Annotated in this window: 46 protein-coding genes (1 of these 46 cut by a window edge); 19 read left to right on the forward strand and 27 right to left on the reverse strand. The window is 72.8% G+C overall.

Annotation, left to right across the window (positions count from 1 at the left end; genetic code table 11):
- Nucleotides 1–938, reverse strand: partial view of an MFS transporter gene (locus AC27IY_RS09500; RefSeq protein ID WP_487177685.1) — the 5' portion only. It extends 517 nt beyond the left edge of the window; only the first 938 of its 1,455 coding nucleotides appear in the window; it begins with the start codon at nt 936–938; its stop codon lies off the left edge, out of view.
- 56 nt (nt 939–994) lie between these two features.
- Here AC27IY_RS09500 and AC27IY_RS09505 point away from each other — a divergent pair, with 56 nt between their 5' ends.
- Together AC27IY_RS09505 and AC27IY_RS09510 are read left to right on the forward strand one after the other, a co-directional pair.
- Nucleotides 995–1,600, forward strand: coding sequence for a winged helix-turn-helix transcriptional regulator (locus AC27IY_RS09505; RefSeq protein WP_344212765.1), 606 nt, complete (start codon nt 995–997; stop codon nt 1,598–1,600).
- The gene (locus AC27IY_RS09510) at nt 1,548–2,168 is read left to right on the forward strand and encodes a pyridoxamine 5'-phosphate oxidase family protein (RefSeq protein ID WP_423450983.1); all 621 of its coding nucleotides are present in this window, start codon (nt 1,548–1,550) and stop codon (nt 2,166–2,168) included. Before AC27IY_RS09505 ends, AC27IY_RS09510 begins: the two co-directional genes overlap by 53 nt.
- Nucleotides 2,169–2,170: 2 nt before the next feature.
- On the opposite strand, the gene AC27IY_RS09515 is transcribed toward AC27IY_RS09510, so the two are convergent.
- From AC27IY_RS09515 to AC27IY_RS09525, 3 genes are all read right to left on the reverse strand, one after another.
- Entirely contained in the window at nt 2,171–2,350 is a 180-nt protein-coding gene (locus tag AC27IY_RS09515; protein WP_364443812.1) for a hypothetical protein, read from the reverse strand.
- A gap of 186 nt (nt 2,351–2,536) precedes the next feature.
- Nucleotides 2,537–2,980: a carboxymuconolactone decarboxylase family protein gene (locus AC27IY_RS09520; RefSeq protein ID WP_423478495.1), complete on the reverse strand. Its 444-nt coding sequence runs from the start codon at nt 2,978–2,980 to the stop codon at nt 2,537–2,539.
- Nucleotides 2,981–3,063: 83 nt separating this feature from the next.
- Complete coding sequence (locus tag AC27IY_RS09525) at nt 3,064–3,513, reverse strand: hypothetical protein (RefSeq protein ID WP_364443816.1); 450 nt, start codon at nt 3,511–3,513, stop codon at nt 3,064–3,066.
- A gap of 154 nt (nt 3,514–3,667) precedes the next feature.
- On the opposite strand from AC27IY_RS09525, the gene AC27IY_RS09530 reads away from it, so the two are divergent.
- Nucleotides 3,668–3,922 (forward strand): hypothetical protein, encoded by a 255-nt coding sequence (locus AC27IY_RS09530; protein ID WP_344212755.1) that lies wholly within the window; start codon nt 3,668–3,670, stop codon nt 3,920–3,922.
- A 7-nt stretch (nt 3,923–3,929) separates the two neighbouring features.
- On the opposite strand, the gene AC27IY_RS09535 is transcribed toward AC27IY_RS09530, so the two are convergent.
- The 8 genes from AC27IY_RS09535 to AC27IY_RS09570 form a co-directional block, all read right to left on the reverse strand.
- A complete protein-coding gene (locus AC27IY_RS09535; RefSeq protein ID WP_487177686.1) occupies nt 3,930–5,024 on the reverse strand; it encodes a DNA glycosylase AlkZ-like family protein in 1,095 nt (364 codons plus the stop codon).
- Nucleotides 5,025–5,075: 51 nt separating this feature from the next.
- Complete coding sequence (locus tag AC27IY_RS09540) at nt 5,076–6,770, reverse strand: ABC transporter family substrate-binding protein (protein WP_423450980.1); 1,695 nt, start codon at nt 6,768–6,770, stop codon at nt 5,076–5,078.
- Nucleotides 6,771–6,788: 18 nt separating this feature from the next.
- The gene (locus AC27IY_RS09545) at nt 6,789–8,966 is read right to left on the reverse strand and encodes a dipeptide ABC transporter ATP-binding protein (protein WP_487177687.1); all 2,178 of its coding nucleotides are present in this window, start codon (nt 8,964–8,966) and stop codon (nt 6,789–6,791) included.
- Complete coding sequence (locus tag AC27IY_RS09550) at nt 8,963–9,871, reverse strand: ABC transporter permease (RefSeq protein ID WP_487177688.1); 909 nt, start codon at nt 9,869–9,871, stop codon at nt 8,963–8,965. Before AC27IY_RS09550 ends, AC27IY_RS09545 begins: the two co-directional genes overlap by 4 nt.
- On the reverse strand, nt 9,868–10,854 hold the full coding sequence (locus AC27IY_RS09555) for an ABC transporter permease (RefSeq protein WP_487177689.1): 987 nt from the start codon (nt 10,852–10,854) through the stop codon (nt 9,868–9,870). Before AC27IY_RS09555 ends, AC27IY_RS09550 begins: the two co-directional genes overlap by 4 nt.
- Nucleotides 10,855–10,932: 78 nt before the next feature.
- Nucleotides 10,933–13,278, reverse strand: coding sequence for an AAA family ATPase (locus tag AC27IY_RS09560; protein WP_423450976.1), 2,346 nt, complete (start codon nt 13,276–13,278; stop codon nt 10,933–10,935).
- A gap of 46 nt (nt 13,279–13,324) precedes the next feature.
- Complete coding sequence (locus AC27IY_RS09565) at nt 13,325–14,239, reverse strand: haloalkane dehalogenase (RefSeq protein ID WP_371251923.1); 915 nt, start codon at nt 14,237–14,239, stop codon at nt 13,325–13,327.
- 15 nt (nt 14,240–14,254) lie between these two features.
- Nucleotides 14,255–15,985 carry a tetratricopeptide repeat protein gene (locus tag AC27IY_RS09570; protein ID WP_487177690.1) on the reverse strand — a complete coding sequence of 577 codons (1,731 nt, stop codon included), beginning with the start codon at nt 15,983–15,985 and terminating at the stop codon, nt 14,255–14,257.
- Between the two features lie 258 nt (nt 15,986–16,243).
- On the opposite strand from AC27IY_RS09570, the gene AC27IY_RS09575 reads away from it, so the two are divergent.
- Nucleotides 16,244–17,773: an MFS transporter gene (locus tag AC27IY_RS09575; RefSeq protein ID WP_423450973.1), complete on the forward strand. Its 1,530-nt coding sequence runs from the start codon at nt 16,244–16,246 to the stop codon at nt 17,771–17,773.
- Between the two features lie 35 nt (nt 17,774–17,808).
- The gene (locus tag AC27IY_RS09580) at nt 17,809–18,540 is read left to right on the forward strand and encodes a DoxX family protein (protein ID WP_487177691.1); all 732 of its coding nucleotides are present in this window, start codon (nt 17,809–17,811) and stop codon (nt 18,538–18,540) included.
- A gap of 9 nt (nt 18,541–18,549) precedes the next feature.
- On the opposite strand, the gene sthA is transcribed toward AC27IY_RS09580, so the two are convergent.
- Nucleotides 18,550–19,962 (reverse strand): Si-specific NAD(P)(+) transhydrogenase, encoded by a 1,413-nt coding sequence (gene sthA, locus AC27IY_RS09585; protein WP_344212733.1) that lies wholly within the window; start codon nt 19,960–19,962, stop codon nt 18,550–18,552.
- A 61-nt stretch (nt 19,963–20,023) separates the two neighbouring features.
- Here sthA and AC27IY_RS09590 point away from each other — a divergent pair, with 61 nt between their 5' ends.
- Nucleotides 20,024–20,854: a PhzF family phenazine biosynthesis protein gene (locus tag AC27IY_RS09590; protein WP_487177692.1), complete on the forward strand. Its 831-nt coding sequence runs from the start codon at nt 20,024–20,026 to the stop codon at nt 20,852–20,854.
- A gap of 6 nt (nt 20,855–20,860) precedes the next feature.
- On the opposite strand, the gene AC27IY_RS09595 is transcribed toward AC27IY_RS09590, so the two are convergent.
- The 5 genes from AC27IY_RS09595 to AC27IY_RS09615 all read right to left on the reverse strand — a co-directional run bounded on the left by AC27IY_RS09595 (nt 20,861) and on the right by AC27IY_RS09615 (nt 25,047).
- Nucleotides 20,861–21,709, reverse strand: coding sequence for a 5-oxoprolinase subunit C family protein (locus AC27IY_RS09595; RefSeq protein ID WP_487177693.1), 849 nt, complete (start codon nt 21,707–21,709; stop codon nt 20,861–20,863).
- On the reverse strand, nt 21,706–22,326 hold the full coding sequence (locus AC27IY_RS09600) for a 5-oxoprolinase subunit B family protein (RefSeq protein ID WP_423450969.1): 621 nt from the start codon (nt 22,324–22,326) through the stop codon (nt 21,706–21,708). The genes AC27IY_RS09595 and AC27IY_RS09600 overlap by 4 nt, the downstream gene beginning before the upstream one ends.
- Nucleotides 22,323–23,078, reverse strand: a complete 756-nt coding sequence (locus AC27IY_RS09605; RefSeq protein WP_364443851.1) for a LamB/YcsF family protein — start codon at nt 23,076–23,078, stop codon at nt 22,323–22,325. Before AC27IY_RS09605 ends, AC27IY_RS09600 begins: the two co-directional genes overlap by 4 nt.
- 66 nt (nt 23,079–23,144) lie before the next feature.
- Complete coding sequence (locus AC27IY_RS09610) at nt 23,145–24,635, reverse strand: hypothetical protein (RefSeq protein ID WP_344212821.1); 1,491 nt, start codon at nt 24,633–24,635, stop codon at nt 23,145–23,147.
- Nucleotides 24,636–24,822: 187 nt separating this feature from the next.
- The gene (locus tag AC27IY_RS09615) at nt 24,823–25,047 is read right to left on the reverse strand and encodes a hypothetical protein (protein WP_329592331.1); all 225 of its coding nucleotides are present in this window, start codon (nt 25,045–25,047) and stop codon (nt 24,823–24,825) included.
- Between the two features lie 154 nt (nt 25,048–25,201).
- Between AC27IY_RS09615 and AC27IY_RS09620 the strand changes: the two genes are divergently transcribed.
- The 3 genes from AC27IY_RS09620 (at nt 25,202) to AC27IY_RS09630 (ending at nt 29,986) form a co-directional block, all read left to right on the forward strand.
- Complete coding sequence (locus AC27IY_RS09620) at nt 25,202–25,771, forward strand: HhH-GPD-type base excision DNA repair protein (protein ID WP_364443855.1); 570 nt, start codon at nt 25,202–25,204, stop codon at nt 25,769–25,771.
- A gap of 217 nt (nt 25,772–25,988) precedes the next feature.
- Nucleotides 25,989–28,085, forward strand: a complete 2,097-nt coding sequence (locus tag AC27IY_RS09625; RefSeq protein ID WP_487177694.1) for a SpoIIE family protein phosphatase — start codon at nt 25,989–25,991, stop codon at nt 28,083–28,085.
- A 242-nt stretch (nt 28,086–28,327) separates the two neighbouring features.
- Nucleotides 28,328–29,986, forward strand: coding sequence for an RNA polymerase sigma factor (locus AC27IY_RS09630; protein WP_344212719.1), 1,659 nt, complete (start codon nt 28,328–28,330; stop codon nt 29,984–29,986).
- 105 nt (nt 29,987–30,091) lie between these two features.
- Here the strand turns inward: AC27IY_RS09630 and AC27IY_RS09635 are convergent, their stop codons facing one another.
- Nucleotides 30,092–30,538: a hypothetical protein gene (locus AC27IY_RS09635; RefSeq protein WP_487177695.1), complete on the reverse strand. Its 447-nt coding sequence runs from the start codon at nt 30,536–30,538 to the stop codon at nt 30,092–30,094.
- Between the two features lie 67 nt (nt 30,539–30,605).
- Nucleotides 30,606–31,343, reverse strand: a complete 738-nt coding sequence (locus AC27IY_RS09640; RefSeq protein ID WP_487177696.1) for a YaaA family protein — start codon at nt 31,341–31,343, stop codon at nt 30,606–30,608.
- A gap of 64 nt (nt 31,344–31,407) precedes the next feature.
- Here AC27IY_RS09640 and AC27IY_RS09645 point away from each other — a divergent pair, with 64 nt between their 5' ends.
- Complete coding sequence (locus AC27IY_RS09645) at nt 31,408–32,106, forward strand: GNAT family N-acetyltransferase (RefSeq protein WP_487177698.1); 699 nt, start codon at nt 31,408–31,410, stop codon at nt 32,104–32,106.
- A 109-nt stretch (nt 32,107–32,215) separates the two neighbouring features.
- Here AC27IY_RS09645 and AC27IY_RS09650 read toward each other — a convergent pair whose 3' ends face one another.
- Nucleotides 32,216–32,446, reverse strand: a complete 231-nt coding sequence (locus tag AC27IY_RS09650) for a DUF7455 domain-containing protein (protein WP_329592346.1) — start codon at nt 32,444–32,446, stop codon at nt 32,216–32,218.
- Between the two features lie 225 nt (nt 32,447–32,671).
- Here AC27IY_RS09650 and AC27IY_RS09655 point away from each other — a divergent pair, with 225 nt between their 5' ends.
- Nucleotides 32,672–34,762 (forward strand): DNA gyrase/topoisomerase IV subunit B, encoded by a 2,091-nt coding sequence (locus AC27IY_RS09655; protein WP_364443868.1) that lies wholly within the window; start codon nt 32,672–32,674, stop codon nt 34,760–34,762.
- A gap of 183 nt (nt 34,763–34,945) precedes the next feature.
- Here the strand turns inward: AC27IY_RS09655 and AC27IY_RS09660 are convergent, their stop codons facing one another.
- Entirely contained in the window at nt 34,946–35,440 is a 495-nt protein-coding gene (locus AC27IY_RS09660; protein ID WP_487177699.1) for a beta-class carbonic anhydrase, read from the reverse strand.
- A gap of 171 nt (nt 35,441–35,611) precedes the next feature.
- Between AC27IY_RS09660 and AC27IY_RS09665 the strand changes: the two genes are divergently transcribed.
- Nucleotides 35,612–35,920, forward strand: a complete 309-nt coding sequence (locus tag AC27IY_RS09665) for a hypothetical protein (protein WP_329592352.1) — start codon at nt 35,612–35,614, stop codon at nt 35,918–35,920.
- Between the two features lie 93 nt (nt 35,921–36,013).
- The gene (locus AC27IY_RS09670; protein ID WP_344212705.1) at nt 36,014–36,388 is read left to right on the forward strand and encodes a VOC family protein; all 375 of its coding nucleotides are present in this window, start codon (nt 36,014–36,016) and stop codon (nt 36,386–36,388) included.
- A gap of 6 nt (nt 36,389–36,394) precedes the next feature.
- On the opposite strand, the gene AC27IY_RS09675 is transcribed toward AC27IY_RS09670, so the two are convergent.
- The 3 genes from AC27IY_RS09675 to AC27IY_RS09685 all read right to left on the reverse strand — a co-directional run bounded on the left by AC27IY_RS09675 (nt 36,395) and on the right by AC27IY_RS09685 (nt 43,363).
- The gene (locus AC27IY_RS09675) at nt 36,395–39,412 is read right to left on the reverse strand and encodes a glycoside hydrolase family 3 N-terminal domain-containing protein (RefSeq protein WP_487177700.1); all 3,018 of its coding nucleotides are present in this window, start codon (nt 39,410–39,412) and stop codon (nt 36,395–36,397) included.
- Nucleotides 39,413–39,529: 117 nt separating this feature from the next.
- Entirely contained in the window at nt 39,530–40,798 is a 1,269-nt protein-coding gene (locus tag AC27IY_RS09680; protein ID WP_487177701.1) for an alpha-amylase family protein, read from the reverse strand.
- Between the two features lie 66 nt (nt 40,799–40,864).
- Complete coding sequence (locus AC27IY_RS09685; protein WP_423478513.1) at nt 40,865–43,363, reverse strand: DNA gyrase/topoisomerase IV subunit A; 2,499 nt, start codon at nt 43,361–43,363, stop codon at nt 40,865–40,867.
- Between the two features lie 113 nt (nt 43,364–43,476).
- Here AC27IY_RS09685 and AC27IY_RS09690 point away from each other — a divergent pair, with 113 nt between their 5' ends.
- Together AC27IY_RS09690 and AC27IY_RS09695 are read left to right on the forward strand one after the other, a co-directional pair.
- Nucleotides 43,477–44,298 (forward strand): TauD/TfdA dioxygenase family protein, encoded by an 822-nt coding sequence (locus tag AC27IY_RS09690; protein WP_344212697.1) that lies wholly within the window; start codon nt 43,477–43,479, stop codon nt 44,296–44,298.
- A gap of 62 nt (nt 44,299–44,360) precedes the next feature.
- Nucleotides 44,361–46,448: a RecQ family ATP-dependent DNA helicase gene (locus AC27IY_RS09695; RefSeq protein WP_371251940.1), complete on the forward strand. Its 2,088-nt coding sequence runs from the start codon at nt 44,361–44,363 to the stop codon at nt 46,446–46,448.
- 56 nt (nt 46,449–46,504) lie between these two features.
- Here AC27IY_RS09695 and AC27IY_RS09700 read toward each other — a convergent pair whose 3' ends face one another.
- Nucleotides 46,505–47,398 (reverse strand): carbohydrate kinase family protein, encoded by an 894-nt coding sequence (locus AC27IY_RS09700; protein ID WP_020541969.1) that lies wholly within the window; start codon nt 47,396–47,398, stop codon nt 46,505–46,507.
- A 168-nt stretch (nt 47,399–47,566) separates the two neighbouring features.
- Between AC27IY_RS09700 and AC27IY_RS09705 the strand changes: the two genes are divergently transcribed.
- From AC27IY_RS09705 to AC27IY_RS09720, 4 genes are all read left to right on the forward strand, one after another.
- A complete protein-coding gene (locus AC27IY_RS09705; RefSeq protein ID WP_487177702.1) occupies nt 47,567–50,332 on the forward strand; it encodes a bifunctional acetate--CoA ligase family protein/GNAT family N-acetyltransferase in 2,766 nt (921 codons plus the stop codon).
- Nucleotides 50,333–50,483: 151 nt separating this feature from the next.
- Entirely contained in the window at nt 50,484–51,077 is a 594-nt protein-coding gene (locus AC27IY_RS09710) for a DUF5998 family protein (RefSeq protein WP_344212690.1), read from the forward strand.
- A gap of 285 nt (nt 51,078–51,362) precedes the next feature.
- Entirely contained in the window at nt 51,363–52,487 is a 1,125-nt protein-coding gene (locus tag AC27IY_RS09715) for an alkaline phosphatase family protein (protein WP_344212688.1), read from the forward strand.
- On the forward strand, nt 52,484–53,305 hold the full coding sequence (locus AC27IY_RS09720) for a sulfurtransferase (RefSeq protein WP_487177703.1): 822 nt from the start codon (nt 52,484–52,486) through the stop codon (nt 53,303–53,305). The genes AC27IY_RS09715 and AC27IY_RS09720 overlap by 4 nt, the downstream gene beginning before the upstream one ends.
- 322 nt (nt 53,306–53,627) lie before the next feature.
- Here the strand turns inward: AC27IY_RS09720 and AC27IY_RS09725 are convergent.
- Nucleotides 53,628–54,527 (reverse strand): CHAT domain-containing protein (locus AC27IY_RS09725; protein WP_487177704.1); only part of this gene is annotated, 900 nt, incomplete at its 5' end.

The following is a 54,527-nucleotide window of genomic DNA, read 5'->3' on the forward strand; positions in this document are numbered from 1 at the left end:
AACGACAGCCCCGACCAGACCGCGAACAGCAGCGCCGTGTCCAGCGCCGTCAGCCCGTGCGCGACCTGCAGCACGGTGGGCAGGTAGTTGAGCAGCCCCACGATCGCGGCCCCCACGACCATCGCCGACCCCGTGCTCAGCAGGAACGCGGGCCGCCGGAACAGCGCCAGGTCCAGCAGCGGCTCCTCCCGCCGCCGCTCCACCGCCACGAACGCCGCCAGCAGCACCGCCGCCAGCACGAAGGCGCCCGGCACCACGGGCCGCGTCCAGCCGGCCCGGCCCTCGGTCACCCCCGCGACCAGCGCCGCCACGCCCAGGGTGAGCAGCACCACGCCGGGCACGTCGAAGCGGCGCCGCGCCGGCGAGCGCGACTCCTCCAGCCGGCGGGCCGCGGCGATCGCCAGCGCCGTGGCCGAGGCCGCCATCAGCGCGTAGACCGTACGCCAGCCGGTCAGCGCGGCGAGCGCGCCGGACAGCAGCGGGCCGAGCAGGGTGCCGAGGCCCATCATGGCGCCGTACCTGCCGGTGGCGCGCACCCGCCCGGGCCCCGGCGGGTAGGCGTGCCCGACGATGCCGAGGCTCGCGGCCAGCATCGCGGCGCTCGCCCCGCCCTGGACGAGCCGGGCGGCCACGAACACGGCCACCGACGGGGCCGCCGCGGCCACGGCGCTAGCGGCGGCCAGCACGAGCGAGCCCGCGACGAGCACCCGCCTGCGGCCGTGGTCGTCGGCCAGCCCGCCGGAGACCAGCAGCAGCGACGACAGCCCGAGCGCGATCGAGCCGAGCATCCACACCGGCCCGGTGGGCCCGGCGTGGAGGTCCCGCGCCATCTCCGGCAGCGTCACCATCGGCAGCGTGAAGTTGGACAGCACCAGCAGCGGCGCGGCGGAGGCCACGGCCAGGGTTCCGCGCCGCACGACCTGAGTCGGTTCGGTCAATGAACTCATAGTGCCGGACGGTATCACGGTTCGGTGAATGAACTAACATGGGGTGCATGGCGCTCGGCAAGAACTACGACGGTCAGGACTGCTCCTTCGCCAAGACCCTGGAGGTGCTCGGCGAACGCTGGACGCTGCTCGTGGTCCGTGACGCGATGTGCGGCGTGCGCCGCTTCGCCGACTTCCAGGCTCACCTCGACATCCCCAAGGCGGTGCTGTCCCAGCGGCTGAGCGCGCTCGTCGAGGCCGGCGTGCTCGAACGGCGCCGCTACCAGGACGCGCCGCCCCGCGACGAGTACGTCCTGACCCCCATGGGCCGCGAGCTGTGGGTGCCGGTGCTGGCCCTCGCCCAGTGGGGCGACCGTCACCTGACCGCGAACGGTCCCCGGCGGCTGTACGCCCACGTCACCTGCGGCTCACTCCTGGATCCCTACTCGGTCTGCGGGACGTGCGGCCGGAGCGTGCCGCTGGAGGAGGTCGAGGTGCGGCCAGGGCCGGGGCTGCGGGACGACAAGCGTACTGACCTGGTCAGTCTCGCCCTTCGGTCACCGCACAGGATGCTCGCCCCGATCCCTGACAAGATGGGGGAAACCCCTGAAGGGAGATCACATGAGCTGGGCGGAAATCGGGTCCGAGGCCGAGCTGCGCGAGCTGCTCGGTGAGGTCATGCCGAGGGCGGCGACCAAGGAGCGGGTGCGGCTGCACGAGCGCGACCGCCAGTGGCTGGCCGCCTCGCCGTTCTGCCTGATCGCCACCTCCGACGAGCACGGCGCGTGCGACGTCTCGCCCAAGGGCGACCCGGCCGGGTTCGTCCACGTGCTCGACGACGCCACGATCGCCATCCCCGACCGGCCCGGCAACCGCCGCGCCGACGGCTTCATCAACATCCTGCGCAACCCGCACGTCGGACTGATCTTCCTGATCCCCGGCCGCAACGAGACCCTGCGGATCAACGGCCGTGCCCGGCTCGTCCGCGAGGCTCCGTTCTTCGACGAGCTGGTCGTGAAGGGCCACCGCCCGCACCTGGCGATCGTCGTCGAGATCGAGCAGATCTTCTTCCACTGCGCGAAGGCGTTCCTGCGCTCGTCGCTCTGGAAGCCCGAGACCTGGGGCGACGACCTGCCCTCGCACGCGCGGATCACCAAGGACGTGCAGAAGGTGGAGGAGTCGCTGGAGGAGCTGGAGACATACTACGGCGCGACCTACGCCAAGAAGCTGTACGCCTCCTAGCGTCAGGCGGCGGGCGCCGGGCCGCCGGGGAAGCGGAGGACGTTGCGGCCGGTGTAGGCGCGCAGGTCGACGACCTTGGGATCTGCCTTGGGATCTGCGGGGGGCTTGCGGCGGTCTGCCGAACGGATGTCGCGGACCTTGTGCCTGGCGATGTGTGGCGGCACCACCACAAGCCTCTTCATCGTAAGCCCCCCGTGATGTTTTCGTTACTGATGTTATCTATCGATACCCCCGTAAGTTCGGTGTAAGAAGCAGGCAAAAGGACCCGGTCAGCGCGGCGGCAGCCGGCCTTGGCTCGCGGAGCCGGAGCCGGAACCGGGCCGCCGGTTCGGCGGCCCGGCTCCAGAGTGGCTCCAGCCCGGTTCCGGTCAGGCGCCGGGCGTGAGCCGGGAGGTCACGCCGACCCGGTTCCAGGCGTTGATCATCGCGATGGCCGCGATCAGCAGCGCGAGCTGCTTGTCGTCGTAGTGCTCGCGAGCCTGCTCCCACACCGCGTCCGGCACGGCCTCCCGGTCGGGCAGCCGGGTGGCCTCCTCCGCGAGCGCCAGCGCGGCCCGCTCGGCCGGGGTGAACACCGTGGCCTCGCGCCAGGCGGCCACCATCCACATGCGCTCGTCGCTCTCGCCGGCCTTCTTCATGTCACGGCTGTGCATGTCCACGCAGTAGGCGCAGCCGTTGATCTGGCTGACCCGCAGCTTCACCAGCTCCAGGGTGGCGGTGGGCAGCTCGCTCCCGTGCAGGATCTTCTCCACCTCGATGAGGTGGTGGTAGATGGCGGGCACGTGCTTGACGATGTTGATCCGCTGGCTCATGGCAGCCTCCCGTAGGTGTTTCGCGCTTACGGGTACTGGACGGGGCAGGCCGCCGCGATGTGACAACCTCGGGCCGGGAAATCTCAGCCCTTGCAGTTGCCCCAGCTCTGGCGGCCGCCCCACGCCTCGACGCGGTTGTCCGGGTCGCGGGTCCAGCCGGCGTAGCGTACGCACTTCCAGCTCCCGGCCAGGTGCCCGGTCTCGGCGTAGTAGCGGTATTTCTGCGCGTCCTCCGATTTGCCGCCGCCGCGCACCTCCAGATAGGCCCCGGTGACGGAGCGGACGCCCCGGAACGCGGTCTTGATCGCGGCGACGCAGTTCTGGCCGCTGCGCTTGTTGTACATCAGGTAGACGTGCCCGAAAACGGCTCCGCCGCGCGTCTTCATCGCGCGGTGGCCGTCGTCGACACGGTGGAAGCCGGAGCCGCAGATGCGCTCCGGCGTGTGCGCCGCCGTGGCGGCGTAGGCGGAGGAAGGAAGCGCGGCGAGCCCGGCGGTGGCCAGAGCGGCCGCGAGAACGGTACGTGCGAGCACGATCATCCCTTCGAGGGGGAAACAGGGTCGGCGACGATCTTTACTGGCTCTTGACCGTGATGGCAAACGGAGCCGGAATATGGCGGTTTCTTGGGAAAGGTGCGCACAGGATCCGGGTATCCCCCCCGGCGGATCGACTACCGAGGGGATCACCATGGCCATCTGCGAGACCTGCGGCAACGACTACGACATGGCGTTCGAGGTGCACGCGCAGGGCGCGGTGCACACCTTCGACTGCTTCCAGTGCGCGATCGAGGCCATGGCGCCGATCTGCGAGCACTGCGGCACCAAGGTCATCGGGCACGGCGTCCAGTCGGGCGAGCATTGGTACTGCTGCGCGCACTGCGCCCGCCAGGAGGGCAGCGACGGCATCGTCGACCGGGTGATGGCGGGCAGCGCCACCACCTGAGCCACGGCTAGGCCAGCAGGGGACGGAGCCGCGCGACGGCCTCCGCCAGCGGCTCCGCCGGCACCGGTACGGCCAGGTCGAGCGCCACGTCGCCGTCCCGGTGCTCCCACACGCCCGCGACCCGCCCCTCGTGCACGACGACGGGGGAGATCCAGCCCGCCTGGCGGCTCACCCTGGCCTTGAGCTCCGGCGGGATGAGCGGGGCGAGCGTGCGCGGCGCGCCCAGGATGTACTGGTCGAAGCCCGGCAGCAGGTGCACGGCCGTGGACGGGCGGCCGGCGGCCAGCTCGTCCACGTGCTCCGACAGCGTGAGCAGCCTGAGCCCGTCGTCGGTCTCGACCTCGGTCAGCTCGGGCGCGAGCGCGCGGAACCAGCCCTTCAGCACCGCCTTGCGCGCCGTCCCGCCGAACAGCCACCCGTCGAACATCTCCGGCGTCGCCGGACCGTGCGCGCCCAGGTAGGCGCGCGCCACCCGCACGCCCGCCTCCTCGTACGGCGGCAGCTCGCCCGGCCAGCCCGGCACCCAGCCCGCGGGGGTGGTGAAGGTCACCCGGCCCTCGCGCGGCGGGCCGTAGCACAGCTCGCCCAGGCGGCTGAGCGGCTTGAGCAGCGCGCCCCAGCCGGACGCCAGCGCCTCGCGCAGCCGGGTCCGGCCGGTCACCGTCACCACGGCGTCGACCAGCTCCTCCCGGGTCAGCGGGTCGCCCTTCAGCGCCTCGGGAACCGCCTCAATGATCAGGGCGATCTCGTCGGCCGTCACCCCGTGGCCGCGCTGCCACGAGCCCTTCTCCCAGAACCGCAGCGTCGCGAGCGCCGCGCAGTAGGAGGCCAGCTCGTCGGCGGGCACCAGGTGCAGCGTGCCGCCCCGCATGAGCCAGGTCTTGACCAGGGTGCGCTCGGACCACAGGGCGCGGGCCACCTCCCCGCGCTCCGGCTCGGCCTGGCGGACCGCCACCGCCAGCTCCGCGGACGAGGCCACCTGCGCCTGCACGCCGCAGAGCCGCCTGGCGACGCTCACGGCGTCGCCGCCGTCGGCGCCGCTCACGAACTGCCTGCGCAGCCGCCAGGCGAGGATCTGCCCCCAGCTCACCCGAATCGTCATCCGCCCTTTCTACCGGATCCGGCCGACATTCCCGCCGGCCGGATCACGGGCTCAGGCGGTGAAGCCGATGTTCTCGTAGTGCAGGTCGTAGAAGCCGCGCGCGCCCACGTTGGCCAGCGTCTCCTTCACGGCCACGTTCTGAGGCCGCTGGTAGAGGGGCAGGACGTTGACCTCCTGCCACAGCAGCCGGTCGGCGGCGTTGGCGAGCGAGCGCCCCTCGGCCGGGTCCAGGCTCTGCGCGGCCCGGCTCATGGCCTCGTCGATGGCCGCCGACCCGGTGCGGCCGAAGTTGGCGTTCCACGTCTTGCCGTCGGGCGCGTTCGCGTAGATGCCGAAGCTGCTGGAGACGGGGTACGGCGTGCCGATGTAGGAGAACGGCGTGATGTCGAAGTTGCCGGGGATGACGTAGCTGGTGAAGAAGTCGCCGCTGGGCACCGACCGGATGGTGAGCTTCACCCCGATCTGGGCGAGCATGCTCTGCGCCAGCTCCCCCTCCTGCTTGCTGATCTGCACCCCGGACGGCACGACGAAGCGCAGCTCCAGCGGCTTGCCGTTCTTCTTCCGCACCGCGCCGTCGAGCCGCCAGCCGGCCGCGTCCAGGAGCTGCCGCGCCCGCGCGGGGTTGTAGGCCCCGTGCTCGCCGGCGTTGTCCTGGTAGCCCTCCTGGGTGTTCATGAAGAAGTGGTTGTCGAGCAGCGCGATCGGCCAGTCGAGGCCCTGGAGGTCGGACTGCGCGATGGCCTGCCGGTTGATGCCGAGCTGAACGGCCAGGCGCACGTTGCGGTCGCGCAGCAGCTCGCTGGAGCCGTTGAAGGTGAAGTGCCGGAAGTCGGGGCCGGCCGCCTGCCGTACCTGGGCGCCCGAGGTGGCCCTGGCCCGCGCGTAGTCGGGCGCGGACGGGCCCACGTCGATGATGTCGAGCTCGCCGTTGCTGAACGCGCCGATCAGCGAGTCCTGCTCGGCCGCCCGGTAGATGATCCTGTCGAGCTTGGCCCGGTCGCCCCACCACGCGTCGTCCCGCACCAGCGTGACCGTCTTGGCCGTCTGGTCGAACCCGCCGAACTTGAACGGCCCCGCCGTCACCGGGATCCTGTTGAGCCACCCGGTGTTGAACGCCTCCGCCGAGGAGTTGGTGGCGGCCGGCAGCAGCGGCCCGAACAACGACTGCCAGTCGCCGAACGGCCGCGCGAACGTCACCACCACCTCGTGGTCGTCCTTGCCCCGCGCCACCTTCTCGATGTCCTGGTAGCCGGTCGCGGAGGCGATGCGGTAGGCGGGGTCCTTGCCGTTGAGCGCCCGCCACTGGGCCTGGTAGTCGGCCCAGGTGATCGGCTTGCCGTCGGACCAATGGGCCTTCGGGTTGAGCGTGTAGGTGACGACCTGCCGCGGCCGCCGCGCCGTGACCTCGGCTTCCAGCACGTAGTCGCGGTCGGGCGTGATCTCCGCCTTCTCGTCGGAGTAGAACGGCGCGGGCAGCAGCGCGTTGCTGACCGACGCCGCCACCGCCAGGTTGCCGTCGACGTGGTTGCGGTTCCACTGCGCGGGCAGCTCGTTGATGCCCCACCGGAGCGTGCCGCCGTCCTTGACCTGGTCGCGCGGGCGCGGGTTGATGTCGAACGCCCTGATCGTACGGTCGTCGCCCCGGCCTCCGGCGCCTCCCGCGCCGCCGCCGGAGCGGCCCCCGCAGCCCGTCAGGGCCAGCGGCGCGGCCACGGCCAGGGCGAGGACGAGACGTGCTGCTTTCATCGAGCGGTTCCTCCTGGTCTATACGACGACACGCCTCTCGGCGTAATGGCAGGCCGCGCCGTGGTCCTCGCCCAGCGTCCGCACATCGGGCTCCACCTGGACGCAGAGCCCGCGCTCTTCGTCGGTGAGCTCGCCGCGGAACTTGGGGCACCTGGTGCGGAAGCGGCAGCCCGTCGGAGGGTCGGCCGGGCTCGGCAGGTCGCCCTCCAGCAGGATCCGCCGCCGGGAACGCTCGCGCGCCGGGTCGGGCAGCGGGATCGCTGACAGCAGGGCCTGGGTGTACGGATGCATCGGGGTGTCGTAGACGGCGTCGACCCGGCCGATCTCGGCGATCCTGCCGAGGTACATGACCGCCACGCGGTCGGCGAGATGCCGCACCACGGCCAGGTCGTGCGCCACGAACAGGTAGGACAGCCCGAGCCTGGCCCGCAACGCGCCCAGCAGGTTGATCACGCCGGCCTGGATCGACACGTCCAGCGCCGAGACCGGCTCGTCCAGCACCAGCAGCCGGGGCTCCAGCGCCAGCGCCCGCGCGATGCCGACGCGCTGCCGCTGACCGCCGGAGAAGTCCTGCGGGTAGCGGGCGGCGTGCTCGGGATCCAGGCCGACCAACGCCAGCAGCTCGGCCACCCGCCGCCCCGGCCGCCGGTGCCCGTGCGTGCGCAGCGGCTCGGCGACGATGTCGTGGACGGTCATGCGCGGGTCGAGCGAGGCCAGCGGGTCCTGGAAGACCACCTGCAGGTCGCGCCGGATCGCGGTGCGCTCGGCCCGGCCGAGCCGGGAGGTGTCGCGGCCGAGCACGACGATGCGGCCGGCCTGCGGGGCGGCCAGCTCCAGGATCTGGGTGAGCGTCGTGGTCTTGCCGCTGCCGGACTCGCCGACCAGGGCCAGCGTCTCACCCTCGCGGATGTCGAAGCCGACCCCGGCGACCGCGTGCACGGTGCCCACCCGCCGCCGGAACACCGCGCCCTTGACCAGCGGGTAGTCCTTGACCAGACCGCTGACCTCCAGCACCGTCCGCCGATGCCGCGCCCGCGCCCCTTCCGCCCGCTCGACGCCGACCGCCCTGGCTACGGCGCCCGCACCGGCTGCACCGGAACCGGCGGCGTCGCTGGGGTCGGCGAGACTGGCGAGGACAGTGGAGCCGGCGGTGTCAGCGAGGACAGCGGGGCTGGTATCGGCGAGGCCTGCGGGAACTGCGGCGTCGGCGGGGCCGATCGGGTCGGCGAGGCCGGCGGGGCGGACTTCCTCCCAGCGGATGCACGCCGCCCGATGCCCCTCGCCCACCTCGTACAGCGGAGGCTCGCGCTCGTCGCAGGCGGCCACGTGCAGCGGGCACCGCGGCGCGAACGGGCAGCCGGGCGGCAGTGCGCCGGGGGAGGGCGGGCTGCCCTCGATCGGCGTCAGCCGCCCGCCGTGGCGGTCGATGCGCGGCACCGAGCCCAGCAGCCCCACGGTGTAGGGCATGCGCGGCCGGTAGTAGACGTCGTCGACGCCGCCGACCTCGACGGGGCGGCCGGCGTACATGACGAGCACCCGGTCGGCGAAGCCGGCCACCACCCCCAGGTCGTGCGTGATCATGATGATCGCCGCGCCGGTCTTGCGCTGCGCCGTCTTCAGCACCTCCAGCACCTGCGCCTGCACGGTGACGTCGAGCGCGGTGGTCGGCTCGTCGCAGATGATCACGTCGGGGTCGTTGGCGATGGCCATCGCGATCATCACGCGCTGCCGCATGCCGCCGGAGAACTCGTGCGGGAAGGCGAGCGCCCGCTCGGCCGGGCGCGGGATGCCGACCAGCTCCAGCAGCTCCACCGCCTTGACCAGGGCGTTCTCCCTGCTCACGCGCTGGTGTACGCGCACGGCCTCGGCGATCTGGTCGCCCACCCGGTAGACCGGCGTGAGCGCCGACAGCGGGTCCTGGAACACCATCGAGATCGTCCGGCCGCGCAGCGCGTCGAGCTCGCGGGCGGGCGCGCCGATCAGCTCCTTGCCGTGCAGCCGCACCGACCCGGTGACGCGCGCCCCCGGCGGCAGCAGGCCCATGACGGCCGCCGAGGTGACGGACTTGCCCGACCCCGACTCGCCGACGATGGCCAGCACCTCGCCGGGCAGCACCGCGTAGCCGACGCCGCGCACGGCCGGCACCCCGCCGAAGGTGACGCCGAGGTCGGTGACCTCCAGGACCGGTGGTCTCATCGCGCCCTCTTCGCCGCCGGGTCGAACGCGTCGCGCAGCGCGTCGCCGACGAGGTTGACCGCGAGCACCGTCACCACCAGCAGCCCGGCCACGAACCAGAACGTCCACGGCGCGTACATGGCCGTCCTCGACCCGTCGGCGATCAGCGTGCCGAACGACACGTCGGGCGGCTGGATGCCGAACCCGAAGTAGGACAGCGACGTCTCGGTCAGGATGGCCGCGCTGACGTTGAGCGTGGCGTCCACGACGAGCAGCGACGACAGGTTGGGGATCACGTGCCGGAAGACGATGCGCACCGGCGGCACCCCCATGTAGCGGGCGGCCTGGATGAACTCCCGCTCCTTGAGCGAGATCGTCATCCCCCTGACGACCTTGGAGGTCACCATCCACAGGAACAGCGCCAGCATGACCACGAACAACACCCACTGCCCGGCCCCGAACAGCGGTGACATGATCGCCAGCACCAGGAAGGCGGGCAGCACGAGCAGCAGGTCGGTGGTCCAGCTCAGCACGCGGTCGGTCCAGCCCAGGAAGTAGCCGGCGAACGCGCCGACGAGGGCCGCGAGCGCCGTGGAGACCAGCGCCGCCAGCAGGCCCACGACCAGCGACTTCTGCATGCCGCGCAGGGTGAGGGCGAAGACGTCGGCGCCCGTCTGGAGCGTTCCGAACCAGTGGTCGGGGGAGGGCGGCTGCAGGAACGCGGTGAAGTCCTTGTCGGTGTAGCTCCACCGGCTGACCAGCGGCCCGGCGAAGGCCAGCAGGAACATCGCCGCCAGCACCGCGAAGCCCGCGACCCCCTGCGGGGAGCGGAAGAACCGCCCGGCCACCACCCGCATCCGGGAAGGGACGCGCGCGGCCGCGCCGTCGCTCAGCTCCTCGGCCAGCTCCTCCTGCGACAGCGTCATGCGGACCGCACCCTCGGATCGAGCGCCGCGTGCAGCAGGTCGGCGGCGAGCGAGGCGCACAGCACCGCGACGCCCGCGAGCAGCGAGATGGCGGCGACGGTGTTGACGTCGTTGCTGAAGATCGAGTTGATGAGCTGCTCGCCCAGCCCGTGCCAGCCGAAGATCTTCTCGGTGAACGTGGCCCCGGTCAGCAGCGCCCCGAACGTGAACGCGAAGTAGGTCGCCACCGGGATCAGCGCCGTGCGCAGCGCGTGCCGGACCAGCGCCTTGCGCCGGCTCAGCCCCTTGGCCACGGCGGTGCGCACGTAGTCGGCGCCGAGCACGTCGAGCATCATGTTGCGCTGGTAGCGGCTGAAGACGGCGGCGAGCCCGACGGACAGCGAGATCGTCGGCAGGACGAGGTGCTGCACCCGGTCGACGGCCTGGCCCCAGAACCCGGCGGTCAGCCCGTCGGTGTACTCGCCGCTGACCAGCAGCACCTGGTGGCCGAACACCCGCCCGTTGGCCCAGGACGCCAGCAGGGTCAGCATGTTGGCCACCACGACCACCGGCACCGCGAGCACCACGAACGACAGGCCGGTGGAGAGCCGGTCGAACCAGCCGTACTGCCGGACCGCGGCGAGCGCCCCGGCCAGCACGCCGATCAGGCTGCCGCAGAACACCCCCAGGATCACCAGCCGGAACGTCACGCCCATGCGCCGCCTGAGATCGTCGCCGACCGGCGAACCGGTGATCGTCCTGCCGAAGTCGCCCCGGACCACCCCGCCCGCCCAGGTGGCGTAGCGCTGCAGCAGCGGGACCTTGTCGTTGAGGTTGAGCGCGGCGAGCTGCGCGTCGACCACGGCGGGCGGCGGCTTGGGCGTGCGGTCGGCGTAGTTGGAGCGCGGGTCGAGGGCGACGGCGGCCAGCAGATAGGAGAGGCTGGCGGCCACCACGACGAGCACGGTGTAGCCGAGCAGCCTGCGGACCAGGAACCCGGCCATCGCCCTCCCTCCGCCGAGCACGCTACGCAGTCATATAGCTACACCATGCGACGGGTGGGCGCACGCAGCAGGAAGAAGTCAGCGGCCGGAAAGTTCGTCCACGGCGGCGGCGACGTCCTCGCTCGTGATCGTGGTCAGCTCGGCCGCGCTGGCCGCCGAGCCGGCCCCGGCCTGCGCGGCCAGGCGTACGTCCCGGCGCATCGCGGCGCGCTCGAACAGCGAGCGGGCGAAGCGGCCGTTGCCGAGGCCGTCGATCAGCCGCTCCGCGCAGACCCAGGTGAAGACCTCGTCGAGGTTGCGCAGCGCGCCCTCGTCGAAGGTGTCGCCCGCCTTGGACGCGAGCAGGACCGCGATCTCGCTCAGCTCGGCGGGGGAGTAGCTGGGGAAGGCCACGCGCTGGTTGAACCGGCTGGCCAGGCCGGGGTTGGTGGCGAGGAAGCCGTCCATCTCGCGCTCGTAGCCGGCCAGCACGACCACGAGCCGGTCGCGGTCGTCCTCGGCCCGCTTGAGCAGCGTCTGCACGGCCTCGGCGCCGAAGGCGTCGCCGCCCTGGTAGCCGGGGTTGACCAGGCTGTAGGCCTCGTCGATGAACAGCACGCCGCCGAGCGCCCGGTCGATCAGCTCGTTGGTCTTGATCGCGGTGGCGCCGAGGTGCTGGCCGACCAGGTCGGCGCGGTGCGCCTCGACCACGTCGGGCCTGGCCAGCAGGCCGAGCGCGGCGAAGACGCGGCCGAGCACCCGGGCGACCGTGGTCTTGCCGGTGCCGGGCGGCCCCACGAAGACGAAGTGGCGCATCTGCTGCGGCGTCGGCAGCCCGCGCTCCTGCCGCATGCGGGCCACCTGGAGCTGCGCGGCGATGGCGTGCACCTGCCGCTTGACCGGGGCCAGGCCCGCCATGCGGTCGAGGTCGGCGAGCGCCTCCTCCAGCGTGGGCGTGGCGGCGTAGCCGCGGAAACGGGCGGTGAGGTCGTCGAACGCCTTGGTGACGTCGGCCGTGGTGGTCGTCACGAGGTCGGCGGTGGTCGGCGTGCCGCCCGCGCCCACCACGCGTACGTCGCGGGCCTGCGCGGCGGCCTCGACCAGGCTGCGGGCGAAGCGGGCGTTGCCCAGCTCGTCGACCAGGCCGCGGCGGTGCACGTCGTCGTACAGGCCGAGCAGGACGCGCCGGGTGTCGGGGCTCATCTGGTCGCCCCGCCGCCGCTGGAGCAGCTCGGTGACCTCGACGAGCTCCTGCGGGGAGTAGCCGGGGAAGCGCACGCGGGTGGCGAAGCGGCTGGCCAGGCCGGGGTTGCTGGACAGGAAGCCGCTCATCTCCTGCTCGTAGCCGGCCAGGATGATGATCACCCGGTCGCGGTCGTCCTCGGCCCGCTTGAGCAGGGTCTGCACGGCCTCGGCGCCGAACCGGTCGGGCTGGCCGTCGGAGGAGTTGACCAGCCCGTACGCCTCGTCGATGAACAGCACCCCGCCGAGCGCCCGGTCGACCAGCTCGTTGGTCTTGATCGCGGTCGCGCCCAGGAACTCGCCCACCAGGTCGGCGCGCTGCGCCTCGACCACGTAGGGGGTCTCCAGCAGGCCGAACGCGTAGAAGATCTTGGCGAGCGCGCGGGCCACCGAGGTCTTGCCGGTGCCGGGCGGGCCGACGAAGACGAAGTGGCGGGTGGGCCGCTCGCTGGCGTAGCCCGCCTCGGCCCGCAGCCGGGACGCCTCGATGGAGGCGGCGATCGAGCGCACCTGCTCCTTGACCGGGGCGAGCCCGATCATGCTCTCCAGCTCGGCGAGGGCGTCCTCGACGGAGATCTGGGGCGGTCCGCCCGCTTTGTCCTGGGCGGTCTCGGGGCGGCCCTCGCGGGCCCTGACCCTGACCTGCTCCTCGACGGCGTTCTCGGCCTTGGTCCGGCGGGCCAGCAGGAGGCGCTGGACGAGGACGGCGAGCGCGGCGGCGTAGCCGACCCAGACCGAGACGGTGGCGGAGACGGGGGACAGGGCCGCGGCGAGCAGGCCGGCGGGCAGCAGCGCCGTCAGGGTGGTCACCCACGGTGTCACCCAGCGGATGAGGTGCGCGGCGCCGGCGACCGGCAGGGCCAGTGCGACCATCAGGTGCACCGCGAACGAGCCCGCGGGGTAGAGCCGCGCGAACGCCTGCAGCGCGAGCGCCATCCAGCACACCACCACCAGCGTGGTGGCGGCGGCGCGGGGGAAGCGCATGGTGAGCGCGATGAAGGCGAGCGCCAGCAGGACGAGGGGGAAGGTGCTCAGCAGGTCCCAGCCGAGCGCCGCGCCCACTCCCATCGTCGCGACGAGCACGACCACGTAGAGCACCCGCCGCACCCCAGGGGGGATCCGGAAGTAGCGCTCCCGCACCTGTTCGAACAGATCCCGCGCTGCGGCCCGCCCCGCGGCCTGGGCCCTGCCGGACTCACGCATCACGCCTCCCCGGTCCGCCCCCGGTTATACCGCACTGGACGGACGATTAGGCGTTTCTGACACGCTGTGCCGAGGTCACGAAAGCGGCGATCTGCCGGCCGAGCTCGGCGCCGGCGTCCTCCTGGAGGAAGTGCCCGGCGCCCTTGATCACGGGATGCTCCAGGCCGGAGGCCCCTGCCATCGACTTGAGCAGGATCGGCCGCATGCCGCCGGTGATCGGGTCCCCGTCGGAGAAGGCCACCAGGAACGGCCGCTCCAGCGTGGTGAGAACCCGCCAGGCTGCGCGGTTGGCGGGCGCGGCGGGGTCGTCGGGGGAGGTGGGCACGAGGCCGGGCATGGCCCGCGGGCCCGCCTTGTACGTCTCGTCGGGGAACGGCGCGTCGTACGCGGCCCGCACCTCGGGCGGCAGCGGCGTCCTGCATCCGGCCTGGACGAACCGGGCGATGTCGAGCGCCGGGGCGTTGAGCACGGACGCGCGGAACCGGTGCCAGACCTCGGGCATGGGAATGTCACCCGTCGGCAACCCCGTGTTGGCGGCCACGATCCGGGCCACCCGCTCGGGGTGCTCGGCGGCGATCCGCAGCCCGATGAGGCCGCCCCAGTCCTGGCCGACCACGGTCATGCCGCGCAGGCCGAGCGCGTCGAGCAGCAGGGCCCTGGTCCATTCGACGTGCCTGGCGTAGGTGTGGTCGGCGAGGTCGGCGGGCTTGTCGGAGCGGCCGAAGCCGATCAGGTCGGGCGCGATCGCGCGCAGCCCGGCCGCGGCCAGCTCGGTCATGACGTGGCGGTAGAGGAAGGACCAGCTCGGCTCGCCGTGCAGCAGCACGACCGGCTCGCCGCCGGCCGGCCCGGCCTCCACGTACGCCATCCGCAGGCCGTCGCCCACCTCGGCGTAGCGGGGCTCGTAGGGGAAGTCGGGCAGTCCGGCGAAGCGCTCGTCGGGAGTACGCAGGATCCGCATAGAACAAAACTCTAGTCACCGGCGCTGGTGCCGCCCAGGGAACTCGCCCACCGACACCTGCTTGGGCGTCACCCGCAGCACGTCGGCGTCGGCGAGCGCGACGCCGCGCACCTCCACCCAGAACCGCCGCTGGAGCGGGTCGGCGGCGAACACCGCCACGCGCGGATCGGCCTCGATCGCCTCCCACGCCTCGGTCCCGGCGATCAGGCGCAGCTCGCCGGTGGAGGTGACGGAGGCGGCCGCGCCGGCGACCCGTGGGCCGCGGCCGTCGCCGTAGGACAGGACGACGTCGCGGGCGTAGGAGATGGTCCGGCGCGCCTCGGCGGTCAGTGCGGCCGACGGGCCTGATCCCATGGGCAGGTCGCACATGACCAGCGCGGCCCGCCACGGCCCCGGACCGCCCCGCCACCAGGCCCGCGCGGCCCGCGCCGCGAACACCGCCACCGCCGCCGCGAGCGCCCCCAGCCCGATCCGCCAGGCCCACGCCGAGCCCAGCAGCCCGCCGGCCGCGCACGCGGCGGCGGCCAGCACGACCAGCAGCGTCGCGGCCAGGAGCCACCGGTCGTCCGCGCGGCGGGCGCGCAGGCAGCCGCGCACCACCGGGTACGGCACCGCCAGCGCCGCCACGGCCGCCCGCGGCTCCACCACGAGCGCCCCACCCACCACCGGCACCAGCACCGACCACGTCCTGACGAGCACGATCCAGAGCGTGACCCCGACGTCGCGCCGCGCCGTGCGGTCGGGGCCGGCGAGCAGCGCCTGCTCCAGAGCGCGCAGCGGCCGGCCGCGCCAGGACTCCGCCATCGCCCGCACGCCGGCGAGCGCCGGCCAGCCGAGCACGACGACGCCCGCCAGCCCGGCCCAGACCGGGTCGAGCGCGCGGGGCACGGCGGGCGCCGTCCCGAGCACCAGCCAGGCGGCGAAGGCCGGCACCGACACCACGGCGGCCACCACGCCCGCGCCGAGCCACGGGTCCCGTCCGAACATGGCGGGCACGTACGACCAGACCCGGACCCGCCGCGCCTGCCGCACCGTGAGCGGCACCAGCAGCGCGAGCACCGCGAACCCGGCGAGCCGCGCCCGCGTCCCCCAGTCGAAGGCGAGCGCCGCCGCCGCGATGGCGACGGTGGCCACGGCGACCAGCAGCCTGGCCTGCCGCGACCAGACCTCCAGCGCCCGCCTGGCCCTGCCGGTGTCGCGCGGGTCCACGGGCCAGGCCGGATCGTGGTGCGGGCGAGGCCGTTCCCAGCGCAGCAGCGCCAGCGCCAGGTTCACCCTGGCCTGCGGATGGGCGGGGGCGACGGCCAGCGCCGCGCGGTAGCGGCGCATCGCGCCGGCGTGGTCGCCGCGCAGCAGCGCGAGGTCGCCCAGCAGGACCTCGGGGTCGGCCTCCTCGGGCGCGAACCTCCTGGCCTGCTCGGCGTGTTCGACCGCGTCCGGCCAGCGGCCGGGGCGGCGGCGCAGGACGGCGGCCAGGCGCAGGCGGGCGAGCCAGGAGCCGGGCGCCAGCGTCACGGCCCGCTCGGCGGCGGGCAGCGCGTCGGCGTCGCGGCCCAGCCGCTCGTGGGCGAGGCTGACGAGCCGGTACGCCCACTCGGCCCCGGGATCGAGGTCGGCGGCGCGGCGGGCGGCCTCCAGCGCGGATTCGGGGCGGCCGGTGTTGAGCCTGGTCAGCGCCTCGTCGCACCATTCGCGTGAGGACCTATCCTGAATGTCATCGTTCTTACCACTTGGATCGGTCCCCACCCCTCCATGATCGGTTGGGGGGCCGACGTTGGATAGATACCGACATATGGCTGTATCTCTCTAGAGAGGTGCGCCAGACCGTGGATCAGGCGATACCGCTATGACAAGCGCGTGCCATGGCCTAAGCTGCCACGCAAGCCGGAGCGCAAGAGCCGGGGCGCCGCCGTCCTGAAGGGGCGGGCGCGAGACCGTGGCGCGCGAGCGGCCGACCACCTGCGCGTGCGGGCCCTGTCAGCGGATCGGCCTGCAAGGAGGCCCATGACCGTCACACAGGCCGCACCGCTCGTCAAGACGTCCGCGAGCCGGCCGGGCGAGCGCCGCTGGTCCGTCCTGGCGCTGCTCTGCCTGGCGCTGCTGCTCATCACGGTGGACGCGACGGTTCTGCACATCGCGGTGCCCGCGCTCACCGCCGCGCTCGAACCGAGCGCGGTGCAGCTCCTGTGGATCATCGACGTCTACTCGCTCGTCGTCGCGCCGCTGCTCATCATGTTCGGCACGCTCGGCGACAAGTACGGACGCAAACGCCTGGTCCTGTGCGGTTTCGTGCTGTTCGGCCTGGCCTCGGCCGGGGCCGCGTTCGCCCCGACGCCGCTGACGCTGATCCTGGCCAGGGCGCTGCTCGGCGTCGGCGGCGCGATGATCATGCCGGCCACGCTCTCGCTCATCCGCCAGGTCTTCACCGACCGGCGCGAGCGGGCCGTCGCGCTCGGCATCTGGAGCGCGGTGGCCGCGGCCGGCGCCGCCGTCGGGCCGCTCGTCGGCGGGGTGCTGGTCGGCTTCTGGTGGGGCGCGGTCTTCCTGATCAACGTGCCGATCCTGCTCGTGCTGCTGCCCGCCGCCGTCCGCCTGCTGCCCGACTCGCCCGTACGCAGGGACCGCCCCTGGGACGCCGCCGGCGCGGCGCTGTCGGTCGTCGGCCTCCTCGCGCTGGCCTTCGGGCTCAAGGAGGCCGGTTCGGGCACCCTCATGCCGATGTGGGCGTCGCTGCTGGTGTTCCTGGCGGGCGCCGGGCTGCTCGTCGCCTTCGTCCGGCGGCAGCGGCGGCTGGCCGTGCCGCTGCTGGAGCTCGGGCTGTTCCGGCGGCGGGAGTTCACCACCGGCGTCACCGGGGTGCTGCTCGGCGTCTTCGCGCTGGTCGGGCTCCAGCTCATGCTCGCCCAGTACCTGCAGCTCGTGCTCGGCGACAGCCCGGTGCGCGCGGCGGTGCGCATGCTGCCGCTGGTGCTGTCGGCGATCTGCGGCGGGCTCGCGGCGGCCCACATCCTGCCGCGCCTCGGCCTGCGGGCCACGATGAGCGGCGGGCTCGGGCTGGTCGCGCTGGCCCTCACCCCCACGCTGAGCTGGGGCGTCGAAGGGCACCCCGTGATGCTGGCCGTCTGCTTCGTCGGCATCGGGTTCGGGGTGCAGGTGGCGCTGCTGGCCGCCTCCGACACCATCATGTCCGCGGTCCCCGAGTCCAGGGCGGGAGGGGCGGCGGCCATCGAGGAGACCGCGTACGAGCTGGGCGCCGGCCTCGGCGTCGCCGTGCTCGGCACCGTCACCGCCATCGCCTACGCCCCCGCGCTGACCGCCGTGCCCGGGGTCCCCGCGACCCGCATGGACGAGGCCCGCCAGTCCCTGGCCTCGGCCGCGCACGTCGCCCACCAGGTGGGCGGCAGCGCGGGCCGGGCGCTGCTCGACACCGCCCGGTGGGCCTTCGTCAACGCCCTGCACACGACCGTCGTCGTGAGCGTCGTCCTGCTGAGCCTGACGGCCGTCGCGGTGGCCGTGCTGCTCCGCCGTCCTTGAGGTGTGCCATGTCCCGTACCGGGCAGTCAACTAGCGTGAAACAGGTCTCCCGTGATGTCGCGGCCTTAGTCGCCCGCCTGTGCGTGGGCGGGATCTTCTTCGCCAACGGATGGGCCAAGCTGGAGGACGGCCTGAAGCTCACCGGCTCCAAGTTCCTGGAGCAGGGCGCGCCCGCGCCGCAGGCATGGGCCACGGTCACGATGCTCGCCGAGCTCATCGGCGGGGCGCTGCTGATCGCCGGGCTGGCGGTCTCCGTCACGGGACTGTTCCTCTTCGCCGAGGCGCTGGCGGTCTTCCTCGTCGCGCCGCCGCTCAACCCGATCACCGTGAACGAGATCGTCCTGCTCGGCGCGGCGTCACTGCTGCTGGCCGTGGTGGGGGCCGGGCGGGTGTCGGTCGACCACATGGTGGTGATCCGGCGGCGGGAGGCGGCGGCGGCCGACGAGTTCGCCGCCGACCACGACGCCGAGCGGGTCATCGCGTCCTTCCGCGACCCGGACGCCCCGGCGCGGCCCGCCGGCGAGGCAGGCGCGGCCGGGGAGGCCGGGGAGGCCGGGGAGCCCCCTGCCCCCGCCGAAGCACAGCAGGAGGCGCCGCCCGCCGACCCGCCCGCTGGGCGCTCCGCCACCGAGGACACCGCACCGCACCCGCGCCCGCGCGCCGCCGCTCCCAAGCGCACCGAGGAGCGGGCCCCCGCCCCGGGCGACACGCTGGTCGCCGGGCGCAAGAAGCCCGCCGCCCGGAGCAGGCGCACGTCCGACGAGTGAGGGCCGGGGTCACATCTCCGCGGTGAGCCGGGCCACCACCCGCATCTTGTTCATCGCGTCCAAGGCCGCCACCTTGTACGACTCCGCCAATGTCGGATAGTTGAAAACGGCGTTCACCAGGTAGTCCACGGTGCCGCCGCACCCCATGACGGTCTGCCCGATGTGCACCAGCTCCGTCGCGCCCGTGCCGAACACGTGCACGCCGAGCAGCCGCCGGTCCTCCGAGGACACCAGCAGCTTGAGCATGCCGTACGAGTCGCCGATGATCTGCCCCCTGGCCAGCTCCCGGTAGCGCGAGATCCCCACCTCGAACGGCACCTTCTCCCGCGTCAGCTCGTCCTCCGACTTCCCGACGAAGCTGATCTCCGGGATCGTGTAGATGCCGATGGGCGTCAGCTCGGCCAGCTCCTCGACCGGCTCGCCGCAGGCGTGCTGGGCGGCCACCCGGCCCTGCTCCATCGAGGTCGCCGCGAGCGCGGGGAAGCCGATCACGTCCCCCACGGCGTAGATGTGCGGGACGGCGGTGGCGTAGTTGTCGTCCACCTGGATCCGGCCGCGCCGGTCGGCCGCCAGGCCCGCGGCCTCCAGGCACAGCTCGGCGGTCTTGCCCTGGCGGCCGGCCGAGTACATCACGCAGTCGGCGGGGATCCTCTTCCCGCTCTCCAGCACGGTCAGCGCGCCGCTGCCGCGCCGCTCGACGGCCGCCACGTTCTCGCCGAACCTGAAGGTGACCGCCAGGTCGCGCAGGTGGTACTTCAGCGCCTCGACGATCTCCAGGTCGCAGAACTCCAGCATGCGCTCGCGCCGCTCCACCACCGTCACCTTCGTGCCGAGCGCGGCGAACATGGAGGCGTACTCGATGCCGATCACGCCGGCCCCGACGACCACCAGCGTCTCCGGCACCCGCTCCAGCCGCAGGATCGCGTCGGAGTCGATCACCGTACGGTCGTCGAACTCCACGCTGTCCGGCCGGGCCGGCGAGGTGCCGGTGGCGATCACGATCCGGTCGGCGGTGATCTTCATCTCGGCGCCGTCGTCGTCGCCGCTCACGCCGATCGTGTGCGGGTCGAGGAAGCGGCCGGTGCCGTGCAGCACGGTCACGTGGTTGCGGGCGAGCTGGCTGCGGATCACCTGGATCTCGCGGCCGATCACGTGCTGGGTGCGCATGCCGAGGTCGGTGACCGTGATCTCGTCCTTGACGCGGTAGCTGGCGCCGTACAGCTCGCGCTGGTTGAGCCCGGTGAGGTAGAGCACCGCCTCGCGCAGCGTCTTGGAGGGGATCGTGCCCGTGTTGATGCACACGCCGCCGATCATGTGCCGTTTCTCGATCACGGCGACGCGCCGGCCGAGCTTCGCCGCGGCGATCGCGGCCTTCTGTCCGCCCGGCCCGGAGCCCAGGACAACTACGTCAAAGTCCGCCACAACGTACAGTGTGCGGTCCGGCTGCACCGCGCGGAAAGCCCCGTCTGCCAGACTCCGGAGTATGTTGCGCGCCTTCGCCCAGGTCGACGTGTTCTCCGCCACTCCCTGTCTCGGCAACGCGCTCGCGGTCGTGCTGGAGGCCGACGGGCTCGGCACCGAGGAGATGCGGCGCTTCGCCGCATGGACCAACCTGTCCGAGACCACCTTCGTCCTGCCGCCCACCAGCCCCGAGGCCGACTACCGGGTACGGATCCTCACCCCGGCACAGGAGCTGCCCTTCGCCGGGCACCCCACGCTCGGCACCTGTCACGCCTGGCTGGAGGCCGGGGGCACGCCGCGCGACCCCGGCGAGATCGTCCAGGAGTGCGGGGCGGGACTCGTACGGGTGCGGCCGACCGGCGAAGGCCTGGCGTTCCGGGCGCCGCCGCTGATCCGCTCGGGCCCCGTGGAGGAGCCGCTGCTGGCGAGCATCGCCGAGGCCCTCGGCATCCCCAGGGACGACGTCGTGGACGCCGAATGGGCCGACAACGGCCCCGGCTGGGTGGCGCTGCTGCTCGCCGACGCCGAGTCGGTGCTCGCGCTGCGGCCGGGCACGGTGCCGTGCGACGTGGGCGTGGCGGGTCCTCACCCGGCGGGGTCGGACCTCGCGTACGAGGTGCGCGCCTTCTTCCCGCACCAGGGCGCCACCGTCGAGGACCCGGTCACCGGCAGCCTCAACGCCTCGCTGGCCCAGTGGCTGCTGCGCACCGGCCGCGTCACGGCCCCGTACGTCGCCGCCCAGGGCACCGCGATCGGCCGCGCCGGCCGGGTGCGGATCGACGCCGACGACAGCGGGAACGTGTGGGTCGGCGGGTCGACCGTCACCTGCATCGCCGGCCGCGTGGAGCTGTGAGCCGTCTCAGCGCTCCCGCCCGAGGGTGAAGCGCACCTCGTCGCCCGGACGGAGCTGCGCGGCCACCGCCAGGTCGGCCGCGCGCAGCACGGCGATCACCGGATAGCCGCCGGTCGGCGGATGGTCGGCGAGGAAGACGATCGGCTGCCCGCTCGGCGGCACCTGGACCGCGCCCGTCACCATGCCCTCGCTCGGCAGCTCGCCCGCCTTCGCCCGCGCCAGCTCCGGGCCGCGCAGCCGCACGCCGACCCGGTTGCTGTCCTGCGTCACGGCGTAGGGAGCCGTGCACAGCTCCGCGAGCGCCTCCGGCGCGAACCAGTCGTCGCGTGGCCCCGGCAGCACCCGCAGCACGGCCGGCCCGAGCTCCGGCAGCGGCGCGTAGTCCGCCACGAGCCCGCCCACGGCGGGCCCCACGGGCAGCCGCGTGCCCGCCCGCAGCGGCTCGGGGCCGAGCCCCGACAGCGAGTCGGTGGACCGGCTGCCCAGCACCGGCGGCACCGCGATCCCGCCCCGAACCGCCAGGTACGTCCGCAGCCCCCGCGAGGGCACTCCCAGCCGCAGCTCCGCCCCTGCCGGCACCCAGAACGGCGCCCCCATGCCCGCCCCGCGTACCGGCCCCGCCTGCACCGGCGCGCCCGCCAGCGCCGCCCACGCGCCCGCGAGGAAGCGCAGCCGCGCCGAGCCGAAGGTCAGCTCGATGCCCGCCAGCCCCTCGGGGTTGCCCACCAGGCGGTTCGCCAGCCTCAGACTCGCCACGTCGGCCGCCCCGGACCCCGGCACCCCCAGGTGGGCGAAGCCGGGCCGGCCGAGATCCTGGACGCTCGCGTACGGGCCGGGCGAGATGACCTCGATCACGCGGCCTCGAACCTCACCCGCGTGCCAGGACGGAACGGCGTCGGCGGATCGGCCGCCACGTCCCACACCCGCAGCGTGGTGTGCCCGAGCAGCCGCCACCCGCCCGGCGACGCGCTCGGGTAGACCGCCGAGTAGGGCCCGGCGACCGCCACGGACCCGGCGGGCACCGAGGTGCGCGGCGTGCCCAGCCGGGGCACGTGCAGCACCGGGTCCAGCCCCGTGAGGTACGCGAACCCCGGCGCGAACCCCAGCCACCCCACCACCAGCTCGCGCCCCGCGTGCCGGGCGACCACCTCGTCCACGCCGACGCCCGCCAGCTCCGCCACCTGCTCCAGGTCGGCCCCGTCGTAGACCACCGGGACGGTCACCACCGGCGCCTCGGCGGCCGGCCCGGCGTCGGGCGTCCTGTCGCGTTCCCTGGCCAGCACGTCCGCCAGCCGCTCGCGCAGCCGTTCGCGGTCGCCGCCGGGAGCCACCACCAGCACGGTGCCGGGCCCGGGGACGATCTCCACGACCCGGTCGGGCCGCTCGCGCCGCAGGGCGGCGTCCACGCGGTGCGACAGCTCCAGCGAGCCCGTCTCGACCAGCAGCCCGTGCTCGCCCGCCAGGCGGATCATGTGAACGCCTGCAGGACCACCCCGGCCGCCAGCAGCACGTCCCGCACCTCCTGCGCCAGCCGGACGGCCCCGGGTGTGTCGCCGTGGACGCAGATCGAGCGCGCCCCGATCGGCACGGAGCTGCCGTCGACGGCCGTCACCGCGCCCTTGACCGCCATCTCCAGTGCCCGCGCGGACACCTCCGCCGGGTCGTGGATCACCGCGCCCTCCTCCCTGCGCGGCACCAGCGTCCCCTCCGGCGTGTACGCCCGGTCGGCGAACGCCTCGCTCACCGTCGGCACGCCCGCCGCGGCGGCCACCTCGTGCACGACCGAGCCGGGCAGCGTGAGCACCGGCAGCGTGACGTCGTAGTCGGCCACCGCGTCGATCACGGCGGCCGCCTGCTCCCGGTCGCGCACGACACGGTTGTAGAGCGCGCCGTGCGGCTTGACGTACGACACCCGCCCGCCCATCGCCCGCGCGATGCCGTCGACCGCCGCGAGCTGGTAGAGGACCTCCGCGCACAGCTCCTCGGGCTCGACGTCCATGGCCCGCCGGCCGAAGCCCGCGAGGTCGCGGTAGGACACCTGGGCGCCGATCGCCACACCCCGGTCGACGGCCGCCGCGCAGGTGCGCCTGATCGTCACCGGGTCGCCCGCGTGGAAGCCGCAGGCCACGTTGGCGCTCGTGACGATGTCGAGGAGCGCGAGGTCGTCGCCGAGCCGCCAGATCCCGAAGCTCTCGCCGAGATCGGCGTTGAGGTCAATCACCATGGCACCATCATGCTGAGTCGCCGCCGTTCCGGCAGGCCGAACACCGGCGCGGACCGGCCCCGCCCGTCAGATCTCGTCTGGGATGTCGGCGATGTCGTCGAGGGCCGCGGCGAGCTCGTCAGGGTCGCCGCCGATCCGCTCGGCGATCTCGATGAGCACGTGCAGCACGTCGTGCCGGTCGTGGCCGAGGTCGAGCAGGCGCTGGGCGGCCTCCCAGAGCTGCGGCGGGTCGCCCTCCCACAGCCGGGTCGCGATCTCCTCGTGCCAGGCCAGGTGCTCCTGGTCGATCGCGCCGCCGTGGTCGATCTCCAGCAGCGTGCGCCGGTCGGCCTCGTCGGAGGGGTTGAGCTTGTCGAGGTCGATCCCGTTGTGCACGCCCTGCAGATAGGGGAACGCGAAGGCCCGCCTGGCCAGCGCCGACAGGTCGCCGTCGGGCAGCAGCCGCTCCAGCAGCGGCCGGTCGAGCCCGAACGTCGTCGGGTCGCGGTAGGCCTCGGGGAACTTGCCCGTCGCCTCCCACACGGCGTCGAGCGTGGCCCGCAGCCCCTGCTCGGGCAGGCCCGTGCGGCGCGCGGCGAAGCGCACCCACGCCGACAGCACGTGCGGCATGGCGTCCTGCTCGGCCGCGCTCAGCATGACCTTGCGCGGCAGCCAGTCGAGCAGGAACGTCTCGCACTTGGTCGGGCTGACCCGCAGCGGCCGGTTGAAGTCCTGCTCGCAGCCGTAGTCGATGATGTGGTCGGCGCAGCGCGAGGCCGCGGAGGGGTCGGACAGGTGCTCGGCCGCGTCGGAGGCCAGGAACTCGGCCGCCAGCATGGCCCGCCGCTCCCTGCTGTAGGGGGCCTCGATGTGCAGCGGCGCCGGGCGCTTGCGGCCCGGGGGCAGCGCCTTCAGCCGGGCGCGGGCGAAGGCGTGGTAGGCGCTGTAGCTGTCACTCACCGGCGGGGGCGTCTTGGGCTCCCTGGTGGCCTTCATGGCCGAGTCGAGCAGCGCCCTGGCCTGCTCGGGCTGGATCTCCTCGAACAGCAGCATCGGGTTGCCCGCCGCCTCGGCCCTCGCCTGCTCCAGCAGCTTGTCGACCTGGGAGGACACCCAGGCGTCGCGGGCCATGCCGCTCATGTTGTAGTCGACGACCACGACCAGCGCGTGCCGGTCGGTCGGGTCGGATGCCTCGTTCCAGCGGTAGGCGAAGGTGCAGATGACGGTGTCCTGGTCGCCGTAGGCGTCGCGGGAGACGTAGCAGCCGGCCGGCTTGACCGCGCCCACCTTGTCGGCCCAGCCGGGCCGCGCCACGCCCGACTCCATCATCGCCAGCGCCGCGCCCTCGGCCTTGGCGCCCTGGCGGGCGGTGCCGAGGTAGGCGAGGCAGATCAGCAACGTGAGCGAGGCGGGGTTGCCGGCCTTGGCGGCGTAGTCGACCAGCCCCTCGCCGAGCACCTGCTCCACGTCGCCGCCCCGGACCCGTCGGCCCCACCAGGCCCCGATCATGTCGGAGACCATCAGCTCCGCGTCGAGCGGCGTGCGCACGGCCAGCAGCTCGCGGGCCGCCGTCACCATCTCCTTGAACACGTCGTCGGGCGGGGTGCTCTCCCGGGGATCTCGTCGGTGTCGGCGCACACCCTCACTCTCTCGTATTCCAGGCGCAAACGGTGCGGAGAACTCGGCCTGGTAACCCCGATGTTATCGGGGATCTCAGCGTTTGCCGGAGTCTCGGTGTTGCCGGAGTCTCAGTGTTGCCGGAGTCTCAGCGCGGGTCGCGCGGCGGCGGCGCCGAGTTGACGATCGCGAGCAGGTGCTCGCGCGCGATGCGCTCCACGATCTCGGGCGTCGCCGAGACGCCCAGATGCCGGGCGCACGCGCAGACATCGGCCACGCAGCGGTCGATGATGTCCACGGGTACGGTCAGGAACTCTTCGGCCAGCCGGAGACTGACCGGTTCGCGCAGGAACCGTGTGGCCAGAGCGAGCATAGGTGTCAGATTCCTCTGGAAGCCCGGGGGCAAACCCTCAGGAACGTGTGCTGGGCGACTTGCGCTCTCATTTCATCCTTTCTCGGACGGGTGTCAAGCCTCCGCGACGCCTGTGTTCACTTCACCCGGCGCCCATCCATGCCAAGCTGTCTCCATGCGCATCCAGCTCGCCCAGAAGAGCGAGGCGGACGAGCTCCTCGGCCGCAATCCCCTCGCCCTGCTCGTCGGCATGCTCCTCGACCAGCAGATCCCCATGGAATGGGCGTTCACGGGGCCGCACACCATCGCCGAGCGGCTGGGAGGCGACCTCACGGCCGAGCGCATCGCCTCGTATGATCCTGAGGCGTTCGCCGCGCTGCTCGCCGAGAAGCCGGCCGTGCACCGCTACCCCAAGGCCATGGCGGCCAGGGTCCAGGCGCTCGCGGCCCACCTCGTCGAGCACTACGACGGGCGGCCCGAGAACATCTGGGCCGGGGCACCCGACGGCAAGGAGTTGTTGAAACGACTCATGGCCCTTCCGGGATACGGCAAGCAGAAGGCCCAGATTTTTTTGGCATTGCTGGGGAAGCAGTTGGGTGTTCAACCTTCAGGCTGGCGTGAGGCGGCGGGAGCCTATGGCGAGGAGGGTTCACACCGGTCGGTGGCCGACGTCGTCGACGCCGAGAGCCTGGTCCGCGTACGTGCCGCCAAGCAGGAGGCCAAGCGCGCGGCCAAGGCCGAGTAGCTGCGCTGTAACCTGATCTTGCTGCGCGACGTGGAGCGATTTTGACAGGATGCGTTGACCTTAGGGGCGACCGGGCCGCGGCGGGGGCTTCCGTCCGCACATGCCCATCGCCGATGATGTACTGCAGGATCCGGTCGCCCGGAGCTGTGCTACACCCAGACACGACTATGGAGATGTGCCGCGTGGGAGACCCTGGCACGCGACGGAGGTGCGGACGATGAGCGCCGAGACCTCCGTTCCCCGTCCCCGGGAGTCGGATGTGGACATCTCAGACTCCGCCCTCTTCCAGGGCATGCTGTCCGAGGCCGAGTTCGCCTTCGCGTTCTTCGACGGCGACGGCCGCGTCCAGCGCGTCAACGACGTCTTCTGCGGCGCCGTCGTCAACGTGCCCGAGGAGCGCCTGGTCGGCCGGCAGCCGGTCGAGGTGCTGACCGCAGACCTCAGCCAGATCATCACCCACGCCGTGCAGGCCGTCATCGAGACCGACGCGCCGGTCACCGAGGGGCGCGTCCGCGTGCGCTCGGCCGAGGGCGACACCCGGCACTGGTCGCTGTCGTTCTCGCCGGTCCACGACGACTCGGGCGAGCTGCGCGCCGTCGCGCTCGTCGGCATGGACGTCACCGAGAGCCGCCAGACCGAGGAGGCGCTGCGCCGCAGCGAGGAGCGCTACCGCTCGCTGGTCGAGGCGCAGTCCCAGCTCGTCTGGATCACCTCGCCCACGGGCGCCGTCGTCGAGGACGCGCCCCAGTGGCGCGCCATCACCGGCCAGGGCCTGGAGGAATACCTCGCCAACGGCTGGCTGGAGGTCGTGCACCCCGAGGAGCGCCAGCAGACCGAGGAGGCCTGGCGGGAGGCGCTGCGCGGGCGCACCATGTTCGAGTGGAACTACCGCGTGCGCACCCGGGCCAGCGGCTACCGGCACTTCGAGGTGCGCGCCGTGCCGATCATCCGGCACGGCAGGGTCGTGGAGTGGGTCGGCGCCAACACCGACGTCACCCCGCAGCGCGAGGCCGAGGAGATGCGCGGCAGGCTGACCGACCAGCTCGGCGCCGCCGCCCTGCGCACCGCCCGGCTGCAGGGAGCCACCGCCATGCTCGCCGAGGCGCTGACCGTCGAGCAGGTCGTGCAGGTCATCATCGACGTGGGCCGCACCGCCCTGGCCGCCGACCGCTCGGCCGTGGCGCTGCTCGACACCGACCGCGCCGCGCTCAAGCTCATCAACGGCGAGGGCATCCCCGAGGCGTCTGGCGCCTCCGGCGAGGAGATCCCGCTGTCCAGCTCCAGCGTCATGACCATGGCGGTCAACAGCCGCCGCCCGGTCTTCGCCGAGTCGCCCGACAGCCTGCGGTCCCAGCTGCTCGAGGCGGGCGGCGACGCGGAGGTGCTGGCCAACTACCTCGCGAGCAGCGACGAGCGGGCCTGGGTGGGCCTGCCGCTGCTCGCCGCGGGCCGCGCGCTGGGAGCGCTCCGATTCTCCTTCACCCGCCCGCAGAAGATCTCTCAGGAGGACGGCGTCTTCCTGGAGGCGCTGGCCGGCCAGTGCGCGCTGGCGGTCGAGCGGGCCACCCTGTTCGAGCGCGAGCACCGCACCGCCGAGACGCTGCAGCGCAGCCTGCTGCCCGACCGGCTGCCCGTGATCAAGGGCCTGGAGCTGGCCCAGCGCTTCCGCTCGGGCAGCCGCCACGTCCAGGTCGGAGGCGACTGGTACGACGCGTTCGTCCTCCAGGACGGGCGGGTCGCGGCGGTCGTCGGCGACGTCATGGGCAAGGGCGTCAAGGCCGCGGCCGGCATGGGCCGCATCCGCAACGCCATGCGCGCCCTGGCGCTGACCAACCCGCCGCCCGCGGCCGTCCTCACCGGCCTCGACCGCGTCTTCGAGGCCACCGAGGAAGAGGAGCAGGTCACCACCCTGGCCTACATGGTCGTCGAGCCCGTCACCGGTGAGGGCACGCTGGCGCTGGCCGGCCACCCGCCGCCCGTGCTGGTCTCGCCGCAGGGCACCGCGATCCTGTGCGACGGCGAGCCGGGCACGCCGCTGGGCTGGCCGACCAGCCGTCGGCAGTTCCGGTTCGTGGTGCCGCCCGGACACACCGCCGTGCTCTACTCCGACGGTCTCGTGGAGAACCGCAAGCGCGGGCTGGACGCCGGACTCGCGGACCTTTGCAGTGTTGTGACCGAAGCGCCGCCTGAGGTCGTGAAGAGTCCTCACATGTTGCTGGACTTCCTGGTTGACCGGATGTTGTCTGGATATGAACAGGATGATGACGTTACCGCGCTCGCAATTCACGTTCCGCCAGCCACGAAGAGTGACTGAATGAAACAGTCATAACGGTTGCTTTCGGGTATCAGTGCCCCGCTTACGTACGCACTACTGCCTTGGTCGGCCTAGGGTGGAGGTCAACCGCCGGGAGGTGGCCGTATGGAGTGCGGGGTCGTGCCACAATGCTGTGCAGGTCCGTCGCGGTCCGCACGGCCTCACCGATCTCCGAGAGAGGCAACAGCCCCCCAGCGGGCATCTGGGTCCATTGTCGCCACGCGTTCGTTCGAGAGGTGTTCGTGTCGCCTGCAAGTTCGACTCGCTCGAAGCCACAAGAGCTGAACGAGCCCGTCATTCAGCGACTGCTCGAGCGTGGGCGCTCGCAGGGTTTCCTCGAGTCTGAGGATGTCCGTCAGGCCTTCGAGGAGGCGGACATCCCCATGTCGCACGCCGCCGCGTTCTTGCGGAACCTCAGCAAAGAGGGCGTGACCGTGGTGGTGACCGCCGCGGATTCGGCTGCGCCGAAGAAGTCTCGTGGTCCAGCAAAGCGCCGCACCGCCGCCCCCGTCAAGACCAAGACGGCGGCGGCCGCCAAAGAGCAGCAGCCCGAGACCGTGACCGCGGTCGTCGGCGCCGCAGAAGCCGAGCCGGCCGCCAAGAAGGCGGCCCCCGCGAAGAAGGCCGCTCCGGCGGCCAAGAAGGCCGCGGCACCCGCCGCCGCCAAGAAGGCCGAGCAGAAGACCGCAGCTGGGCCTGCCGACACCAAGCCGAAGGCTCCCGAGGGCGCGCGCGGCGAGACCGACGAGGTCGAGGACCTCGAGCTTGACGGCGACGTGGAGCTGGAGGACCTCGAGGACCTCGACGTCGAGGACATCGTCGAGGAGGACTCCGACGCCGAGGGCGACAGCGAGGACTCCGACGACGAGGAGACCGACGAGCCCAAGGCCGCCGAGATCGCCGCGACGCAGAAGACCGAGGACGAGGTCCTCATCCTCTCCGACGACGACGATGACGCCCCCGTCGCCCAGGTGGCGGCCGCGGGCGCCACCGCCGACCCGGTGAAGGACTACCTCAAGCAGATCGGCAAGGTCCCGCTGCTCAACGCCGAGCAGGAGGTCGAGCTCGCCAAGCGCATCGAGGCCGGCCTGTTCGCCGAGGAGCAGCTGGGCAGCGGCGAGGCCGACGGCCTGCCGGTCGACGTCCGCGCCGAGCTGGAGTGGATCGCCGAGGACGGCCGCCGCGCCAAGAACCACCTGCTGGAGGCCAACCTCCGGCTCGTGGTCTCGCTGGCCAAGCGCTACACCGGCCGCGGCATGCTCTTCCTCGACCTGATCCAGGAGGGCAACCTCGGCCTCATCCGGGCCGTGGAGAAGTTCGACTACACCAAGGGCTACAAGTTCTCCACCTACGCCACGTGGTGGATCCGGCAGGCGATCACGCGAGCCATGGCCGACCAGGCGCGGACCATCCGCATCCCGGTCCACATGGTCGAAGTGATCAACAAGCTGGCCCGCGTCCAGCGGCAGATGCTGCAGGACCTCGGCCGCGAGCCCACGCCGGAAGAGCTCGCCCGTGAGCTGGACATGACGCCCGAGAAGGTCGTCGAGGTCCAGAAGTACGGGCGCGAGCCCATCTCCCTCCACACGCCGCTGGGCGAGGAGGGCGACAGCGAGTTCGGCGACCTCATCGAGGACTCCGAGGCCATCGTTCCGGCCGACGCCGTCAGCTTCACGCTGCTCCAGGAGCAGCTGCACTCCGTTCTCGACACGTTGTCGGAGCGGGAGGCGGGCGTCGTGTCGATGCGCTTCGGGCTCACCGACGGGCAACCCAAGACGCTGGACGAGATCGGCAAGGTCTACGGGGTCACCCGTGAGCGCATCCGCCAGATCGAGTCCAAGACCATGTCCAAGCTCCGTCACCCGTCCCGCTCCCAGGTGCTGCGCGACTACCTGGACTGAGCACTTCCGCCAGGCACACCAGAAGGGGGCTCCACCGGTCCGATGGCCGGCGGAGCCCCCTTCTGCTGTTCCCGGCCCCCGACATCGCCGGGGACCGGATCCGTGTCAGAAGTCGTCGTGGTAGTAGCCGGCGGCCCTGGCCTCCTTCCGCGTGCAGAAGAACCTCTTGTGGAACGGCGTCACCGCGTAGTCCTCCTCCCCGGGGACCAGGTAGCCCGGGGCCGCGCCGTCACTGCCGACGACGGGCAGGCCACCGCACCTGATCACGTGGTAGGGGTAATGGGTCATCCCGCCGACCAGCGGCGCGACCGGTGCGAGCGCGTACACCGCCACGGCCGCGACCAGCGCGCGCAGCCAGTCCGGCCGGAAGCGCAGCAGGGCGAGCAGGATCAGACCTGCGAGGTAGGCCAGCGTGAACAGCACCAGGTAAGCCACCGCGAACAGCGCCCACGACCGGCCACGCAACGCGACGATCACCGCGACCACGCCCAGTGCGGGCACCCCGATGACGAACGCGGCCAGCCACGCGCTCGCTCGTTGAAACGACCTCATGTGTGATCGGATGACCGGATTCGTTCGTTGGTTCTCGGGCGTGGCCAGGCCCTTCCTCGTGTCGGCGTCAGGACAGATGGACGTCCAGGGTCCAGGGACGCGCGGGCCGGGGTGGGGGAGTGAGCTCGACCGCGCGGCCGAGCTCGGTGAGGATCTTGGCCAGCTCCTCGGGCGACGACGGGACGGTGTCGTGCAGGAACAGGTCGCGGGCGATCTCGCCGCGGGTGGCCTTGGCCATGTGGCTGACGACCTTGCCGCCGCGGAAGACGCGCACCGCCACCGACCGCTCGCCCGGCTGCCACGCGCCCGCGTACGTCGCCGAGCGCATGTCCACCACCAGCCCCGGCACCGGGTCGAGCGCCTTGGCGAGCAGGGGCCGCCAGAAGGCCGACAGCCCGCCGAGCGGCGGCAGGCTCACGCCCATCGACAGCCGGTAGGGCGGGATCCGGTCGTCGATCCGCACCACGCCCCACAGCCCCGAGAAGATCAGCACCGATTCCTCGGCCCGCCGGCGCGCCTCGCCCTCCAGCGTGCCGAGCCCCAGGTTGTCGTACAGGACGCCGGTGTAGAGCTCGGCGGCGGGCAGCGTGGGGGCGGTCTTCAGCGCGGTGTTCTTGTCCAGCTCGCCGGCCAGGCCGGGCGTCAGCCCGAGCACGTCGAGGGCGTCGCGGCGCTTGGAAGCGCGGACGAGCGCGTTCAGCACCCGCCGGCGGGCCCGGTCGAGCGCGGGGAAGGACAGCTCGCCGACGGGCGGGCCGCTTCCCTCCGGGGCCTTGCCCTCGGACGGGGGCAGCAGTGTCAACACAGGTCACTAGCTTATGGGCGACCTGGTCCGGCCCTGGTCGTGACCCGTCGGCTACGCTGCGCTGGTGGATTTCGACCGACTTGTCCATGAAGCGTGGCCGGCGTACGAGCAACACGAGCACGACGGGTGGGTGCTCCGGTACGCGGGCGGCGTGACCAAGCGGGCCAACTCGGTGCTGCCGCTCGGCCGTCCGGCCGACCTGGTCGCCGCGATCGCGGCCGCCGAGGCGTTCTACGGCGACCGCGACCTGCGCCCGGCCTTCTCGATGGGGCCCGGCGCCATGCCCGGCCTGGACGAGGAGCTGGAGCGCCGGGGGTACGAGCTGGTCGATCCCACCCTTGTGATGACCGCCGGGTCGCTCGCCCCGTGGCGCGGGGAGCGTGTCAGGATCGAGGACCAGCCGTGGGCCGACTGGCTCGACACCTGGTGGGCCGTGGACGGCCGGTACGAGAGCGGCCTCGCCCACGCCGCCCGCGTCTGCGCCGGGGTCCCCGCGTGGTACGCCGCCTACGAGGAGCACGGCGAGACCCTGGCCGTGGGCCGGGCCGTCCCCCAGGGGGACACGCTCGGCGTCTACTGCATGGCGACCCGCCCGGAGGCGCGCCGGCGCGGCCTGGCGCGCACGATCCTGCGGGCGCTCGCGCACTACGCGGGGACCGGCTCCGCCTACCTGGTCACCACCGCGCCCAACGAGGCCGCCCAGGCGTTGTACCGCAGCGAGGGCTTCGAGGTGGCCGCGCGCTACCACTACCGGGTGCGCTGAACCCGGATGTGACAAGGATCACAGCAAGCAGAACGGCCACCCCGGGCAGACCCGAGGTGGCCGTTCTGTTGGATATATGCGGTTATGTCGAAACGACAGGCACTGTGGATCAGCGCTCGCCGTCGGGGGCGTTCGTCGGGGTCTTGCTGAGTCGAGCCGACTCGTCCAGGATGTCGGCGCCCTTCTCACGCAGCGCCGCGATGTGCTGACGCCCGTGGTGGGCGCAGAACAGCAGCTCCCCGCCTACCGGCAGGGTTGCGCGAATGTAGGCCTGGGCGCCGCAACGGTCGCAGCGGTCGAGGGCCGTCAGCGGCTTAACGGGGGCGAGTGCTCCAGTCACGTATCGCCTTTCGGGTCACCCCCGCCGAAGCGAGGATCTGGCGTCAGTCACTTGGAACAACATCTAACCGGACGTGGGCCTTCCCAACCTCCCCCGCTGTACGCCGAGAGCGGAATGTGTCCGAAAGTAATGAGGATCAGCCGGTTGGTAACGAGAAACATGCCGCCGTGGCAAGCTTGTACGCGTGCGCAAGGGAAGAACGGTAAGCTGCGCACACGTGTTCGGATGCTCAACACCCGGGGAGCTGGAGTGACGCTAGTGGAGGCGGGTTACACAGCTCGTCACCTGTCGGTGCTTGAGGGCCTCGAAGCGGTCCGCAAGCGCCCGGGCATGTACATCGGGTCCACCGACAGCCGCGGGCTGATGCACTGCCTCTGGGAGATCGTGGACAACGGCGTCGACGAGGCGCTGGCGGGCTACTGCGACCGCATCGAGGTCGAGCTCTACGCCGACGGCTCGATCGAGGTCCGCGACAACGGCCGCGGCATTCCCGTGGACGTCGAGCCCAAGACCGGCCTGGCCGGCGTCGAGCTCGTCTACACCAAGCTGCACGCGGGCGGCAAGTTCGGCGGCGGCTCCTACGGCGCGTCGGGCGGCCTGCACGGCGTCGGCGCCTCGGTGGTCAACGCCCTGTCGGCGCGGCTCGACGTCGAGGTCGACCGCGACGGGCGGGTCCACGAGATCAGCTTCCGGCGCGGCGTCACCGGCGTCTTCGACGGCGACGGGCCCACGGCGAAGTTCAGGAAGAAGTCCGGCCTGCGCCTCGGCGACAAGCTCCCCGCGGGCGCCACCGGCACCCGGGTGCGCTTCTGGGCCGACAAGCAGATCTTCCTGCCCGACGCCGAGGTCTCGCTCGACGAGATCCACGTGCGGCTGCGGCAGACCGCGTTCCTGGTGCCCGGCCTCACCCTGGTGGTCTACGACAGCAGGCACGAGGAGCGCATCGAGGAGGAGTTCCGCTTCGAGGGCGGCATCTCCGAGTTCGCCGAGTTCCTGGCCCGCGACGAGCCGGTCTGCGACGTGCTGCGGCTGCAGGGCGTCGGCCACTTCCACGAGACCGTGCCGGTCCTCGACGACCAGGGCCACATGACGCCCACCGAGGTCCAGCGCGAGCTGAGCGTCGACGTGGCGATCCGCTGGGGCAAGGGCTACGAGTCCACCGTGCGCTCGTTCGTCAACGTGATCGCCACCCCCAAGGGCGGCACCCACCTCACCGGCTTCGAGCGCGGCCTGCTGCGCACGATCAACGAGGTGCTGCGCGAGACCCGGCTGTTGAAGAACGGCGACGACCCCGTCACCAAGGACGACATCCAGGAGGGCCTGACCGGCGTCGTCACGGTCCGGGTGCCCGAGCCGCAGTTCGAGGGCCAGACCAAGGAGGTGCTCGGCACCTCGGCGGCCACCCGCATCGTCTCCCACGTGGTCTCGCGCGAGCTCAAGGAGCTGTTCGCCAACCCGCCGCGCGGCTACAAGCAGCCGCTGCGGGCCGTGCTTGAGAAGATCGTCGCCGCCGCCAAGGCGCGCATCGCGGCCCGCGAGCACCGCGACAACCAGCGCCGCAAGAGCGCGCTGGAGAGCTCGGCGCTGCCGGCCAAGCTGGTCGACTGCCGCAGCGAGGGCGTCGACCGCAGCGAGCTGTTCATCGTCGAGGGAGACTCCGCGCTCGGCACCGCCAAGCTGGCCCGCGACTCGGAGTTCCAGGCGCTGCTGCCGATCCGCGGCAAGATCCTCAACGTGCAGAAGGCGTCGGTGAGCGACATGCTCAAGAACGCCGAGTGCGCCGCCATCATCCAGGTCGTCGGGGCGGGCTCGGGCCGCTCGTTCGACATCGAGGCCGCCCGCTACGGCAAGGTCATCCTCATGGCCGACGCCGACGTCGACGGCGCCCACATCCGCTGCCTGCTGCTCACCCTCTTCTACCGCTACATGCGGCCGATGGTGGAGGCCGGGCGGGTCTTCGCCGCGGTGCCGCCGCTGCACCGCATCGAGCTCACCAACCCGGGGCGCGGCAAGGACAAGTACATCTACTGCTACTCCGACGCGGAGCTGCAGAAGGTGCTGCGCGACCTGGAGCGGCGCGGCAAGCGCTGGAAGGACCCGGTGCAGCGCTACAAGGGCCTCGGTGAGATGGACGCCGACCAGCTCGCCGAGACCACGATGGACCCGCGCCACCGGATCCTGCGCCGGGTGCGCATCGAGGACGCCGAGGCGGCCGAGCGCATCTTCAACCTCCTGATGGGCAGCGACGTCGCGCCGCGGCGCGAGTTCCTCGTCACCAGCGCGGCCGAGGTCGACCGCGACGCGATCGACGCCTGACACGCCGACCGCGACGCGTTCGACGCCTGACACGCCGAGCGCGACGCGTTCGACGCCTGAAAGGCCCTTCAGGTCGTCCGGAAAGTTGTGCCCCTCCCCAGGTGTGGGGGAGGGGCTGTTCGCGCGCTCACGACGCCCTGACGGCCCTGTCGGGCGATCTCCGGCGCGCCCGTCCGAGGTCGTTCAGTAGTCGACGGGGGAGAGCCGGCCGGTGCGGACGTCGTAGATGGCGCCGGCCACCGGCATTCCGGTCGGCAGGAACGGGCTCGTCCTGATGCGGGTCAGGTCGTGCCGCAGCGCCGCCCACTGGTCGGGCACCGTGTGGAAGTCGAGGCTGCGGGTGTCGACGCCGCGCTCGGCGGTGAGGTCGTGGATGTCGGCGTCGGTGACCTTGGTCATCCCGCAGTCGGTGTGGGGCATGACCAACACGCGCTCGACGCCGAGCACGTAGACGCCCACCACGAGGGTGCGCAGCACGTCGTCGGTGACGCGGGCGCCGGCGTTGCGGAGGATCTTGGCGTCGCCCGGTTTGAGCCCGAGCAGCCCGAGGGGGTCGATCCGGGAGTCCATACAGGTCACCACGCCCAGCCCACGGGCGGCGCGGCCGGTGAGATCGGAGCTTCCGAACTCCTTGGCGAACTCAGCGTTGGCGGCAAACAGGTCGTCGAACGCACTCATGGCACCGATGATCCCCCATGTCAGAAGGGTGGTCGTCACCGGGGGGCGGACGACACGCGCCCGACTTCGCAAACCTCCCACGAAAACATGTCACCATGCGTGATGATGTCGTAGCCCAAAGTGCGTAGCCCGCGTACTCAGCCCAATGGACGTGATCGAAGAAGGTCTGTCGTGAGTAGGTCAGAATCGCTCGCCGCGTATCTCCGTGCCCAGGCCCGGCGGAGCCTCGACCGGGTCGAGGCCAACGACGGCGGCCGCAACGCCCGGTGCGCGCTGGCCCTCCTCGACACCGCCGCCTACGCGGCCGGCCTGCCCGAGGACGACCCGCTGCTGCTCCTGCTGGAGGAGGCGGGCTGTTTCGGCCCGCTGGGAGGCGAGGAGTTCGATCCGGGGGAGGCCGGCACCCGGCTGATCCGGCGCTGGGAGGGCGGCGAGCCGCGGGAGCTGCTGCTGTCCCTGCCGGCCGTGATCGCCGTCTGAGCGGGATCCGGCCGGCGAGGTGTGCCGGATCACCGATCGGGTAACGGTTCCCGTCCCCCCGGCGGGACCCCTTCGACGCCTGAGAGGTGACCGATGAGCGGCATCGCGCAATTCCGTACCGTCGTGCTCGACACGCCCGACCCCAAGGGCCTGGCCGAGTTCTACTCCCAGCTGCTGGGCTGGCCGATCACGTCCGCCGAGGACGACTGGGTGGTGATCAGCGACGGCGGCGCGCCCAAGCGCCTCGCCTTCCAGCTCGCCCCCGACCTGCGGCCCAGCACCTGGCCCGACCCCGAACGGCCGCAGCAGATCCACCTGGACCTCCTGGTGAGCGACCTCGACGAGGCCGAGAAGCGGGTGCTGGAGATCGGCGCGGTCAAGCACGAGCACCAGCCGGACGAGGAGGACGATGATTTCCGGGTCTTCCTCGATCCGGCCGGGCACCCGTTCTGTCTCTGCCTGAGCTGACCCCCGCTAGCGGGCGGCCTGCGCCAGCAGGTCCACCGCCTTTCTCAGGTGGCCCGCGGCCAGCTCGTGGTCCGCGACCGCCTGCAGGTCGGGCCGCCGGCCCCCGTTCTGCGCCAGGTCCCTGGCCACCGAGACGACGGCGTCGGACTGGGCGAAGGCGGCCGTGCGGGAGCGTTCGAGCAGCGTGGCGGCCGTGCCCACGGCGGCGAGGACCGCGCGGGCGTCGCGGGCCGAGCCGTCCGCGTTCCAGTTCCGGCCGGCGAGAGCCGGCGTCAGCGCCGCCGCGGCGGCCCTGGCCGGGCCGTCGCCCGTGGCGAGCCGGTCGCGCGCCGCCTTGAGCCGGTCGCGGGCCGGGTCGGTGCGCAGGCCCCACCCGTACGGGAAGAGCGGGTCATAGGCGGCGTCGCCCACGTTGATCGGGATCTGCGCCGCCGTACGGAACCAGGTGAACGGCAGCCGCCCGGTGTACGGCACGGCCCCGAACAGCGGATCGGCCACGCCGTCACCCTCGGTGCCCGGCAGCCAGGCGGCCACCACGGCCTCCACGCCCGACAGGTCGCCCAGCAGCATCGGGCGGCCGGAGACGACGACCACGACGCACTTCATGGCCCCGCACACCCGGTCCACCGCCGCCCGGTCGGCGGCCGACAGCTCCAGCGTGCGGCCCTGGCGGCCGACGTCGCCGAAGCCCTCCGCGTACGGGGTCTCGCCCACGACCACCACGCCCACGTCGTGCCCGGCCAGCCCGGCCGAGGCGTCGGGCGAATAGGTCACGGAGGCGGCGCGGCCCCGGATCGCCTGAAGGATCGTCGTGCCGGGCGTGATCGGCCCGGACGAGCCCTGCCAGCTGATCGTCCAGCCGCCGCTCTGGTTGCCGATGTCGTCGGCGTTCGAGCCGGCCACGTACACCTTGGACGCGCGGCTCAGCGGCAGCAGACGACCGTCGTTCTTCAGCAGGACCTGGGACTTCGCGGCGGCCGTGCGGGCGACCGCGCGGTGCGCCGCGGAGCCGACGTCGCCGAGGTGGGTGCGGTCGGCGTACGGGCGCTCGAACAGGCCCAGGCGGAACTTCTGGGTCAGGATGCGGGCGACGGCGTCGTCCACCCGCGACATCGGCACCCGTCCGGCCTCGACCTCGGCCTTGAGGGTGGCGGTGAAGTCCGGGTAGGCGTACGGCACCATGACCATGTCGATGCCGGCGTTGATCGAGGTGCGCACGTCGCTCGCGTAGTCGCCGGGGATCTGGTCGATGGCCTGCCAGTCGGTGATCACGAAGCCCTTGAAGCCGAGCCGGCCCTTGAGCGTGTCGGTGAGCAGTTCCCGGTGGGCGTGCATCTTCACCGGCCCGGCGCCGAGGTCCACGCTGGAGAACGACGGCATGACGGTGGCGACCCCTCGCCGGACCGCCTCGGCGAACGGCGCCAGGTGGATCTCCTCCAGCTCCTTCCTGCTGACCCTGGTGACGCCCTGGTCGATGGTGTAGTCGCCGGTCGTGGAGGAGCCGTACCCGGTGCCGCCGTCGCCGGCGTAGTGCTTGGCGGTGGCCAGCACGCCGTTGTCCTGGAGGCCGTCGATGACTGTGGCCATCCGGCTGACCAGGGCGGGGTCCTCGCTGAACGACTCGTACGCGCGGCCCCAGCGGTCGTCGCGCGACACGCACAGGCACGGCGCGAAGTTCCACGGGACGCCGGTGGCCTTGACCTCGCGGGCGGTGACCTCGCCCGCCTTCTCGACCAGGCCGGGGTCGCGGGCGGCGCCCAGGCCGACGTTGTGCGGGAAGATCGTGGCGCCGACCACGTTGTTGTGGCCGTGCACGGCGTCCACGCCGTAGACGAGCGGCACCTGCAGCCGGGTGCGCCGGGTCTGGAGCTGGAAGGCGTCCACCATGTCGGCCCACGCGCGCGGCGTGTTGGGATTGGGGGTGGAGCCGCCGCCGGACAGCAGTGAGCCGAGGTGGTAGGCGGCGATGTCGCTCTGCCTGGCCAGCGCCATGCGCTCGGCCTGCGTCATCTGGCCGATCTTCTCCTCCGGCGTCATCCGGCCGAGCAGGTCGGCGACGCGCTCGCGTACGGGCCTGCGCGCGTCCAGGTACGGCAGGCCGTGCGCGTCGATCACGATGACCGGGGCCTCGGCGGGCGGCCGGACGCCCGTGCCGGACAGCTCGACCGGGATGGTCTCGGCCACCTCGTTCGCGCCGTCCTTGAGGATCTTGACGGTGAACGAACGGGACGACCCGGACGCCGTGCCGGCCGGGAAGGTCAGGGTGCCCTCGGCGGGGGTGTAGTCCGCGCCTGGGGTGGCGGTGCCGGAGCCGGTCCGGTAGGCGACGGTGAGCGCGTCCGCCAGCGGCGCGCCCGTGGCGGTGGTGACCGTGACGCTCACCTTGGCCTCGGACCGCTCGCCCACCGGGTAGACCGGCCGGTCGGTGCTGAGGCGGGCGGGACGCGGGGGAGCGGTGCCGTACAGCTCGACCTGGTCCCACTCCAGGGAGCCGGAGGCGGTGGGCAGGCGCATCCCGTAGCCCCACATGGCGATCAGGTCCAGCTCGCCGTCCGCGGGCGCGCCGCCCGGCTGGTAGTCGGCGCGGCGGGTGAAGTCCGCGAACGGCACCTTGACCTGCCGCCAGCCGGCCGCGTCGTCGGTGAAGGAGGACTCGAACAGCTCGGCCGCGCCGGGGCCGGAGCCGCCGTCCTTGATCTCGAAGAAGATGCGGCGGCCGGAGCCCTCGCCGTTCACCCAGAAGGAGAAGCCCTCATACAGGGACCAGTCCTGGCCGGCCGTCAGGTCCTGGGACCAGCCGCCCCACTGGCTGATGGCGTAGCCGCTCCTCAGCACCCGGTTCCCGCCCGGGGCGCCGGGGCGGGCGGCGCCCGGCTCGATCGTGAGCGTGGGGGTGGAGGCGGCGTCGTTGCCCCAGGCGGACACGCCGGCGGGGACGGCGTCGGACTCGAAGTCGGCGAGGACCGGCAGGTCGGCGGCGGCCCGCGCGGGTGCGGACGGCGCGGCGAGAAGCGGGACCAGCAAGGCCAGGGCTGTCGCCCATAAGGGGGGTCTGCTGCGGAACACGGGGATACCTCCCGATTCGGAGAGCGCTCTCTCCCTGTGTGATCGGTGGCCGCCCGGGTTTCATAACAGGCCGAGTCAGGACAGAGTGAGGATCTTCCACCCGTGCGCGGGGACGAGACACGGATCGCCGCCCGGCGCGGACGCCTCCGCGACGGCGAGTCCCGTCTCGTCCAGCGGGAAGCGGTAGGGCTCGTCGCCCACGTTGAGCAGGGTCAGGACGCGGCCGGGGCCCGCCGCCTCCAGCGCGACGGCGGTGTTGGTGAGATGAGGCAGGCTCGTACGGGCCCGCGCCAGCCACGGATGGCGGCGGCGCAACCCGATCAGCCGCTGGTGCAGCCGGTAGACCGGCCACCCCGCCGGGTCCAGCTCCTCCGGCCGCCCGGGGAAGGCGGGCCGGACCGTGTCGTCGCCGCCGGGCCGGTCCTCCTTCACCCCGCGAAAGCCCTGCTCGTCGCCGTAATAGATGCTCGGCAGCCCGGCCACCGTGAACAGCACGGCCAGCGCGTGGCCGAGGTGCCGCTCGTCGTCGAGGCGGCTGGCGAGCCTGGTCACGTCGTGGTTGCCGGCGAACGTCAGCGGCGTGAACGTGTCCAGCAGCTCGTCGTGCCGCTTCAGCGCCCAGGCCAGCTCGAAGAAGTTGCCGTCGTTGAGCGAGCTCCAGAGGGCCTTCCACAGCTCGTACTGGGTGACCGAGTCGAGGCCGCTCTCGGCCACGTAGGCGGCGTAGTCGCCGTGGATCACCTCGCCGCCGAACCACGCCTCGGGGTGGCGCGGGCGGACCCGCGCGAGCGCCCGCCGCCAGAACGCGGCCGGCATCGCGTACGCGGCGTCCAGCCGCCAGCCGGACGCGCCGCGCGCCAGCCAGTGGTCGAGGACGCCGACGACGTGGTCAAGCACGTCGGGATGCTCGTGGTTGAGCGTCACCAGGCCGTGGTGACCCTCGAACGTGCGGTGTCCCTCCCCCTCGGGGACGAACCAGTGGGCGTGGGCCGGATCGCCGAACAGCGGATGGCCGCGCCCCACGTGGTTGAACACGCCGTCGAGGACGACCCGCAGGCCGCGGGCGTCCGCGGCGGCCACCAGGCGGTCGAAGTCGGCGTCGTCGCCGAGGCGGGGATCGATGCGGAAGTGGTCGATCGTGTCATAGCCGTGGGTCTCGGAGGCGAAGATCGGGCCGAGCTGCAGGCCCGAGCAGCCGAGCTCCACGGCGTAGTCCAGCCAGCCCTCCAGGGCGCGCAGGCGGTGGCGCGTGGGGGCGCCGGGTGGCAGGGCCACGGCCTCGGCGGCGGTGAAGCCGAGAGGGTAGACGTGCCACCAGATCGCATGCTCTTTCCACGACGTCACCCCAGTGAGCCTAACTCCGCGCCCCCGGCCCGCGAGACGTCGCGGCGGGCCGGGGGACCGGCGGGGCTACTCGTCCTCCGCCCTCGCGTCGGACGGCGGGAGCGCGGGGCCGGAGGCGAGGGCGCCGCCGACGGCGCCGATGGTGTGGGTGAGGCGGACGCCGGAGCCGTCGCGCCGCCCCAGCTCATCCGGCAGCGGCACCGGCTTGCCCACGGACGAGACCGCCTTGGCCGGCGAGGGCCCGGCCCAGGCCAGCAGCAGCTCGTCCTCGCCCTTGAGGAAACGCTGCGCGCGTACGCCGCCGGTGGCCCGCCCCTTGGCGGGGAACTCCGCGTAGTCGGACATCTTGCCGCCGCCGACCTGCGTGCCGGGCAGCGCCGTGGACGAGCCGGCCACGGTGACCACCACGGCGGGCCGTTCGGGATCGACCGCCCCGAACCAGATCACCCGGGACCCGCCGTCGAGCCGGATGCCCGCCATGCCGCCGGCCGGGCGGCCCTGCGGGCGTACGAGGGAGGCCGGGTAGCGCAGCAGTTGCGCGTCGGAGGAGATGAACACGAGGTCGTGCGACTCCGACTCCAGCTCGACCGCGCCCACCACGGTGTCGCCGTCCTTGAGGGTGATCACCTCGAAGTCGTCGCGGTTGGCCGGGTAGTCGGGCACCACCCGTTTGACCACGCCCTGCTGCGTGCCGAGGGCCAGGCCGGGCCCGTCGGGGTCGAGCGAGCCGAGCCCGACCACCCGCTCGTCGGGCTGCAGGGAGACGTATTCGGAGACCGGGTGGCCGCCCGACAGCGACGGCGGGGCGCCCGTGGCCGGCAGCGTCGGCAGGTCCACGACCTGCACCCGGATCAGCCGGCCGAGCGAGGTGACCACGCCGACCTCCCCGCGTACGGAGGTGCGCACCGCCGAGACCAGCACGTCGTGCGCGGACCGCTCGCCCTCGCCGGGCAGCGGCGTGGCGTCGGCGGTGCGGGCCAGCAGGCCGGTGGACGACAGCAGCGCGAGGCACGGGTCGTCGGCGACCTGCAGCTCGACGACCGCGGTGCGGCTGACGCCGGCGGCGTCCAGCAGGACGGTGCGGCGCGGCGTGCCGTATTTCTTGGCGACGTCGGCCAGCTCGCCGGAGACGACCTGGCGCAGCTTGGTCTCCGAGGACAGGATCTCGGTCAGCTTGGCGATCTCGCCGGTCAGCGTCTCCTTCTCGGCGTCGAGCTCCAGCTTGTCGTAGCGGGTCAGGCGGCGCAGCGGCGTGTCGAGGATGTAGGCGGCCTGGATCTCGGTGAGGTCGAAGACCTCCATGAGGCGGGTGCGCGCCTGCGCGGAGTCGTCGGAGGAGCGGATGACCTGGATGACCTCGTCGATGTTGAGCAGCGCGACGATGAGGCCGTCGACCAGGTGCAGGCGCTCCTCGCGCTTGCGGCGCCGGAACTCCGAGCGGCGGCGTACGACCTCGACGCGGTGGTCGACGTAGACCTGCAGCAGCTCGCGCAGGCCCAGCGTGCGCGGCTCGCCGTCGACGAGCGCCACGTTGTTGATGCCGAACGACTCCTCCATCGGCGTCAGCCGGTAGAGCTCCTCCAGGACGGCCTCGGGGATGAAGCCGTTCTTGATCTCGATGACCAGGCGCAGGCCCTTGTGCCGGTCGGTGAGGTCCTTGAGGTCGGCGATGCCCTGGAGCTTCTTGCTGGTCACCAGCTCCTTGATCTTGGTGACGACGCGCTCGGGGCCCACGTTGTAGGGCAGCTCGGTGACGATGATGCCCTTGCGCCGGGGCGTGATCTGCTCGATCGTGCACTTGGCCCGCATGCGGAAGGTGCCGCGCCCGCTCTCGTAGGCGTCGCGCACGCCCTGCAGCCCGATGATCGTGCCGCCGGTCGGCAGGTCGGGGCCGGGCACGAACTCCATCAGGTCGTCGAGCGTGGCGTCCGGCTTCTTGATCAGGTGGCGGGCCGCGGCGACGATCTCGACGAGGTTGTGCGGCGCCATGTTGGTGGCCATGCCGACCGCGATGCCGCTGGTGCCGTTGACCAGGAGGTTGGGGAAGGCCGACGGCATGACGACCGGCTCGGTCTCCTGGCCGTCGTAGTTGGGCTTGAAGTCGACGGTGTCCTCGTCGATGGACTCGACCATGAGCATCGCCGCCGGGGCCAGCCTGGCCTCGGTGTAACGCATGGCGGCCGGCAGGTCGTCGGGGGAGCCGAAGTTGCCGTGGCCGTCCACGAGCGGCAGGCGCATGGAGAAGGGCTGCGCCAGGCGGACGAGGGCGTCGTAGATCGCCGAGTCGCCGTGGGGGTGCAGCTTGCCCATGACGTCGCCGACCACGCGCGAGGACTTGACGTGGCCGCGGTCGGGGCGCAGGCCCATCTCGGCCATCGAGTAGAGGATGCGCCGCTGCACGGGTTTGAGGCCGTCACGCGCGTCGGGCAACGCCCGCTGGTAGATCACCGAGTAGGCGTACTCCAGAAAGCTCGTGCGCATCTCGGAGGAGACGTCGATGTCGACGATGCGCTCCTCGAAGTCCTCTGGCGGGGGTGCTGTCGTGCGTCGGGCCATGTCGAACATTGTGCCGAAGGTATTCGGGTGCCCGCGACCGGCTCGCGGAACGAGCGCCCTTGACCAAGCAAGCGCTTGGGTCGTACGTTCGGGGCACCGGTTCCCCTGACCCCGGAGACGTCATGATCGAGTTCCGTCCCGTGACCAAGCACATCGGCGCCGAGGTGACCGGGGTCGATCTGCGCAAGCCGCTGTCGCAGGAAGAGGTCGCGACCCTGCGCGAGGGCTGGCTCAAGCACCTCGTGCTGTTCTTCCGCGACCAGCACATCGACGACGAGCAGCACCTGCAGTTCGCCCTGAACTTCGGCACGCTCAACCACCCCGCGTTCAAGAAGGACGCCGGCAGCCCCATCCACGTGCTCGACCAGACCTCGCCCAAGGGCGAGGGCGGCGACGAGTGGCACAGCGACAACACCTTCGAGCCCACCCCGCCGATGGGCTCCCTGCTGCGCTGCGTCCAGCTCCCCAGCGTGGGCGGCGACACCTGCTGGGCCAACACCTACCTCGCCTACGACTCGCTCTCCAAGCCGCTCCAGCGCCTGTGCGACGAGCTGACCGCCGTGCACGACATCACGATGTCGATGAAGAAGGCCATCTCCAAGGGGCACCCGTTCGACCTGGCCGAGATCCAGGCCAAGTGGCCGCCCATCGAGCGGCCGGTGGTGCGGGTGCACGCCGAGACCGGCAGGAAGGCGCTGTTCGTCAACCGCGCGTCCACGACCCGCCTGGTCGGGCTCACCGACCGCGAGAACGAGGCGCTGCTGCCGATGCTGATCGACCACATCCGCTCGCCCGAGTTCCAGTGCCGCCTGCAGTGGCGTCCCGGCACCCTCGCCTTCTGGGACAACCGCCCCACCCAGCACTACGCGGTCGCCGACTACACCGAACGCCGCCGCATGCACCGCGTCACCATCAACGCCTTCCCGGAGCACGCCGACCGGTAGTCGGCGGTCACGTTCCGGCGTGGAGGCGCGAAACGTCGGAGGGAGCTGGTAACAAGGAGGGCATGATTGATGCCCCCGACGCCGAGGTGTTGCGCGAAGAGGCCGAGGAGCGCCTGCGGGCGCTGGCCGGCGAGCACGCCGTGCTCCGTGACGACCAGTGGGCCGCCATCGAGGCGCTGGTCGTCGACCGGCGGCGGGTGCTCGTGGTGCAGCGCACCGGCTGGGGCAAGTCGGCCGTCTACTTCGTCGCCACCGCGCTGCTGCGCGAGCTGGGCGAGGGGCCGACGGTCATCGTCTCGCCGCTGCTCGCGCTCATGCGCAACCAGATCGCCGCCGCCGAGCGCGCCGGCATCAGGGCCGTCACCATCAACTCCGCCAACCCGGAGGACTGGGAGGAGATCTACTCCCAGGTCGCCGACGGCCTGGTCGACGTGCTGCTGGTCAGCCCCGAGCGGCTCAACAACCCCGACTTCCGCGACAACGTGCTGCCCGAGCTGGCCGAGAGCGCCGGGCTGGTCGTGGTGGACGAGGCCCACTGCATCTCCGACTGGGGGCACGACTTCCGGCCCGACTACCGCAGGCTGGCCCGGCTGTTCGAGGAGCTGCCGCCCGGCATCCCCGTCCTCGCGACCACCGCCACGGCCAACGCCCGCGTCACCCGCGACGTCGCCGAGCAGATGGGCGAGGACACGCTGGTGCTGCGCGGCCCGCTGGAGCGCGAGAGCCTGCACCTGTCCGTGGTCCGCCTGCCCACCGCCGAGCAGCGCCTGGCCTGGCTCGCCCAGACGCTGCACGAGCTGCCGGGCTCCGGCATCGTCTACACCCTGACGGTGGCCGCCGCCCACGAGGTGGCCGGCTACCTGCGCGAGCAGGGCCACGAGGTGGCCGCCTACTCGGGCCAGACCGATCCGGCCGAGCGGCTCGCGGCCGAGGAGGCGCTGCTCGCCAACAAGATCAAGGCGCTGGTGGCGACGAGCGCGCTCGGCATGGGGTTCGACAAGCCCGACCTGGGCTTCGTCGTGCACGTGGGCGCTCCGCAGTCGCCGGTCGCCTACTACCAGCAGGTCGGCAGGGCCGGGCGCGGCGTCGAGCGGGCCGAGGTCATCCTGCTCCCCGGCGCCGAGGACCGCGACATCTGGGCCTACTTCGCCTCGCTGGCCTTCCCGCCCGAGCCCGTCGTCCGCGCCACCCTGGCGGCGCTGGAGGAGCGCGGCGTCATGTCCACCCCGGCCCTGGAGACCGCCGTCGACCTCAGCCGGAGCCGGCTGGAGATGATGCTCAAGGTGCTCGACGTCGACGGCGCCGTCCGCCGGGTCAAGGGCGGCTGGGAGGCGACCGGCGAGGAGTGGTCGTACGACACCGAGCGCTACACCCGCATCGCCGCCGAGCGCCGCGCCGAGCAGGAGGCCATGCTCGGCTACCTCACCACCACCGAGTGCCGCGAGCACTACCTCCGCCGGCACCTCGACGACGACGCGGCCCACCCCTGCGGCCGGTGCGACAACTGCACCGGCAGGCACCGCTCGCCCGACATCGCCCCCCAGGCCGTCGAGCAGGCCCGCGAGCGGCTGAGCCGCCCCGGCGTCGAGCTGGAGGCCCGCCGGCAGTGGCCGACCGGCCTGTCCGACCTGTCCGGCCGGATCAAGCCCGAGCTGGGCGCCGAGCCCGGCCGCGCGCTCGGCCGGCTCACCGACATCGGATGGGGCAACCGGCTGCGCGAGCTGTTCCACGGGGGCGACGGCCCGGTGCCGGACGACCTGCTGCGGGCCGTGATCCAGGTGCTGGCCGCCTGGGATTGGCGGGACCGGCCGGTCGCCGTGGTCAATCTGCCGTCGGCGTCGCGGCCGCAGCTCGTACGCTCCTTCGCCGAACGCCTGGCGCAGATCGGCCGGCTGACCTACCTCGGCGAGCTGGGCTACCGGGCGGGCTCGCCGGGGCAGCAGTTCAACAGCGCCAAGCGGGTGCAGGCGATCCGGGCCACGCTCGCCATGCCCAAGGACCTCGCGGGGCGCGTCGCGGAGTGCGGCGGGCCGGTGCTGCTCGTCGACGACCGGGTCGACACCGGCTGGACGATGACGCTCGCCACGGCCCTGGTCCGGCACGCGGGGGCGCCCGCGGTGCTGCCGCTGGCCCTCGCCACGGTCAGCTGACGCCCACCGGCCCCCGGACGGGGGCCGGAAGGGCGGGCGGGCCCGTACGGCTCGGGCTAGAAGGGCGGGCGGGCGCCCAGGTGCATGATGGCCTTGGCGGCCAGGCGGCAGCCCGAGGCCAGTGACTCGGCCGGCGGCTTGCCCTCCAGCCACGGCGGCAGGAACCCGGCGCAGAACGCGTCACCCGCGCCCGTGCCGTCCACGATCTTCTCGACCGGCTCGGCGGCGGCGCGTACGGGGTCGGGGCGGCCGTTGCTGTACCACAGCGCGCCCTCCTTGTTCATCTTGATCACGACCTGCGGGAACCACGCGGTCAGCACCTTGGCCGCCGCCTCGGCGTCGTCGCGGCCGGTCAGCACCTTGGCCTGGTCGATGTTGGCGAACAACAGCTTGGCGCCGTTGGTCCACTCCAGGAACGGCTCGGCCCCGGTGCGCTCCAGCGGCGCCGACGAGGCGCAGTCGACGGAGATCGACATCCCGGAGCGCCTGGCCATGTCGAGCGCGGCGAAGCCAGCCTCGCGCGAGCCCTCGTTCATCAGCGTGTAGCCGGACAGGTGCAGGTGGGCGCCCGAGGTGAACAGGTCGCGCGGCAGGTCCTCGGGGGACAGCGCGGCGTTGGCGCCGGGGTCGGAGAGCATGGTGCGCTCGCCCTTGTGCGTCACCAGCACCACGCAGGTGCCGGTGGGCCGCTCCGGATCCATGACCAGGCGCGCGTCGACGCCGTAGCCCATCAGCTCCATGTCGCGGTTGCGACCGGTGATGTCGGCGCCCCTGCGGCCGATGAAGGCGACCTCGGCGCCCTCGACGGCCAGCCAGGAGGAGATGTTGGCCCCGGACCCGCCGCCGTGCATGGTGACGACCGCCGGGGTGTCGCTCGCTCGGGCGAGCGCATAACGGGCGCGCGCCACCGCGTCGGTCATGAGATCGCCCACCACGACGACCCGCGTCATGATGCCACCACCTTGCTGCCTTCAGAACGACCCTGGCCACGGCAAAACTAACAGCTTCCGGGCCGACCGTGGGGCTGACCGGCGACACGAGGTGGGAGTCGATGCACAAGCGTTGCCCAAAACAGCCTCTGGTCTTGGCATTTGGGATGCGGGTCTACGCTCGTTGCTGTGGAGGCACAGTATCCGGCCCACTGGGAGGCCGACGTCGTCCTGGCGGACGGCGGCACCGCTCACGTACGCCCCATCAGGCCCGCCGACGCGGACCGCCTTCGCTCCTTCTACTCACGCCTGTCCGACGAGTCGATCTACTTCCGGTTCTTCGGACCGCGGCCGCGCCTGTCGGACCGTGACGTGGAGCGCTTCACCAACGTCGACTACGTCGACCGCGTCGCGCTGATCGCCACGATCGGCACCGAGATGGTGGCGGTCATCCGCTACGACAAGACCGGTCCCGGCGAGGCCGAGGTGGCCTTCCTCGTCGAGGACGCCCACCAGGGCCGCGGCGTCGCGTCCGTGCTCCTCGAACACCTGGCGGCGACCGCCCGTGAGCACGGCATCGAGACCTTCGTCGCCGATGTGCTGCCCGCCAACATGCGCATGATGGGCGTGCTGCGCCAGGCGGGCTACACCGCGCAGAGCCGGTTCGCCGACGGCGTCGTCCGCATGACGCTCGACCTGACCCCCACCGAGACCTCCGCCGAGGTGACCACCTCCCGCGAGCACCGCGCCGAGTCCCGTTCCATCGCCCGGCTGCTCACGCCCGGCTCGGTGGCGGTCATCGGCGCCTCCCGCGAGCCGGGCGGGGTAGGCCAGACCGTGCTGCGCAACCTGCTGGCCGCCGACTTCACCGGCCCCGTCTACCCGGTGCACCGCGAGGTGCGGGCGGTGGCGGGCGTACGCGCCTATCCGAGCGTCACCGCGATCGACGGCGACGTCGACCTCGCCGTGGTGGCCGTGCCCGCCGAGAGCGTGCTCGACGTGGTCGAGGAGTGCGCCCAGAAGGGCGTGCACGGGCTGGTCGTGGTGTCGTCGGGGTTCGGCGAGACGGGCGCGGAGGGCCGCGAGCGGCAGGACGAGCTGGCGCGCACCGCCCGCTCGTACGGGCTGCGCGTGGTCGGCCCCAACTGCCTCGGCATCGCCAACACCGACCGTTCCGTACGGCTCAACGCCACGCTCGCCGCCACCGTCCCCGGCCGGGGGAAGGTCGGCTTCTTCAGCCAGTCGGGCGCCCTCGGCACCGCGCTGCTGCAGCGGGTGGCGCAGCGCGGCATGGGCATCTCGTCGTTCGTCTCGGCCGGCAACCGGGCCGACGTGTCCGGCAACGACCTCCTGCAGTACTGGGAGGAGGACGACGCGACCGAGGTGATCCTGCTCTACCTGGAGTCGCTGGGCAACCCGCGCAAGTTCACCCGCCTGGCCCGGCGCATCAGCCGGCGCAAGCCGGTCGTGGTGGTCAAGAGCGGCGGCACGCCCTCGGGGCACTCGGCCGAGGAGCTGGGGCTGCCCGACTCGGCGATCAGCTCGCTGTTCGCCCAGGCGGGCCTGATCCGGGTGGACGACCTCATCCAGCTCTTCGACGTGGGGCAGCTCCTGGCCTACCAGCCGCTGCCCGCCGGGCCCAAGGTCGCGCTGGTCACCAACTCCGACGCGCTCGGCCTGCTCGCCGCCGACGCCTGCCTCGCGGCCGGCCTCGAACCGCGTCCCCCGGTCAACCTGGGGCCCGCGGCGGGAGCCGCCGAGTTCGGCGCGGCGCTGGAGGGGGAGCTCGCCTCCGCCGGCGTGGACGCCGCCGTCGTGATCTACATGCCGCCGCTGCCGGGCGACGCCGAGGCCGTGGCCGCCGAGCTGCTGCGGGTGTCCCAGGGCTCGGGGAAGCCGGTGCTGACGACGTTCGAGGGGCATCTGGGGATGCATCCCGCGCTCCAGGTGACCGAGCCGGGGACCTCGCGGGAGCGGCCGGCGCCGGCGCGGGGGTCCATTCCCTCGTACGCGGCTCCGGAGGAGGCGGTCCGCGCCCTCGCCCAGGCGGCCAGGTACGCGGCCTGGCGCGCCCAGCCCGCCACCCCGCCACCCGCCCTCGACGACCTCGACCCGGCCCGCGCCCGCACCCTGGTCCACAACCTCCTGTCCGTCCCCGAGCCCACGCCCGCGCCCGCCTCGGGGCCAGTCTCCGAGCCCGCGCCCGGGGCCGCGTCCGTTCCCGGGCCCGCTGCGGACATCGCCGGGACGCGGCGCGGGGTGCGTTCGGCGGCGTTCGCCGAGCCGGGGCCGCCGGTCGAGATCGACGCGGCCGAGCTGCTCTCCTGCTACGGCCTGACCGTGTGGCCCGCCGAGATGGTCCGCTCGCCCGAGGAGGCCGTGGCCGCCGCCGAACGCCTCGGCTGGCCGGTGGTGCTCAAGGTGGCCGACCCCGGAGCCTCGCGCCGGGCCGGCACCGTACGCCTCGGCCTGACCGGCCCCGAGATGGTCCGCCACGCCTACGCCGAGTTCGCCGACCAGCTCGGCGAGAAGGTGCTGGCCGTCCAGCGGATGGCGCCGCAGCCCGCGGTCCCCACGGTGGTGGGGGTGGTCGAGGACCCGGCGTTCGGGCCGGTGGTGTCGTTCGGGCTGGGGGAGGTGACCGCGCGGCTCCTGCAGGACCAGGGCTACCGCCTGGCGCCGCTCACGGCGGAGGACGCCGCCGCCCTGGTCCGGTCGGTGCGCGCCGCCCCGCTGCTCTTCGGCCAGTACGGCTACCCGCCCGTCGCCGTCGACGCCCTGGAGGAGCTGCTCGTACGGGTCGGCCGCCTGGCCAACGACCTGCCCGAGGTGGCCCGTCTGGACCTCGACCAGGTGCTCGTCGGCGAGTCGAGCGTGATGATCCTCGGCGCCCGCGCGACCCTGCGCACGCCGGCGGGGCCACGGCTCGACGGGGGCCCGCGCAGGTTGTCGTGACCAGGGCCGTCCAGGGCCGCTATGGACGCGGGCGTCTTCGGCTTGCCGCGAAACAGGTGGCCGGTGTGCCCCTTGCTGCCTGTCCGAAAGACGTTATAGAGCGTTATATCCGGCGGGTGAGTGCACGGCCGACCCCTGGCAGGATGGAGCCATGAGGGAAACCCGAGTCTCAGCCGCGGGCCTGCGTGAAGCGATCGAGCGCAGCGGCTACTATCCCGACCTCGTCACCGATGCGGTCGAATCCGCGCTGGGCAAGGAGGCAGTGACCGCGTTCGTGGTGCACCACGAGGCCACGTTCGATCCTGCGATGGAGGTGCGCAGGCACGTCACGGTCCTGGTGCTGACGGGCACGCGGCTGCTGGTCTGCCACACCGACGAGCACCCGGCGGTCGAGGGCGTCTCGACCTCGCACGCCTCCACCACCACGGAGGCCGTCCGGCTGAGCCGCGTCCAGTCGGTCGCCGTCACCCGCGTCGTCCCCGACCCCGCCTCCTACGTCCCGGGCGTCCCGCCCACCGAGGTCACGCTCACCATCGGCTGGGGGGCCATCTCCCACGTCGATCTCGAACCCGCCACCTGCGGCGACGAGAACTGCGAGGCCGACCACGGCTACACCGGCGCCATCACCGCCGACGACCTGTCCCTCCGGGTCAGCGAGGCGGCCGACGGGCCGGAGGCGGTCACGCACGTCCTGGCCTTCGCCAAGGCCCTGTCCGAGGCCACCGCCCGCGCCGCCGGCGCCTGACCCACCCACCCAGCGACCGAGGCCCGCTCCGCCGTCCGTCGCGACACGCTGGTCGGTCGCGGCCGAGGGCCGGCTCCGCCGCGCGTCGTGAAAGCGGCCAGGGGCGCTCCGCTGCCCGTCGCGACACACCGCCGCGCTCGGTGGCCTGCTATGCCGTGCGCTGTGGAACGCCGCCGCGTCCGATGTCCCGCTACGCCGTGCGCCGCGGAAAGCCGCCGCACGTGGTCCCGGCCTGCCCGTGGCGGGTGCTCCGGCCGTCTCCCCCCGTACGGCTAGGATGTGGGCATGCTGCTGCCAGGCTACGGCGGGGGGTCGCTGGCCGACCTGCCCGGCGCTCTGCTGGCCGCCTTGGGAGTGCCCGAGCCCGCCCGTCATGAGAACGCCGGCCTGACTCTGGCGCCCGCCGACAGCGTCTGCCTGTTCCTCGTCGACGGCCTGGGCGCCGACCTGCTGCGCGCTCACCCCGAGGCCGCCCCGTTCCTGTCCTCCCTGACCGCCCGCACGCTCACGGCCGGGTTCCCCGCCACCACCGTCACGAGCCTGTGCTCGCTCGGCACCGGCATGACCCCAGGCGAGCACGGCATGCTCGGCCTGACCCTCGCCGTCCCCGGCACCGGCCACCTGTTCAACTGCCTGCGCTGGAGCCTTCCCGGCGGCCTGAGCATGGACCCCGAGCAGTGGCAGCCCGCCAAGACCGTCTACCAGCGGGCCGCCGAGGCCGGCGTCCGGCCGAGCTACGTGGCCCCCGCCGAGTTCGAGGGCACCGGCCTGACCAGGGCCGTCTACCGCGGCGTCCGCTACCTCGCGGCCGACACCGTGGACGAGCGGATCGCCCGCGTGCACGAGGCCCTGCGCGAGCCCCACGCCCACGTCACCGTCTACTACGGCGACCTCGACGCCGCCGGCCACATGGTGGGCTGGGGCAGCGACGAATGGCTGCGTCAGCTCGCCGTCGTGGACGACATGGCCGCCCGGCTGGCCGAGGGCCTGCCGCCCGGCTCCGCCCTCTACGTCACCGCCGACCACGGCATGGTCAACGCCACCGAGAAGGTCGACGCCGAGCAGGTCCCCGAGCTGATGGAGGGCGTCGCGCTGCTCGGCGGCGAGGCGCGGGCCAGGCACGTCTACGCCGAGCCGGGCGCCGCCCGCCACGTGCTGGAGGCGTGGGCCGAGACCTTCCACGGCAAGGCGTGGGTGGTCTCGCGCCAGGAGGCGGTGGACTCCGGCTGGTTCGGGCCCCGCGTACGCGAGGAGTGGCTGGGGCGCATCGGCGACGTCGTGGCGGTCCCGCACGACGGCCTGGCCATCGTCGCCCCTTCCCGCCACCCCGTCGAGGCGCTGTTCACCGGCTACCACGGCTCGATGACCGCCGCCGAGCAGAACGTCCCGCTCCTGGAGGTACGCCCGTGACGGGCCCGCTGATCACCGCCGCCGACCTCGCCGCGCTCGGCCCCGACGTGACGCTGCTGGACGTCCGCTGGCGGCTCGGCGGCCCGCCTGGCGTCGAGCTCTACCGCGAGGGCCACCTGCCGGGCGCGGTCTTCTGCGACCTCGACCACGACCTCGCCGCGCCCCCCGGCGGTGGCGGCCGCCACCCGCTGCCCGATGCGGAGGCGTTCCAGGCCGCGATGCGCCGGCTCGGGGTGCGCGACGGGCGGCCGGTCGTCGTCTACGACGACGCCGGCTCCACCTCCGCCGCCCGCGCCTGGTGGGCGCTGCGCTACTTCGGCCACCAGGACGTACGCGTGCTCGACGGCGGCCTGCCCGCCTGGACAGCCGCGGGCCTGCCGCTCACCAAGGAGACCCCCGGCGTCGCCGAGGGCGACTTCACCGCCCGGCCGGGCGGCATGCCGGTCCTGACCGCTGACGAGGCCGGCGCGCTCGCCACGGAAGGCGTGCTGCTCGACGCGAGGGCGGGGGAGCGGTTCCGGGGCGAGGCCGAACCGGTCGATCCGGTGGCCGGGCACATCCCTGGCGCGGTGAGCGCGCCCACCACCGAGAACGTCGGCCCCGACGGCAGGTTCCTCGACCCCGCGGCACTGCGGTCCCGCTTCGCCGCGCTCGGGGCGGGCGAGGGCGTGCCGGCCGGCGCCTACTGCGGCTCCGGTGTGACGGCGGCGCACGAGGTGCTGGCGTTGGAGCTGGCCGGGCTGCCCGCCGCCCTCTACGTCGGCTCCTGGTCCCACTGGGTGACCGACCCCGCCCGCCCGGTCGCGACCGGCGGCTAGCGCCGGGAACCGCGGGCGTTCGCCGCGCGGCGCTAACATCGGACCTCATGATCATCTGGATCAACGGCACCCACGGCGCGGGCAAGACGACGACCAGTACACTCGTGCAGCGGCTGATCCCGGACTCACGGGTGTTCAACGCCGAGAAGGTCGGCGAGGCGCTCATGGACATCACGCCGGGGCTGCCCGCGATGGGAACTTCCAGCACTGGCCACCGAGGCGGCCCGTACGTGGCTGCACGCCGAGGCCGAGGTCGTCGACACCACGCACCTCACGCCCGCCCAGGTCGCCCTGCGGATCGCGGAGGCCGTCAAGGGCTGAGTCAGTAGAGCGGCCGGTCGCCCGCGCCGAAGCAGGTGAACTCGTACACGCCGGTCTTGGCCGCGGCGGCGGCGAGGGCCGCGGCCGGCGGCTGCCCGACCGCGACGAGCTCGTGGAAGGCGGTCATCACCGCCCGCGCCGCCTCGTCCTGCACCGGCACCATCCCGGCGATCACGCACGACGTCCCCTGCGCCAGGAACGTCCCCGGCAGCCCCAGCGGCGCCCCCTCGACCGGCGCGCGCGACATGCCGGAGTTGCACGCCGACAGCACCACCAGCTCCGGCGCCCGATCCAGCGTCAGCAGGTCGTAGGCCATCAGCAGCCCGTCGTCCAGGGTGATGCCGGACATCAGAGGGCTGCGGGCGTGGAAGACGCCGTGCGCGGCCAGGTGCAGCACGTCCACCTCGCCGAGGGCGTCGAGGACGCGGCCGCCGCGCGCGGGGATCTCGGCGGCGACGCGATGGCAGGCCAGGACGTGCGCCACCTCGGCGTGCGCGTGCGTCAGCCCGGGCCCGGCCGCCGCGGCGACCCGGGGCGCGTCCGCGCCGCGCCGGTCGTGCCGCGCCCGTGCCCGCAGCCAGCCGGCGGCGCTGGCCGCCACGCCGACCGGACGTTCGCGCAGGCTGGGCAGCGCGCTCCAGGGCAGCGTGTGCAGGGCTCCGACCGGCACCACCACCAGCGGCCCGCCGCCCAGCTCGGCGTCCAGCGGCCCGAACAGCAGCCGGTCCACCTCCTGCGCCGCGACCTCCAGATCGTTCCCGCGGTCCGGGCCCGCGGATCCGGACCAGTCGCGCCGCTCGCCGTGCCGCCGCAGCGCGTAGCGCAGTCGTACGACCGCCTCCTCCACCGCCCGCACCCCGCCCAGCCAGCGCAGCAGCACCCGCTCCCCGCCGACCAGCAC

It is taken from the genome of Nonomuraea sp. B208, assembly GCF_057536035.1.

Bases quoted from the DNA above. Each gene is read 5' to 3' on its own strand.
- AC27IY_RS09505 (WP_344212765.1), top strand. From the start codon at position 995: ATGGCGCTCGGCAAGAACTACGACGGTCAGGACTGCTCCTTCGCCAAG.
- AC27IY_RS09510 (WP_423450983.1), top strand. From the start codon at position 1,548: ATGAGCTGGGCGGAAATCGGGTCCGAGGCCGAGCTGCGCGAGCTGCTC.
- AC27IY_RS09515 (WP_364443812.1), bottom strand. From the start codon at position 2,350: ATGAAGAGGCTTGTGGTGGTGCCGCCACACATCGCCAGGCACAAGGTC.
- AC27IY_RS09520 (WP_423478495.1), bottom strand. From the start codon at position 2,980: ATGAGCCAGCGGATCAACATCGTCAAGCACGTGCCCGCCATCTACCAC.
- AC27IY_RS09530 (WP_344212755.1), top strand. From the start codon at position 3,668: ATGGCCATCTGCGAGACCTGCGGCAACGACTACGACATGGCGTTCGAG.
- AC27IY_RS09535 (WP_487177686.1), bottom strand. From the start codon at position 5,024: ATGACGATTCGGGTGAGCTGGGGGCAGATCCTCGCCTGGCGGCTGCGC.
- AC27IY_RS09540 (WP_423450980.1), bottom strand. From the start codon at position 6,770: ATGAAAGCAGCACGTCTCGTCCTCGCCCTGGCCGTGGCCGCGCCGCTG.
- AC27IY_RS09545 (WP_487177687.1), bottom strand. From the start codon at position 8,966: ATGAGACCACCGGTCCTGGAGGTCACCGACCTCGGCGTCACCTTCGGC.
- AC27IY_RS09550 (WP_487177688.1), bottom strand. From the start codon at position 9,871: ATGACGCTGTCGCAGGAGGAGCTGGCCGAGGAGCTGAGCGACGGCGCG.
- AC27IY_RS09555 (WP_487177689.1), bottom strand. From the start codon at position 10,854: ATGGCCGGGTTCCTGGTCCGCAGGCTGCTCGGCTACACCGTGCTCGTC.
- AC27IY_RS09560 (WP_423450976.1), bottom strand. From the start codon at position 13,278: ATGCGTGAGTCCGGCAGGGCCCAGGCCGCGGGGCGGGCCGCAGCGCGG.
- AC27IY_RS09565 (WP_371251923.1), bottom strand. From the start codon at position 14,239: ATGCGGATCCTGCGTACTCCCGACGAGCGCTTCGCCGGACTGCCCGAC.
- AC27IY_RS09575 (WP_423450973.1), top strand. From the start codon at position 16,244: ATGACCGTCACACAGGCCGCACCGCTCGTCAAGACGTCCGCGAGCCGG.
- AC27IY_RS09590 (WP_487177692.1), top strand. From the start codon at position 20,024: ATGTTGCGCGCCTTCGCCCAGGTCGACGTGTTCTCCGCCACTCCCTGT.
- AC27IY_RS09600 (WP_423450969.1), bottom strand. From the start codon at position 22,326: ATGATCCGCCTGGCGGGCGAGCACGGGCTGCTGGTCGAGACGGGCTCG.
- AC27IY_RS09605 (WP_364443851.1), bottom strand. From the start codon at position 23,078: ATGGTGATTGACCTCAACGCCGATCTCGGCGAGAGCTTCGGGATCTGG.
- AC27IY_RS09610 (WP_344212821.1), bottom strand. From the start codon at position 24,635: ATGGTGACGGCGGCCCGCGAGCTGCTGGCCGTGCGCACGCCGCTCGAC.
- AC27IY_RS09615 (WP_329592331.1), bottom strand. From the start codon at position 25,047: ATGCTCGCTCTGGCCACACGGTTCCTGCGCGAACCGGTCAGTCTCCGG.
- AC27IY_RS09620 (WP_364443855.1), top strand. From the start codon at position 25,202: ATGCGCATCCAGCTCGCCCAGAAGAGCGAGGCGGACGAGCTCCTCGGC.
- AC27IY_RS09625 (WP_487177694.1), top strand. From the start codon at position 25,989: ATGAGCGCCGAGACCTCCGTTCCCCGTCCCCGGGAGTCGGATGTGGAC.
- AC27IY_RS09635 (WP_487177695.1), bottom strand. From the start codon at position 30,538: ATGAGGTCGTTTCAACGAGCGAGCGCGTGGCTGGCCGCGTTCGTCATC.
- AC27IY_RS09655 (WP_364443868.1), top strand. From the start codon at position 32,672: ATGCTCAACACCCGGGGAGCTGGAGTGACGCTAGTGGAGGCGGGTTAC.
- AC27IY_RS09660 (WP_487177699.1), bottom strand. From the start codon at position 35,440: ATGAGTGCGTTCGACGACCTGTTTGCCGCCAACGCTGAGTTCGCCAAG.
- AC27IY_RS09670 (WP_344212705.1), top strand. From the start codon at position 36,014: ATGAGCGGCATCGCGCAATTCCGTACCGTCGTGCTCGACACGCCCGAC.
- AC27IY_RS09685 (WP_423478513.1), bottom strand. From the start codon at position 43,363: ATGTTCGACATGGCCCGACGCACGACAGCACCCCCGCCAGAGGACTTC.
- AC27IY_RS09690 (WP_344212697.1), top strand. From the start codon at position 43,477: ATGATCGAGTTCCGTCCCGTGACCAAGCACATCGGCGCCGAGGTGACC.
- AC27IY_RS09695 (WP_371251940.1), top strand. From the start codon at position 44,361: ATGATTGATGCCCCCGACGCCGAGGTGTTGCGCGAAGAGGCCGAGGAG.
- AC27IY_RS09700 (WP_020541969.1), bottom strand. From the start codon at position 47,398: ATGACGCGGGTCGTCGTGGTGGGCGATCTCATGACCGACGCGGTGGCG.
- AC27IY_RS09710 (WP_344212690.1), top strand. From the start codon at position 50,484: ATGAGGGAAACCCGAGTCTCAGCCGCGGGCCTGCGTGAAGCGATCGAG.
- AC27IY_RS09715 (WP_344212688.1), top strand. From the start codon at position 51,363: ATGCTGCTGCCAGGCTACGGCGGGGGGTCGCTGGCCGACCTGCCCGGC.